The sequence below is a fragment of the Paenibacillus sp. FSL H8-0259 genome (assembly GCF_037963255.1).
Taxonomy (GTDB): Bacteria; Bacillota; Bacilli; order Paenibacillales; family Paenibacillaceae; genus Paenibacillus_AQ; species Paenibacillus_AQ phytohabitans.
Genome location: NZ_CP150147.1, coordinates 3,690,237 through 3,747,907, shown reverse-complemented (window position 1 = coordinate 3,747,907; position 57,671 = coordinate 3,690,237). Strand labels below are relative to the sequence as shown.

The following is a 57,671-nucleotide window of genomic DNA, read 5'->3' as shown; positions in this document are numbered from 1 at the left end:
ATTTCTTTCAGGTAGATCTTGTGGTCCTGGGCTACCAAATCCCGTCCTTCTACCAGGTGGATCCCCATTTGCTGAGCGAGAAAAGCATGCTCGTAATACGCGGAGTTATACTCGCCAGGGGTCAGCAAAGCGATCACCGGATCTTTGGTGCGCGAAGGGGAAAGGCTGCGAAGTACCGACAGGAACCGGTTCAGGCTGTGATCCACATCGCGGATAGAGCTGGCGAACGATAATTCGGGAAAGAGCTGGTTCATAAGGGATCTGCCTTTGAATAAATAGGAGAATCCGGAAGGCGTACGCAAGTTATCTTCAAGCACATAATACTCACCGTCATGATGGCGGATCAGGTCGATCCCCGAGGTAGTAACGTACGCACCGCCAGGGACCCGAAGTCCAGTCATTTCCGGCCGGAAATAGCAGTTGGATATAATCATCCGCCGGGGTACAATCCCGTCCTTCACGATATATTGCTCATGGTAAATATCATGAATGAACAGGTTAAGTGCTGTAATCCGCTGCACAATGCCAGCTTCAAGCCGCTCCCATTCTGCCTTAGGAATGATCCGTGGAATCATGTCGAAGGGAATTGTCCGCTCCATCGGTTGATCCTGTGCCGGGTTGTAGAGTGTAAAAGTAATGCCTTCTTCCATCATCCGACGCTGCATCAGCTTCTGCTTGCCTTGCAGCTCTTCGGGGCTCATCCCGGAAAACATGCGGTTCACATGCTTGTAATGAGGCCGGATACTCCGTTCATCGGCATACATTTCGTCGTAAAAATGCTGCAATGGATACGGAGCTACACCGGGCAAAGGATCTAGTTTGGACATGAGCCCGACTCCTCTCGGATCAGTGTGGTGTGTAAAGTTTGTTGACAAATTAGCTTAATTTTTAGGATTTTTTCATGAAAATATTAAATACTAACTTCATAATACGTAAATGATAATGTTCATGTCAATATATATAACAGCAAAATGGAGTTTATGAACCATCCCGCATGAATGGAATCGCTTCCTTTCTCTTAAAGATGCTTTGGAGGCGTGCTAATGGGAATCATACATCAAATTGTATGCAGGAGCGCTGACAAGCAGTACTATTATGAAATTTTCATATGATGTTATTTTATAGTGTTTTTGGTAAAACAACAGCCGTTCCTTCTATTTAAATGTGGGCGGGCTGCTTCATGCCTTAAAAAAGTGGGTTCGATCGCTTCATGCCTTAAAGAAATGAGTGGGGCTGCTTCATGCCCATCACCTATGATGCGGACTGAAATTCAGCTATTCTTGCAAATTCCGGCGATTTGCGGAGCATTCGGACTGAGAATCCCTTATATGACTTCTGACGCCTCATTGTCAGCTCAAATGAACAGGATAACGGAATCTCAGTCCGCTTCACTATCAAAAAGCGGTTGTTTCAGGAAATAAGCTCCTCTCAGGCCGCTCCCCTTACTGGCTGCAGCTTCCTCTTGCTTTCCCACACAAAAAAGCCCCCAGGGCATTTTCGCTCCCTGGAGGCCTTATAGATTACGTTCATACTGGTGCAGCAGGAGTTGAGACCCGGATATTACGCTTGTCCTTCGGTCTCTTCCTCTTCGGAGATCATGCCTGCGAACAGGGCATGCACGAACTGGTCGGAATCAAACGGCTGGAGGTCTTCCATCTTCTCGCCCAGACCCACGAGCTTCACCGGGAGATTCATCTCCTGGCGGATAGCAACTACAATCCCGCCCTTCGCGGTGCCGTCCAGCTTGGTCAGCACCAGCCCGGTCACGCCGCTCTTCTCTCCGAACAGCTTGGCCTGACTCAGTGCATTCTGGCCGGTCGTTGCATCCAGCACCATTAGTACCTCATGCGGGGCACTCGGTATTTCGCGCTGAATGACCCGGAAGATTTTGTTCAGCTCTTCCATCAGATTGCTCTTGTTCTGCAGTCTGCCTGCGGTATCACAGATCAGTACGTCTACGTTACGCTGCTTGGCAGCCTGTACCGCATCGAACATAACAGCTGCCGGGTCAGAACCTGCCTGCTGCTTGATCACATCCACGCCGGCACGCTGGCCCCAGACCTCAAGCTGTTCAATTGCTCCCGCACGGAAAGTATCGCCTGCCGCCAGCAGCACCTTCTTGCCTTCCTGCTTATAACGGTGCGCCAGCTTGCCGATCGTTGTAGTCTTACCGACCCCGTTCACGCCTACGAACAGAATGACTGTAATGCCATCCGGGTTCTCGTTCAGACTGTTATCGTCATCGCCGCGCAGCAGCTCCATCAGCTTGCGGGAGAGAATCGGCTGCAGCTCTGCAGCATCCTCGATCCGCTTCTGCTTCACTTCGATGCGCAGCTCTTCCACCAGATTCATTACTGTATTAACGCCGACATCGGCACCGATCAGAATCTCTTCCAGCTCTTCATAGAATTCTTCATCTATCTTTTTGCGGCGGATGATCAGATCAGAGACCTTCTCAACGAAGCCCTTGCGGGTCTTCTCCAGGCCGTCGCGGAATTGTTTCGTTACGCTTTCCGTTTTGCCGGAGATGCTTTCTTTCAGTTTCTTAAAAAAGCTCATAGTGTTCCTCCTAGATTTTTGTAAGGATCAACTCCATAGATTTCGCTTCGTACAAAAATAACTTCGTAAGCCTAAGCTTAAGTTTTATGAAGCGATACTGTTTAGAATTACTCCGCAATAAAACCCGCTTCGTAAGCATCTGCCTATCAGGCAATTTCCGCCTCTTCATCCTCCAGCCGCACCGATACGAGCTTGGATACGCCGCCTTCTTCCATGGTCACGCCATAGAGAACATCGGCTTCCTCCATCGTTCCTTTGCGGTGGGTGACTACGATAAACTGTGTCTGCTCCGAGAACTCGCGCAGATATTGGGCGAAGCGCACGACATTGGCTTCATCCAGCGCCGCTTCCACTTCATCCAGTACGCAGAAGGGCACCGGCTTAACCTGAAGGATCGCGAACAGCAGCGCCATAGCGGTCAATGCGCGTTCCCCGCCGGACAGAAGCTGCAGGTTCTGCAGTTTTTTGCCCGGAGGCTGAGCAACAATATCAATCCCTGTATCCAGCATATGCTCCGGATCAAGCAGCATCAGGTCTGCCCGTCCACCCCCGAACAGCTTTGAGAATACCGTGCCGAATTCACGGCGGATAGCATCAAAGGTCTGCTTGAAGCGTTTGGACATTTCCTCTTCCATCTCATGAATGACATGATACAGCGTAGTTTTGGCTTCGACCAGATCATCTTTCTGTCCGCTGAGGAAGGTATAGCGTTCATGCACCCGCTGATACTCTTCAATGGCGCCCAGGTTCACCTCACCCAGTCCGGAGATGCTGCGCTTCAGACGCTGTACTTCCATCTGCGCTGCAGGCACATCCTCGGGAACCGGATAACGCTGCTTAGCCAGCTCATAGCTTAGTTCATAATCATCGCTCAGCTTGCGCAGTATATTATCCAGCTCCACATCCAGCCGCCCGACGGCAACCTCCGTTGAACGGAGCTTGTCTTCAACCCCTTTAAGCGCCTGCCGCTGGTCTTTGGTCTCTCCTTCGGCCAGCTCCAGCTTGCGTGAGATCGCGGTGCGGTCGGCACGGGCCAGGTCGAGCTTCGCTGAGGTATCTTCCTTCTTGAGCCGTAAGCTGTTCACATCTTCCTTCTGCTTCACAGCTTCGCGTGTATTCTCTTCGAGATCCTGCTCGATGGTCATCAGCAGGCTGCGGCTCTGCCGCAGCTCTTTCTCCTGCGAGCCGGCATCCTGTCGCATACGCCGCAGCTGTTCCTCCAGGGAGAAAATCTCCTGGTCCAGCTTCCCTTCCGTAACCTTCATGCCTGTCAGCTTACCCTGCAGCTCTTCCTTGGCGGTTTCATTTGCCTTACGGTCAGATTCGGCATTCCGGATAGCCTCGTGGGCTTCCTTCTCTTCCTTCTCCAGCCGGGCAAGCTCCGCCTCCGCCTGCTTGCGGGTCTCTTCGAAGCCGCGGACCTCATTCTCGAATCCGCTCCGCTCTGCGCCAGCACCCTCTACCTGCTCCTTGACGTGGCGAAGCTCCTGCTCCAGCTGCTTCAGATCACCGGATACCCGCTGCTCTTCCAGACGTTTCTCGTCACCGTCATGCCGCAGCTCTTCCAGCTTCTGCGCCGCTTTATCCTGCTCGGCGCGCAGACGGAGGATTCCCTGCTTCAGCTTGGCGATCTGCTGCTCGCTCTCTTCAATCTCGCCGAACAATTGGTCCAGCTGCCGTTTGCGGCTGAGCAGACTGTTGTTCTTCTTATGCTGGCTGCCCCCGGTCATCGAACCGCCGGCATTGACAACATCTCCTTCAAGCGTTACGACTCTGTACCGGTATTGACATTTGGCCGCAATGCGGTTCGCCTGCTCCAGGCTCTCAGCGATAACCACATTTCCCAGTAAACTCCCTACAATGCTAGAATACTTCTCTTCGAAACCAACCAGCTCAGAACCGATCCCGACAAACCCCCCGGCACCTTCCACCATACTGCGGTCACTGCCGGTAATCTGCCGGGGCCGGATTACATCCAGCGGCAGAAAGGTCGCCCGTCCAAGCTGGCGCTGCTTCAGGAAAGCAATCGCTTGCCGGGACACGGCTTCGTTCTCCATAACAACATGCTGCAGTGAAGCGCCCATGGCCGTCTCGATAGCCATTTCGAGCTTCTCCGGAACGGAGATTAGTTCAGCAACCGCGCCGTGTACACCGGTTAACTGTCCTTTGCGTGCACCTTTCAGCACTTCCTTAACCCCAAGCATGAATCCGTCAAAATCATCCTGCATTTCCTTCATCGTCTCATGCCGGGAGACCTGGGCTTCGCGTTTCTGCTCCCATTTGCGCAGGCCGCTTTGCGTTTCCTCCAGCAGCTTCTGCCGCTTACCGGTCTGCTCGCTCTCCGTAATGTACGCGCCGCGCAAAAGGCCGATTTCCTTGCCGAGTCCGGCAATCTTGTCCTTAAGCCCGCTCTGGGCAGAGGTCAGCTCCTCCAGCCGGGCTGTCCATTTGCCGCTCTCTTCCTGGCTGCGGCTCATCCGCTTCTCCAGGCTCTCCTTCTGCTGATCCGCATAGCGGATTTCATTGCGCGCCTGAGCCATCAGGTTCATCAGCTCGAGCAGCGCGCTCTTCAGCTTCTCTTCCTTGCTCTGGCTGATGCCCCCGGCAACACCCTGCAGCCGGGATTCTTCATCAGCCAGCTGCAGACGCAGTTCCTCCAGCGCCTGCCGGGACTGCTTCAGCTTATGCTCAAGCTCCGCCAGCTCACGCTGCCGTTCCTCCGAACGCCCCCCTACAGAACCCAGGGTCTGCATCAGCTGTTCGCGGTTGTTCTCCAGGTTGCGGCGGCGTTCCTTGAGGAGCTCTCCGTAGCCTTCGCTCTTCTCGTTCGCTTCGCTGTAGTGCAGCAGCTGCTCCTGCAGCTTCTCCACTTCCTGCTCCAGGCTCCGCAGCTCGGCACGGCCGCTCTCCAGCTTCGCATCATGGGCGGAGACTACCGTGGACAGCTCAAGTTGTTCATTCTTCAGCAGCTCAAGCCGTGTATTGCCTTCCTGCCAGGCCGTATGTATGCCTTCAATCTGATGCACATACACCGAGATCTCGAGATGCTTCAGCTGCTCACGCAGTTCCTTGTAACGGATAGCCTTCTCAGACTGATCCTTCAGCGGCCCCACCTGATCCTCAAGCTCACTGATCAGGTCATGAATCCGCAGCAAATTCTGCTCGGTCTCGTCCAATTTGCGCCCGGCGTCTTTTTTGCGTGATTTATATTTAACAATCCCCGAAGCTTCTTCAAATATCCCCCTCCGGTCTTCAGAACGGGTACTGAGTATCTCTTCAATCCGGCCTTGTCCAATAATCGAATAAGCCTCGCGGCCGATCCCGGTATCCATAAACAGCTCTGTGATATCCTTCAGCCGGCAGGCTTGCTTATTGATTAAATATTCACTTTCTCCGCTGCGGTGCACACGGCGGGTAACCGTAACCTCGCTGAAATCCAGCGGCAGTACATGATCCTCATTATCCAGCGTAAGGGAGACCTCGCCGTAATTGACCGCTTTGCGGGCGTCACTTCCGGCAAAGATAATATCCTCCATTTTACCGCCGCGCAGTGATTTGGCACTCTGCTCGCCAAGCACCCAGCGTATGCCGTCGGAAATATTACTTTTGCCGCTTCCGTTCGGGCCGACTACGGCCGTAATTCCGCGCACAAATTCCATTTCCGTTTTGTCGGCAAATGATTTGAAGCCCGCTAATTCAATCCGTTTCAGAAACATAACTCGCCTATCACCTCTAACCCATTATACCATAGCGTTTCCTTGCCTAGAATCGTCAAACTCCAATCCGGGCACCCTGTTACATCCTTCATTTCGAAAAAGAGCAGCAAAAGTCTGACTTCCGCCTAAACGCCGGCATTCAGACCATTGCTGCTCTACTCCGCTTGCTCAGCTTTGCTGTTCAAGTCTACCTCAGGCACCGTCTTCCTTCAGACGCAATAACGCCGCTGCCGCTGCCTGCTGTTCCGCTTCCTTCTTGGAACGGCCGCTGCCGCTGCCCAGCGATCGGCTGGCCATGAACACTTCAGATACGAATTCGCGCTCGTGCGCCGGTCCGCGTTCTTCAATAATCCGATATTCCAGCGTACCCATGCCATGATGCTGTATCAGTTCCTGAAGCTCTGTTTTGAAATCGCTCATCTGCATTTGCAGCTTACCATCGGTTTCGACCAGCGGGAAAACGTGATTATCCAGAAACTTCCGGGCCGTTTCCAGTCCCTGATCGAGATAAAGCGCTCCCACGAAGGCTTCAAACACATCGGCCAGCAGAGCCGGGCGGGTACGCCCGCCCGTAAGTTCTTCCCCTTTACCCAGCAGCACAAACCGTCCGAAACCGAGCGTCTCGGCAAACCGGACCAGCGACGGCTCGCATACAATAGCGGCACGCAGCTTGGTCAGTTCCCCTTCAGGCCTGTCCGGGAGCAGATTGTACAAGTATTCGGACACCGTAAGCTCCAGCACAGCGTCACCCAGAAATTCCAGGCGCTCGTTGTCCTGATGCTGATTGAAACGGTGTTCGTTCACATAAGATGCATGGGTAAAAGCCTGCTTCAGAAGTACAGGATCGTGAAATTGGATTTGAAGTTGGCTTTGTAACTGCTTCAGGTCTCCTTTCACTGCACTGTCCCCCTACTTATTATATTTTTTGAGTATAACAGTCGCGTTATGGCCTCCGAATCCGAATGAATTCGACATCGCGATATTTAGATCCGCCTTGCGGGGCACATTCGGAACATAATCCAGATCACAATCCGGATCAGGGTTGTCCAAATTAATCGTAGGAGCAATTATGCCCTTCTGCAGCGAAAGACCGCAGATAATCGCTTCCACACCGCCGGCAGCGCCAAGCAAGTGGCCTGTCATTGATTTGGTGGAACTGATTGCTACCTTGTACGCGTGCTCACCCAGAGCTTTCTTGACAGCCGCGGTTTCCGACTTGTCGCCTACCGGTGTAGAGGTACCATGCGCATTGATGTAATCGATATCCTCCGGATTAATTCCGGCATCGCGGATCGCCATCTTCATGCAGCGTGCTGCACCGTCAGGATCAGGCTCCGTCATATGATGGGCATCGGCACTCAGGCCATAACCAATCACTTCGGCGTAAATCTTGGCTCCGCGTTTCTCTGCATGTTCCAGAGATTCGAGAATCAGGATTCCTGCACCTTCACCCATAACAAAACCGTCACGGTCAACATCGAACGGGCGGCTTGCCTTCTGCGGCTCTTCATTGCGGGTGGACATGGCTCTCATCGCACAAAAGCCTGCCATACCTGTAGGACGGATGGTTGCTTCTGCACCGCCGCAGATCATCGCATCCGCATCACCGCGCTGGATCAGCCGGAAGGATTCGCCAATGGAATGGCTGCCTGTCGCACAAGCGGTTACCGTCGTTGTATTCGGACCTTTGGCACCGAGATTGATCGACAGCTGGCCGGAGCCCATGTTGGCAATCATCATTGGAATGAAGAACGGGCTGACCCGTTTCGGGCCTTTTTCCAGCAGCAGATTGTGATTGTCTTCCCAAGTACCCAGACCGCCGATACCGGAGCCGACAGAAACGCCGATACGCTCAGCATCGATATCTTCACCAATCTTCAGTCCGCTGTCCTTCAGGGCTTCTTCGCCGGCAGCAACCGCAAATTGCACGAAACGGTCCATCTTGCGGGCTTCCTTACGGCCGAAACGTTCCTCAGCATTGAAATCCTTGACCGAAGCTGCGATTCGCGTAGTATATTCACTGACATCAAAAGCCTCAACAAGAGATACTCCGGATGTACCGCTCATCAGACTGTCCCAGAACGTTTCCAGATCCTTGCCCAGCGATGTCATCACTCCCATACCTGTAACAACCACTCTTTGACTCAAACGCGTTCACCCCATCTGTAGGCTGTATATACTTCTACAACATGTAAATGTATTCCGGCCAGAAGTCTATATAAACTGCAGTCGCCGCAAAATTAACCAATCTGCGGTTCTGTTATTTTCCCCATAAAGATGCTCATGCACCCTTTGCTGCTGCCCTTAAATTACCTTAAAATGAGGAGAAGTCCCGCCCTGGCAGGAACGGGACCCTCAATCATATGACTCTAGGTATGAGATTGTATGTACTTCACAACTTCACCCACGGTCGTAATACTCTCTGCATCTTCATCAGAGATTTCCATATCGAATTCATCTTCCAATTCCATAACCAATTCTACTACATCAAGAGAATCAGCACCTAAATCATCTTTGAAAGACGCTTCTAATGTTACCTCAGCTTCATCGGCACCTAAGCGGTCGATGACAATGCGTTTTACACGCTCCAATACATCGGACATCCGGTTCACCTCCTCTTTTGGTATTATACGAGATATGAAGTCAAAATACCATAGAGCACAAAAAACGCTTTCTGGCCGCCTCTGCTCTCTTCCCCCGTAATGATCTAACGCTGGCGTTACCTTACATGTACATTCCGCCATCCACATGAAGTGTCTGGCCTGTCATGTAGGCTGCCCCTTCCGAGGCCAGGAATACCGCCGTATTAGCAATGTCCTCCGCCCGCCCAAGCTTAGCAAGGGGAATCCCCTTAACCAGCTCACTGCGGACTTCATCGGACAGCTCACGGGTCATATCGGTATCGATGAACCCCGGCGCAATGCAGTTCACGGTAATTCCCCGTGAAGCCAGCTCGCGTGCCGCGGATTTCGTCATCCCGATAACCCCAGCTTTGGCAGCCGTATAGTTCACCTGACCGGGATTACCCGTCACACCCACGACAGAGGAAATATTGATGATCCGGCCGTAACGCTGTTTCATCATCGGACGTGTCGCTGCCTTCAGGCAATTGAACACACCCTTCAGGTTCGTCTCGATGACCTGGTCGAATTCTTCCTCTTTCATGCGCATAATCAGATTATCCCGGGTAATGCCGGCATTATTCACAAGAATATCAATTTTTCCCCAAGTGTTAATAACCTCTTTCACGAGGTTCTCAGCCTGTTCGCTATTACCGACATTCCCTTGCAGAGCAATTCCTTCCGAGCCCAGCTCCTGTATCCGGGCTACAGTTTCCTCTGCCGCCTGAAGGCTGCCCGAGTAGTTCACGGCAACCTTCACGCCCTGCTCCGCCAGTGCCAGTGCAATTGCGCGGCCAATCCCCCGGGAACCGCCGGTAACAAGGGCGGTCTGACCTTTGAGTGCTGCAAACATTTCCAGTTGTCCCCCTTCAATAATCATGCCGCTATTCTCATGCCAAGCGGATTACCAGCCAGTCTGAGCGCTCTCGAGACTGTTGATATTCACGAGCTTAACATTCTTGTCAATTTTGCGGATCAGGCCTGCCAGCACGCTGCCGGAGCCGATCTCTACAAAAGTGTCCACGCCGTCTGCAATGAGCCATTCCACGCTGTCCTGCCAGAGTACAGGAGAGAATACCTGCGCTACCAGCAGATTACGAATCTCTTCCGGATCCGTAACCGGGGCAGCTGTGACATTGACGATTACCGGCATAAGAGGAGCATTAAAGGTTACTTTCTGCAGCTCTGCAGCCAGCTGTTCAGCGGCTTCCTTCATTAATGAAGAGTGGAACGGGCCGCTGACCTCCAGCGGAATTGCCCGTTTGCCGCCTGCTTCCTTAACACGCTGCACCACTTCATTCACGCCAGCCACGGTGCCGGAAACCACGATCTGTCCCGGGCAGTTGACGTTAGCCAGCTCAACGGAATTGCCAGCCTCTGAAATACTGCGGCAAAGTTCCGAGAGGGCCGCACGGTCTGCGCCAAGTGTAGCAGCCATAGCCCCTTGTCCTCCTGGTACAGCTTCTTCCATGAATTGTCCGCGCAGACGTACCAGCCGCACTGCATCCTCATAAGAGAGGACCCCGGCGGCTACAAGAGCGCTGTATTCACCCAGACTGTGACCTGCTACATAATCAGGCGTTACCCCTAAATCCCGCAGTGCTTCCAGATAAGCCACACTGGCTGTAACCAATGCCGGCTGTGTATTGACAGTCTGTTTAAGCTCGCTCTCAGGTCCTTCAAATATAAGCTTGCTTAGCGGAAATCCAAGTACTTCGTCACCCTTTTCAAATACTGCACGGCTCTGCGGCAGGGCTTCATATACATCCTTACCCATACCAACTGCCTGTGCACCCTGACCGGGAAAGACAAATGCGATTTTACCCATGGTGCTAAAAGCTCCCTTCCCGTTAACAGCGGCTCCTCCCGCCTTACGCCAGGATAGAACCGCTTCGTTCTGTTAGTAATGCCCTGTTCTTTACCAGATCAGCACGGAAGCTCCCCAGGTGAGTCCGCCGCCGAAGCCGACCATAAGCACAGTGTCGCCTTCCTTCATCCGGCCTTCCTCTGCTGCTTCCACAAGTGCCAGCGGAATGGATGCCGCTGAAGTATTCGCATATTTATCAACGTTGATGACACATTTCTCAGGCGGCAGATCCAGACGCTGCATCGCCGATTGAATAATCCGGATGTTGGCCTGGTGAGGCACGAACAAGTCGATATTCTCCTTGGTCAATCCCGCTTTGGTAAGCACACGTTCCGTAGCCGTGCCCATCACGCGCACTGCGAACTTAAATACTTCACGGCCGTTCATATAGATGAAATGCTTCTTGTCTTCTACCGTCTGCTGGGAAGCCGGCAGACGTGAACCGCCTGCTTCCATCTTGAGCAGGCTGCCGCCGGAACCTTCAGCGCCAAGATCGAAGGACTGGAAGCCGCGGCCTTCCGGAACTTCACCTACGATAACTGCGCCGGCACCATCACCGAACAGTACACAGGTGTTGCGGTCTGTATAATCCGTGATGCGCGACAATGTGTCCGCACCGATAACAAGCGCATTGTTATACATGCCGTTCTGGATAAAGCCGGTTGCCGTAGCCAGACTGTAGACAAACCCGGAGCAGGCTGCCGACAGGTCAAAGGCCGCAGCCCCCTTAGCACCCAGCTTGTCCTGAAGAATACAGGCTGTGGATGGGAAAGTGCTGTCCGGTGTAACTGTGGCCACAATAATAAGATCAAGCTCTTCCGCCTTCATGCCGGCGGATTCCAGTGCCTTCAGCGCTGCTTCATAAGCAAGATCGGAGGTGGCTTGTTCCGGAGCGGCAATATGCCGTTCCCGGATTCCTGTACGGCTGACAATCCATTCATCGTTTGTGTCGACGATCTTCTCCAGATCGCTGTTGGTCAATATTCTTTCGGGTACATATTTACCTGTACCAATGATTCCTACCGGACGTAATTGTTTCATATCGTCACTCACTTCCCGCTAATTTCTCTGGATATACTGGCTACCAGATCCGCCTGCAGCGCAATCCGGGCCTGCCTTACCGCATTCTTCACCGCGTTGCCATCGGAGGAACCATGCCCCTTCACTACTAGACCGCTAAGGCCGAGCAGCGGCGCTCCGCCGTGCTCCTTATAATCCATTTTGCCCTTAAGACTTCTAAGCTCCGGCATCAGTATGGCTGCGCCCAGCTTAGTCTTAAGCGACTTGCTGAATTGCTCTTTGAGCAGAGCGAACATGGCCCCTGCCGTTCCTTCCAGCGTCTTCAGAAGGATATTGCCGGCAAACCCGTCACAGACCAGCACATCGCAGGCTCCGGTGAGCACATCCCGCGCCTCCACATTGCCGACAAAATGAATTCCTGTCAAAGCTTCAAGCAGCGGATAAGCTTCTTTGGTCAGCTCATTCCCCTTGCCCGGCTCAGTCCCTACGTTCAGCAGGCCTACCCGGGGCTTCGCAATGCCATGGACCTTATTGCGGTATATGCTGCCCATCAGGGCATATTGGGCCAGATGCTGCGGCTTGGCATCCATATTGGCACCCAGGTCCAGGGCTAATACGCCGACATCATCCAGCGTCGGTATCATCGCCACCAGGGCAGGACGTTCTATACCCTGCATTCTTCCCACAACCAGCAGCCCCGTAGTCATAAGTGCTCCGGTATTGCCTGACGAGATCATGGCATCGGCTTCACCTTCGCGCACCATCCGTCCGGCGACTACCATGGACGAATCCTTTTTACGGCGGACCGCCTTCACCGGCTCCTCATCGGAACCGATCACATCCCCCGCATGACGCACCGTCACATTGGACGGCTTGTTCTTCAGCAGCGGCGCAAGTCTGGCTTCATCACCGACCAGCACGATCTGCGTATCACTCCACTCCGCAGCTGCAGCCAGGGCCCCTTCTACATTACACTCAGGAGCATTATCCCCGCCCATGGCATCAATGGCGATCAGCACTCCGGTTTCCCCCTTCGCTGTACTCTTCAATTGCAGAACGGTACACTACAAAATGGCCTTGAAATACCAGTTCTTCTCCAACATATGTAAACACGTCCACCTCAGCTTTGCCGTTCCGGCCCGCAAGCGAGCGTACCTGCGCTTTGGCGATACATTTCTCACCCAGCCGGACCATGCGCACGAACCGGATATCGGCTGAAGCGGTCAGGGCAATTTCATCATTGATAACAGCAACTGCCAGCGAATTCGCCTGGCCGAAGACATAGTGGCCGCGGGCAATCCCGTTTCTGGAGAAGACATGCTCTTCACGGATCTCAAAAATAGAAATCCCGCTCCGGTCCAGCTGCAAATCGACTATATCACCAACCACTTCGTCGACAGGCAGCGAGCGGACCTGATCATAGGAGTGCTCTGCCATTTGCTTCATCCGTTCACGCAGCTCGGGAATCCCCAGCTCCATCCGGTCCAGCCGGATCGTCTGAATGCTCACCTTCAGCTGGCGGGTCAATTCCCGGTCCGTTACAAAAGGATTACCTTCAATGATTGAGAGCAGCTGCTGCTGCCGTTCTTTCTTGGACAACCGTTCGATGGCGACTCACCTCCTGGCACATGCCTCTAATGAAAAGCATCCGGCCGCAAGAGTGGCCGCTTGTAGTTATAACTCTCTGTTCTTAATTAACAATTAGAACCAGGTACTAATATGTAGTATAAAGCATGACGCCGCAAAAATAAAGCTTTGACTTGAAAACCCGCGCAAACCCGCGGCGGGCTTGGGGAAACGGTGCAAGAATCTGAAGGAAACTATCATGTAAAGCATATAAATTCATATATCCCCAAAAAAATAGCACTTCACCGGCAGATGAAGTGCTACTCTTATATGCAAATTTGCAAACTATTGTTTGATGATCTCTCTTGCTTTGTAGGTTCCGCAAACTTTGCATACGTGGTGAGCCAGTTTCAGCTCTCCGCATTGTTCACATTTCACCATACCTGGAACTACCAGTTTAAAGTGAGTACGACGCTTGTCACGGCGTGTCTTGGACGTTCTGCGTTGTGGTACTGCCATGTTAATCAACCTCCTGATTTTGGTTTTGACCCGTTATAACCCGGGATTTGTTCTTAGTTATCTTGCTTGGTAAAGAATCCTTTCAACCCAGCGAGTCTTGGATCGATCACTGTGTTGTCGCAACTGCAGGTGCCTTCGTTCAAGTTCTGTCCGCATTTCTGACAAAGACCAAGACAGTCTGCCTTGCACAATACCGAATCCGGTAAGTGCAGTACGAAATTTTCTTCCACATAGGGGATAAGATCCACAATCTCATCCTTGATGTAAATGAGTTCCTCACCTTCATCTTCCGGAAGAATTGGCTGTTTAAGCCACTTGAAAGTCTCAGCGAAAGGAATGTTCAGCTTACTGTTAACCTCCGTGAGACAACGTGAACATAACATGTCCACTTCTCCACTCAGTGTTCCCACCACGTTCACACTATCGGTTCCCGCGGGCAGCGCTTTAAGGTCTACTGAGAGTGGTGCAACAGCAAGAATATCCTTGCGCCCTTTGACAACCTCACTGACATCCACAACATCGTGGAGGACCAGGGGCTCGTCGGCATTCGCTAATTTGCGAAAGTGAATGTTCATAGTTATCACTCCAAACAAACAAAATTTATTATACCTATTATTACCGGACTTTGTCAACCATTTTTCCTTTATATTGTTTCAGGGACAGAGACAATTTATGATATACATAAGTTAAATACAAGAAATCTGCAAAAAACGGGAAGGAATGAACCTGATTTCGGAACCCGAATCGTCAGATATCCCAGAATAGGGCGTGAAGCAAACGTGACAACTGTAGGCATTATAGCCGAATATAACCCTTTACATAACGGGCATGTCCATCATTTCAGCGAGGCCAAAAGAATCTCCGGAGCCGAAAGCTCCATCGTCATCATGAGCGGCCCGTTCACCCAGCGCGGCGAGCCGGCGGCGGTCAGCAAGCGCGCCCGCACCGAGATGGCGCTGCATATGGGCGCCGACCTCGTGATTGAGCTGCCGGTGGCGTATGCCGTCCAGCCGGCGGAATGGTTCGCCTTCGGAGCGGTATTCCTGCTGGAGGCGACCGGCGTCGTGGACAGCCTGTGCTTCGGCTCCGAAGCCGGCACTTTGGGCGCGCTGCTCCCCCTGGCGGGATTCCTGGCCGAGGAGAGCAGCGCGCTTAAGGACGAGATCCGCGCGCGCATGGCGCAGGGCGCGGGATTCCCCGCCGCATACAGCGCAGCTGCGGCGGCGGCCTGGAAGGCCTCTTTCATGGGAGAGGAGAAACCGGCAGATGCCGAAATTCTATTGCGGCAGCCCAACAACAGCCTCGGCCTGCACTACCTGATCGCGCTGCAGCGGCTCGGCAGCGCGATCAGGCCCTTCACCGTGCCGCGGACCGGCGCGGGCTTCCATGACCCGCTGCAGGGCGGGTCGTCCATTGCCAGTGCGACAGCAATCCGCAGGCTGCTGCAGGAAGGCGGCTCTCCGGCGGCATACATGCCGGAGTATAGCGTGTCCATCCTGGAGAGAGAGCATGCAGCGGGCCGGGGGCCGGTTATACTCGAGGACTTCCGGGCTCCGCTGCGCCACGTGCTCTCCACACACTCAGCAGCCGAGCTGCGGACGGTGCAGGATATGAATGAAGGGCTGGAGAACCGGATACTCCGCATCCTTCCCCAGCTCGGCAGGTTCACGGTCGCCGGTCTTCTGCAGGAGCTGAAGAGCAGACGCTACACCCATACACGGCTGCAGCGTCTTCTGCTTCATACTTTGCTGAATCACAGCAAAGAAGAAATGACCCCGGCCGCACTGGCCCAGGGTCCGGGTTATATCCGGGTTCTCGGCTTCCGGGAGAGCGGCCGCAGGCTGCTGAAGCAAATGAAGCAGCGCGCGGCACTTCCGGTAGTGACAAGCCCTGCGCGCTTCTCCCATCCCATGCTGGAGCGGGATCTGCAGGCGGCAGCTGTGTTCGCTGCTGCCTATGCCGATCCTGTACGAAATGATCTATACAGCGATTACCTGGAGCCGCCGGTCAGGATTTGATGACCGGCTGTTCTTCCATATATTTCAGCGCGTCTGACAGTGTCGATACCGGAATCAGCTTCATGTCGGTGCCGATCTGGTCAGCTTTCGCCTTGGCTTCTTCATAGTTTTTGACCGGAACAAAGAAGAATTCGGCACCTTTGCGGTCAGCAGCCACAATCTTATGCTTCACTCCGCCGATTGCCCCCACATTTCCCTCAGCATCTATTGTACCCGTACCTGCTACCCGGTGGCCCTTGGTCAAATCCCCCGGAGTGAGCCGGTTATAGATTTCCATGGTGAACATCAGTCCTGCGGAAGGTCCTCCTACATTCGTATCCACAAAACTGACGCCTTTCCCCTCTTCCTTAGGCTGGACCTTCTGAACGGCTCCGATAACAACCCCGAAGCCCGGCCGTCCGGCCGAGGTTTCTTTATCCTTAACCTCCACCAGCTTCACCTGCTCGGAAATTTCCTTGCCTCCACGCTGCAGGACTACCTCAACGGTATCGCCGATTTTGTATGCGGACAGCAAGGCGGACAGAGCCGCCGGATCGGCTGCGTGCTGTCCTTTTACACTGATAATCTTGTCGCCCGGCTTGAACTGGCCCTGATTGGTTGCATCCGGCACCGAGAACACGTACAAATAATCCACAATATCCTCATAGGGCACTTTGGCAGCATGATAAGCGGCCTGTACAGCATACGACTGTGAACTGTTCATATAAAAGACCTGCTCAGCCGCGTATTCCTGCTCCGTCTTATCCTGCAGGCGGGTCTCTTTCAGGACAACCTCTGCATTCGAGTTAAATACGGAGGCGACCAGAAGAGCCACATTGGCATAACTGGCGGATACGGTAGTCATCATGAACGTGCCCTGCTCCTCGGGATCAGCATTCTCCACCTTGATCATCGGGGCTACCTCGGAGGCGCTTCCCGGCTGATACACAATATACGGAGTATTCATAAAGACAGCAACATAGAGAATGACCACAAATGTAAATAAGTAGGCTGTGGCGCGGATACCCACACGGCGTTTCTGTTGCCTCAAGTCTCTTCCCCTTCTTTCCCGCGGCATGCAGCCCCGGCATTGGAATGTGCTGCCAGGAGCCGGGAGCTTCTCTCCGGCTGTGGCATGATGGTTGTCTCCCCTGCATAAATTGATAACAAGCTCTGCCCATGTCCTAAGCTATGAAGAGGTGATGCTACTAATGATTAACTTTACAATACGGCGGTTCTTCCGGGGTTCAGCTCCATTCCTATCAGGGGCGGCTGCGATCCTGCTCGCTATAGCGATCGTCCTGGCACCGGAATCGTCATTCAAGGCTTCCCTTGCGGGACTGAAGCTCTGGTGGACCCTTGTCTTCCCGGCACTGCTGCCATTCCTGATCCTGTCAGAGATGCTGACCGCTTCAGGGTTCGTGCATGGCATCGGCGTCCTGCTGGAGCCGCTGATGAAACGCCTGTTCCGGCTTCCCGGAGCAGGCGGCTGGACGCTTGTGCTCGGAATCACCGCCGGCTTCCCGGCCGGAGCCGGAGCGGTAATGCAGCTGCATAAGCAGGGGGACATCACGGACAAGGATGCCGGACGTCTGGCCTCCATGGTCCATTATGCCAGCCCGGTTACACTGCTTATTGTCGTCGGCACCGCTTTTCTCCACAGTCCGGCAGCCGGATATGCCCTGCTTGCCATTCACTGGCTGTCAGGCCTTGCCGCCGGATGGCTATCCGCTCTCTTCAGCGGAACGCGGAAGAATAGCGGGGCCGCCGCCACTGTCAGCAGACTGCCCGGCAGAGGCCCGCACGCCAAAAAAGCATCCTTGCCCGGGCGAATCCATCAGGCGGCACTGGATGCCCGTGCCAGAGACGGACGGGGCTTCGGCAAGGTGCTCGGCGAATCTGTATCCGCCGCCGTCCAGAATCTGATGATCGTAGGCGGCTATATGATCATGTTCGCTGTAGTTATTAACATCATCACCAGGCTCCTGCCGCAGCTCCCGTCCCCGCTGGCTTCCGGAGTGTTTGAGATTCACCTCGGCGCCCATGCGTTAACCTCGGATTCTGCCAGCCCTGGAGGGTTCTTGTCCGGCAGTCTTCTCGGTCCCGCTTTGCTGTCAGCTCTGCTTGCCTGGAGCGGAATCTGCGCACAGCTTCAGGCGCTGACGGTGCTTAAACCGGCTAATATCCGCTTTCTCCCGTTTGCTGCAGTCCGGTTATTGCATGGACTAACCGCCTTTGCACTAACCTTCCTGCTATGGAAGCCGCTCGTAAGTATCCGCGCCGCTGTACTTCCGGTCTTCACCGGTACCGGTTCAGGCAGTCCGGAACCCGGCTTGGGCACTGCAACCAGAATATGGAGCTTGTTCCCTCAGATCCTTAGTCTGCAGGGACTAATACTCCTGCTCCTGTTAAGCTTATCAGTGGCTCTAAAGCTTTTTACTTGGCGCCGCCATCCATCCGCTTGAACTTAAGCTTCATAGCCTGTTCCACTTCAGGCGTTACAAAATCCGAGACATTCCCGCCAAAGTGGGCAATTTCCTTAACCACACTTGAGCTAAGATAGGAATATCTCGGATTGGTCATCATAAATATCGTTTCCGCTTCGGGATCCAGATTATGATTAATGGATGCATTCTGCAGCTCATACTCAAAGTCCGTGACCGTACGGATTCCCCGGACAATCACCTGTGCATCCTTTTGCCGGACATAATTAACGAGCAGATCACGGAAGCTGTCGACCTCTACATTCGGGATGTCCGCTGTAGCCTGGCGCAGAAGCTCTGTGCGCTCCTCGACTGAAAATAACGGATTCTTGCTTAAATTGTTCAGCACCGCCACAATCAGCCTGTCGAACTGTTTCGCTGCACGATGAATAATATCCATATGCCCCAGGGTTACCGGATCAAAGGTTCCGGGATAGATTGCCACACGCTCTTTTCTAATTTGCAGACTCATCATTAACCTCCTCGCCACTGACGGCAACTTCCTGCAGAGCAGCTTCATACTGATAGATTGAGATCGTAGTCTCCCCATATACGGATTGCCGTGTCCTGCTGAATCCCGGTATATTCTCCGGATATTCATAACCCGATTCATGCTCAAGCACAATTACGGCATCAGGCTTCAGCAGATTCTTGGCTGCCATCGTCATCATAAGCTCATCCCCGTGCTTCAGACGATACGGAGGGTCCAGAAATACAAGGTCAAACGCTCTCCCCCGCTTCTCCAGCGCAGCCAGTGCTCTTCCGGCATCATTGCGGTAGACTTCGGCCTGCGCCTCCACCTTGGCTGCCTTGAGATTCGCCCGCACAGTGTCGAGCGCCTTCTGCTCCATATCCACAAATACGGCTGCTTCCATCCCTCTGCTCAAGGCCTCAATCCCAAGTCCCCCGGTACCGGCATACAGATCCAACGCCGTTCCGCCTTCAAAATAAGGACCGATCATACTGAATAAGGCTTCCTTCACTTTATCGGTTGTAGGCCGGGTGCCCTTGCCTGGAACACTCTTAAGCGGCCTGCCCTTTGCAGTGCCCGATATTACTCTCAACGATCATCCACCTGCTTTTATGTCTCTATTTATTATGCCGTTTCAGGGCATAAGTCCAAGCCTATAGTACCACAATTATTCCGTGAAATAAAAAGATTGTCCGACTTTGTCACAATGCGCTGTTCAGAAGTTTTGGAGAACGGATGTATAAAAGTCCGGCAACCGGGCCATCCTGTAACTATCGACATCGCAAAATGTCGTAGACAACCGCGGAGCAGGCTTACGTTTCCCCATAAGCTCTTCGTCCGGTTTCTCCTCTCCCATGAAAGAGGCTCCCGAAAGGGAGCCTCGATTTTTTGTGTGATGGGAAACCTATACAAAAAGAAAAGCCCGGCACCATGCAGTGCCGGACTAAGAAAATTTATTTAATTCTTTTAATGAGCGCCTCTTGCTCAATCGAGCGTGCCGAGAGGAGTTCGATAATCCGATGCTGATTCTCCAGAATGGACTCCATCCGGATTACCCGTTCATTGGTATCCAATACCGCACGTTTAATCAATTCCTGATCCTGCTTCACTATTTGCACTTCTTGCTTCAAGCCGGTCTGTTCAGTCTCAATCCGTTCCAAGCGCTCATTCACAGGCTCTAATTCTTCACGAATGACGGATCTTAACAACTTTGCCAGATCATTATCCATGCGCCCGCTCCTTAAAACTTAATAAATAGATTGTACCAGAACCAAGCTTCTTATTCTACCTGCTCTGCTTCAAAATCCACTGCCCCATATCTTTAATCACCTGCTCATCGACCATACCCGGGACATTATATTCATCCGGTGTTCCTGCCCCCGCTCCTTCATAACCTACGAAGAAATGATTCAGGCCCGGATACAGCTTGAACTCTGCCAAGCTATTATTCTTCAGAACATCCTTCCAGAGCGGATAATCCACGTCCGCATAGACCTGGAAATCATCGCTTCCCTGCATAACAAGCACAGGTTTGGTCAGTTTCCGGCCCAGCTCGGCGGTACTGTGCTGATCCATTTCCTTAAAGTAATAGGCAGCTGCACCAAACACAGCCGGAGCTGCTTTGGCCTGCTCGTCTGTCAGTGCCGGCAGCGCCTTGGCTTTGGCCAGCTCCGCATTCACGCTGGAAGCGGCCTCTGCCTTAGCCGGGATAGCATCATCCAGCCTGGAGATCACTCTCATATTCTGGTCGTAGATAATCTCCCACAAGCTTCGCGGTGAGCCAGCAAGCAGGATTAACCCGGCGAAGTTACCGCCATCCGCATCGATTCTCGGGCCCAGCATCCCGCCCAGGCTGTGCCCGGCAAGATATACCTGCGCAGCATCCAGACGCTTGTCCTTCTTAAGCAGAGCTGCCGCTGCAATGGCATCTTCAACCGTTTCTTCCTTAACGGTAACCGATGCGGCAGCACTACCCATGAATTCCTGCGGATAGCTGTAGCCCCGCTTGTCATAACGCAGAACTGCAATTCCCTGCTCTGCAAGGCCATATGCGATGTCACGGAAGGGCTTGTACGCATATGCCGCTTCATTAAGATCAGAGATACCCGATCCGTGCACCAGTACTATAGAAGGCAAAGGCTTGCCGGTAGCTTTGGGGAGTGTCAGAATGCCCTTAAGCGGATGTGAGGTGCCTGCTCCTACTGTAACCGCTTCTTCGGTAACACCTGCCGGCAGAGCCAGCTCCGGCGCTGCTTGCGGATCTTCGTACGGAGCAAACCATAGTCCCTGAATCTGGCCACTGCTGTTAACTGTAAGCGTCACCGTGAGCTTTCCATGTGCAAATACAGCGGTACCGGACAGAGAATACCGCCCATTGTCACGGCTGCTTTTCAGTGAACCGACCTTACCATACTCTCCATAAGCAGCAGTAAAGCCCTCCCAGACCTGCTGAAGTTTGAGACTCGACAAGTTATTCCGCACCTCTGTACTGAAGAACCGGTCTGATAATGCTTCATACTGGCCGGAGGCAAGCAGCTTCATTACTGACTCGGTATAATTCTGCGGTGTGCTTACTTCTGCCTGGGCGGAGCCCGGACCGGGCTTGGTGATATAGCCGATCTCATCCAGCAGCGGCAACGGCACATAGATACGATTGTTCTTCAGAACAGCTGCACCTTCAATGGTAAGTGTATCCTTTCCATTTAGGATAAACTGACCGCCTCCCAGCTTCATCAAGAGCTCTATACCGCTGAGCTTGATTTGCAGACTGGAGCTCTCTTTTATGTAAGCCGTCTGAAACCCCAAAGCTTCCCCCGCCTTACGGACAGGCACCATGATCATTGTACCCTCCAGATATGGCGCCTCGGCTGCAGGGAACTTCAATACTTCACCGTTCACACTCAGAGTTACTTTGTTATCCGCTGCCTGCGCTACCCGCGGTGTGACAAAGCCCGCAGATAACAGCAGAGAGCAGGCCAGCATGGACAACAAGAATCGTCTTGGTCTTCTCATTGATTACAACTCCCTTCAATAATCACATCCTTTTGTTTATACGGGGCGTTTGGCAGATAGTTACATAATTCACAAACTTATTTTCCGCCATTCAAGTCCTGTGATAAGCGCACCATATCCCTGCAATGTATGCCATTTTCATATATGATCTCCGCGTAGTGTCTGGTGAAAAAATCAAAATCTATGCCAACGATCCGAAAGCCGCATTTTTGATATAACGCCAGCTGCCCCACACTTGAATTCCCCGTCCCCAGTTCAATAGTTGTATAGCCCGTTTGCTTCGCCGTCTCAATAGCCTGCTGCACCAGCATCTTGCCGATCCCTTTGCCCTGATGCTCTTCAGCAACCGCCACATTCACCAGCTCGGCTGTATCCGGCCGGGTAGGCAGCAGCACATACACACCCAATACCTCCTCATCCTGGACAGCAATATAGCAGTCTCCACTAGTGAGGTAGTTCTTCACCAATGATACGGACGGATCGGCGGACAGCAGCAAATCCATCGGCGGCAATTCGCCGGGCAGCAATTTCCTGATATCCATACATGCCTCCTTGTTCTGAAACATCAAATCCTGTATCTCAACCAGCGTAAATTCAAATTCTGCCCGATTCTTTCAATAAAATAAAATCATGGCCGCGCCGGGTCATCTTCATTCCGGCAGTCCGGACGGTTACAGTGCCATTGCCAGCTCTCAGGAAGCTCACATTCTCCACCATCCGGCTGTCCACAAGCTCCTCCATAATATCGGCATACGCCCCGGCCTCCAGCCCCATTTCATCCTGACCGACCGGCTTGTCCAGTTCAATCCGCTTAAGTATGGCATAGACCAATTCCTTCTCTTCCATGAAGCACCTCTTTCATAACTGCACTGATTGCCATGAAGACAATGACTACTATTATCGCATATTTCTGCCAGACATAGCTAATCAGAAAAAAAGCGCAGTCCCAAGGCCTTAGCCCCGGACTGCGCTGCCTTACGTTAAGTTCTAGTAGAAGCAGGCACTCAGAATAATGACCAGCAGGATATAAAGTACCAGAATCGCACCGGTTGAAGTCCAAGGACTTACCGGAACCACATTAACGCCGCCTACATTACCACCGTATCCGCAATCTGCACCCATGAGATTACCTCCTTCAAAATGATGACTACAGAACAGAATATGAGCAGAATGCCTTAACAGATTGGGCGAAACGGTCAAAATTTGGGGGTATGTACAAGGGCATCCTGCCCGCCCGGTCAACCGAACCGGACAGGATGCATGAATCTGCAGATTAATCGGAAACCAGAATTCCGTCAAAGCTCTCAGGACCTACACGGACCGTACCGAGAAGGTTAGAGGTGATGAATGCAGTATAAGTCAGTTGCGGAGTAATCGGCGGAATGAAGTCATCCGCAGAGAACGTAATAACCTGTGGAGCCAACACACTAAGGCTGAAAGTTGAGGTGGCAGAATACACAAGCGGATCCGTGGGCAAAGTTCCTCTTACAATACTAATAGTGACACCAACCAGTGCAAGCGGAAGCGACACAGATACCGTACCTTTAAGAATTACACGCGGATTCGTCGTTACACCTTGAGTGATAAGACCAATCTGCCCAAATAGCTGGGGAGCATTGATAACCAGAATCGGTATTGCAATAGAGTTGGCAGTACTGGCATTCTGCGAAGTTCTTCCATCAACATAAGTTCCCATATCAAGCACCTCCTTTCTTCATATACAGTGTATTAACAAGTCCCCGGGAATGCTTGGATATATCGCCAATGCACATCTCCCCATATCAAGAGCAGCCTGCTTAGTCTTCCTTGGTAGTCCCACCACGCTTGTTAAACGCCAGTTCAAACAATCCTGTCGCCGACAATCCCGCAAGCCCGCCTGCCCATAAACGCAGAATAAGGTTCATGTCTGTAAAAGGATAGGCTACAGCTCCGACCAGCAGACCAATACCCAGTCCCACTGCGGGAACAACGTTGCGCGGAAGATTCACACTGTTCTTCACCAGTTGAACCAGTGCCATCACAAAGACGGCCAACAGCGAAGCAAACGCCAGCACATTGTTAAGCGCATCGTTGTACATAAGTTCTACACCTCCTTCCTGGTAACCAGCAGTCCGGCCCTGTTCAGCACCGTCAATATCCGGTAGAAATCATAGCTTCCTCCCGTAGGGGTATCGAGTAATCCCGCTGCCACCGCTGCCTGAACCGCCGGCTCTGCCCAGGCAGGTATACTGACTGCAGCACGGCCTTCTATTGCGGTAACCCTTTCTGCTACTCCTTTAATTGCCTGTCCCTGTTCCAGAACACCTGTTTTGAGTGTATCCCGGCTCACTGTAAGTCCTGCCAGCAATACCCGCATCTCCTGAAGTTCCGTTTCCAGAGTCGCAAGCCTTTGTTTATCTTCAGCCGACATCTCCTCATCCTCCTTCAGCTCATCGTATTGATACAAGTTATAAGCATCCATAATCTGAATCAGCTTTGACGCGTAGTTCGGATCGGTCGCATACCCTGCAGCGGCAATCTCCCTGGCAGCCGTTCTGCCGTCCGCTCCAATCACCTTGCTGTATAAGTCCCGGTTCCAGGATACGCCCTGGGCAATCAGCGCAGAATGGTCGGCCACAGACTCACCCCAGTTATTGTAGGCTCTGAAAAGCGCAGATACCTGCACAGCTTGGCCGTTCCTATATTCCGTAGTCCGGATTGATAAGCTTCCGGCGGGTCCGCTGCCTTTGATGCCAAACAGATTATTAGCCTTCACGGTCAGGCTGCTGTTCCCCCAGCCGGATTCCAGCGCGGCCTGGGCAATTGTCAGGGAAGCCGCAATATGACTGCGCTGCATATCAGCCAAGGCAAAGGAGACCATTCGGGAGATAAACTCAGAATCCGTCATTTCATCACATCCCTTCCTACTATATTAAATGCTCGTTCAGTTAAGCTGCCTGTGCTTATCCCTGTTACTCCAGGGTCATTTATGCAAAAAGCGCCGGAGCTCCCGCTCCGGCGCTTCTTTAAGTTATTCGTCCGGTTAGCTTCAGCTAAAATACGCTGAGGATAATAACCAGCAAGATAAACAGTACCAAAATGGTAGCAGCAGACGTTCCAATACAGCCATAGCCGTAACCAGCCACATTCTCTCCCATTACAATTCCTCCCTCAGCCTGTGCCGTCATTATGTCTTTCCTTAGCATCATATGCCTGAGGTCCTGAAAAAACTGGGCTGATGCACAATATGGTAATTATAAGCAAAAAAAGTATTGTGAAATCTTCCATCGTAGCGTAAACTAGTAATAATTAACTATATCGGAGGGACTAATTTACTATGCCTTCATATTATTTTAAGGAATTCTGGACACCGCTGAGTTGGGTAGGTATTAAGTTTTTCCGGGATGACGAAGGATTTCTATGGGTTAAATGGTGGTCTAAGCCACGCAAGAGATTACGCTGACTTCGTTAGATACATATCTGCATATAGTTCTCTATAACCAGAATGCCAAATAACCTCTCTCTGTCATTTGACGGAGAAAGGTTATTTGCTGTGATGAATATGCGTTGGAGAACTTAAGAAGCCGCCTCAAAAGTAATCCGGTTCTTTCCGCTCCGCTTGGAAATGTATAATGCTTCATCCGCCAGCCGCAGGGTTTCAACAGTGTCGCTGCCCCCGTCCGGTGTCCATACTGCCGCGCCTACACTACAGCCGACATGCAGATTCTCGCCTCTGATCACAATGGGCAGATTGATTTTACTGATAATCCGTGAAGCCACAATTTCTGCCTCCTTCATAGGTTTGCCGGCAGAAGTATTAAGAATAATAACGAACTCATCCCCGCCCAGCCGGGCTACGATTTCATTATCACGTGTACAGTCCATCAGTCTGAAGGCTACCTCCTGCAGCAAGGCGTCGCCGATTGCATGGCCGAAGGTATCATTTACTTTTTTGAAGCCGTCCAGATCAAGGTATAAGAAACTAAGCGTTGTGCGGTTCTGCTTGGCTTTGCTGACCGCATGGGCCAGAAATTCATCCAGCGCTGCCCGGTTGGGCAAGCCCGTAAGCTTGTCATGCAGCGCCATGTCCGACATGTAGCTCAGCTTGTTCTCTGTCTTGGTCAGATTATTCACCAGGTTGCGCAGTGACGCAGACAGAATCGCCACATCTTTGAACCGGGTCGAGGATGGAATCTCCACATCAGCGCCGGAGCTGAGCAGATCGGCTGTGCGGGTAATGTTCCTCAGCGGACGGCTGATCCATCCGGCCAGCAGCCAGCCGATAACCGCGAAGACAGCTGCGGTGATCAGTCCGCTGATCAGAATAAAGCGCTCAAGCTGATGCACCGAGGCAAATGCAATATCCGCTGGCTGGCGGATAATGACCGACCAGCCCAGCCCGGGATAATTCAGATAGCCGTCCCCGTAGGCATAACCGGTCAGATAGGAGTCCTGATTCCGCTCCTGTTCAATAATCCATGAACTATTACCGCTGCGGGCTTTCTGCAGCACTTCATTCGGCATTCTTTTGCCGACGAGTGCCTCGGGACCCAGAAGGATCGTGTCATCTTTCCTGCTGACTACAAACACTTCCACACCCTTCAGGCGCTCCTTGAGCGGGGTCACAATGGAAGCCTCGACCTCACGCGACCACTCCCAGCTGAGGTGCGCAGCCAGTACACCGCTTGTCCGGCCTTGCTTGTCAGTAACCGGCACGCTCACATCCACAAACTGTAAGGCTTCGCCGGTAGGATTCGGAAGCAGCTTGGAGAGCAGCACCGCATCATGGACATCACCGGTGAAGGTCCCCTTCAGGCCTTCCTGAAACACCGGCCTCTGGCTAATATTCGTACCCTGGAGTATATGATCTGTGGAAGAAAGGACATTCCCTTTATTATCGAGGAAACCCACCCAGGTGAACACCGGCAGACTCTTCTTCAGCTGATCGAGCAATCCGCTGACCTCTGAGGAGTCAACCGGCTCCTGAAATGCATTAAGCTTGCTTAATACCTCCACTTCTCCGGAACGCGACCACATGAAATGATCAAGCTTCTCAGACATTTGGTAGGCTTCTTCCGCCAGAGAGCTGCCAATGCTGACCTCTACGGACTGTGTAGACCGGTTGCCGATAACATAGCTGAGCAATGCCGTTAACAGGATGATAATGACCGCAAAAGCCGTTGAAAATAACGTACGCAAATTTAAAGACATTCACATTCTCCTCTTCGGAAGACCTTTTCATAGCACCGACCGCCGAGGTTGCCTGGTAGCTCACTCTATGTCGAAAAGGGTCGATAATTATTTATCGGAAGGAATAAGCGGAAATATAATACAGCTTCCGGCAGACTTGCGGATTTCCTTAATTTAGCTCATAGGTTGTATCAATATTGTGCTGAGTTTCGCGGATGATAGTGTTTACATTTTGGCATTATAGTATAATCTGCCCTGTAGCACATGCCACCTTAAGGAGTGATTGATGATGACAGAACAATTTGAGATGTATGATGATCCGTTCAAGATGCTTATTCTGCTGGCAACGCTTATATCGGAGAAACAGGGGACCGAACTGAAATTTGAGCATGTTCCTTCTTATGAGAATGAGGTTTTTGCCATTGAACACCAGAGATTCCTCTACAAAAAAGACGGCACGGAAATTACCTGGTTTGAGTTCCTGGGCAGAGATATCGCCTCTTCCAGCGATCTGACCCGTTCCCAGTACAACAAAATGTTCGTAGACTGCATGGCTTCACTCTATAGCCTCTAATTCTTCTCTAAGTTACATAAAGGCAGCTCCAACAAACACTGCAGCCCTGCCGTCCCGTTCCGGGGCGGCAGTTCCTTTATCGCTCACTTAACCAGGTATATAGCAACCATTCGTCCAGACCCTCCGCTTATCCCACCTTGGCTCCCATCGAGCGGGCCAGCAGCACAGCCTGCTCCACATCCAGCCGTACCCCTTTAAGATCAAGACTCTTCAGGTCAATCCCCTCCAGCTTGGCACCCTGCAGATCCGCTCCTGCAAGCTGGCACTGCGCAAGCTGTACACGGCTTAAGTCGGCACCGCGCAGATCCGCTTTTTGCAAATTGCAGCCCTGCATATCCGCTTCAGCGAACCGGATGCCCCGCAGATCCTGCCTGCTGAGATTCAGGTGGCGCAGATTCGTATAAGCCCAGTCCCCTCCGGTGAGAGTAATCCCATCCATATAAGCATTCGCGAAATCGGAACCAATCATCTTACAATTCTCGAACTTCGACACAAACAGATTCGCCCCGGTAAACTTGCAATTGGTAAAAGCCCCGTCTCTATGCAGTGAAGCATTCAGCAGCGCACCGGTAAAATCACAATTCACAAAACGGCAGCCGCTGGAGGTCATTTCTTCCATGGAAGCCCCTCTGAACGAGCAGTGTTCAAAGGTGCAACCGTTCATCTCTCCATCCTGCATATTGGCATACTCAAAATTATGATTCTGAAAAGTTTCATTGTGGTATTGATACATAATGTTTTGACCCCTCTTCTTATGGGTATTGAATCTAAAGTTCTGAATACCGGATTATAAATTATTTTAAAATATACTACTTTAGGAGATTGTCCAAGTGTAGCCGTTTCGATATAATAGCAAATAAACTCGCGGAGGTAAATGATGGATGACTCCAGCAGAAAAGAACCGTTCCGTTATGTTATGAACCAGCCCATCGATTGCTGGCTTGAAATCCCGGCCAGTAATAACGGGCCCGGAGCCGGAAAATTGACGGAAGGCATCCTGCTAGACCTTAGCCGCTCCGGCTGTAAGGTACGTACTTCTCTGAACCTCCGTTTCACTGCAGGCGATACGAAGCTGATTATACATTTCCAGCTGGCGGAAGAGAAGCTTCAGTATGAAGGAAGTGTCCGCTGGGGCTGGATGTTCGGCCTTGGACAGTTCCAGTACGGGGTAAGACTTGATCTGCAGGAAGCCGAGGAAGAACAGCTGCTGCGGGAACTGGAGATCTGGACCCACAGCAGAAGGGCTCAGGGATTGTAACTGTAATTTGCACAAAAATGAAAGCAAGGCTGACATCGTCAGCCTTGCTTTCTCGTTGAATGGACATATGCACAGGGCAGCTCCCTACGCGATCAAACTTCAATTCTTTTTTTCACCATTACAACCATTGAATAGATCAGTATTATGGCAACTACAAATTCGAACAGAAGCGGCCATTGATTCGTAGAGAGATATCTGATCGTTACTCCGCTGTCTGGCCGCAGATTATTCTCGTAAATCTCAAAATTAAAGGTATTGTCCAGACCAATGAAATAGCTGTTAAACATAAACTTTTCAAGATAGGCTATACCATTCTGCAGAAGTGTGAGGATCACAATCCCTATCCATACTCTCCCCTTGAAGCGAAAGCTTAATGCTACAGTAATAGAGAACATAACCATAATCATCATGAAACCAACTGACCACATAAACTGCAATAAACATCTTAAGCCAACTGACACTATATTGTCCGGCAGGAAGTCCAGCGGGTAGATCAGCTGGTAAATGCCAAAATGCACCAGACCGAGAGCAATCACCGTCAAGATTAGCAGTAGCGCAAACAGCAACGGTGACATGACCGTCTGCAGGGCAGTAACCGGGATAAGCCGCCGCTGGTAAGACTTCAGATTCCGGAAATAACTGAATACAGCTATAAATACAAGCGCCAATGCAAGTATAAAGTAGATAACCAGATTCAGCGAAATTAGTTGTTCATTGACCTTAGTGCTGGATATCCAAATCGCAGGCTGAACCAGCAGAGCAATAACAATAAAGACGAGGATCCGTTCCCTTCTGCGTCTCAGGTCATATTTTAACAGCTTCAGCATTCGGCAAACACCTCTCTGAACAGCTCATCTATACTTTTTCCGCGCTCGAGTCTGAGCTCTTCCACTTCGCGCTGGAGAACGATCTCCCCGTTTTTCAAGAAAATAACCTCGTCAAAAATCCGTTCGATATCGTTCACCAGGTGTGTAGAGATCAGAATACTGCTGTCTTCCTCATAGAACTCCATCAGCGCATTGAGAATTTTGGTCCGTGCTACAGGGTCGACACCCCCGATTGGCTCATCCAGCATGTAGAGTCTGGCCCGGCGCGACAGCGCAAGGGTGAGCTGGAGACGTTCGTTCATCCCTTTGGATAACGTCCGGACCTTATCCTGTACTCTGAGATTCATGAAATCGAGCATCCGCTGGGCTTTGGCCTGATCGAAGTCCGGGTAGAAATCCCGCTGGAACTTCAACGCATCCCCCACATTCATCCAAGACTCCGTAACGGGAACATCAGGCATGAAGGATACAAGCTTCCGGCTCTCCACCCCAATGGGAACACCGAGGACTGAAATCCGGCCTGAGCCCGGCTGTGCCAATCCTGCGATCAGCTTCATGAGGGTGCTTTTGCCGCTGCCGTTGCTGCCGAGCAGTCCGGTAATTCTGCCTGCGCCCAGTGTAAAGGAGACATTGCCCAGCGCTTGTTTGGAGCCGAACTTCTTGGTCACGCCCTGTACTTCAAGTAACTCATCCACTCTTGGTAATCCCCCTATTCTTGGCCACGCTGATGTATATTCTCCGCTACGGCCGCCAGAATATCTTCACCCTGGAAGCCGAGCTCCTGCATGCCGCGGATAAAACGGTCCAGCACATCCTGTGCCATTTCCTTCTTGATGGTCAGAATCGTCTCTTCTCTTCCGGTAACATATCTGCCCATGCCGCGGCGGGTCTCCACGATTGTCTCACGCTCCAGTTCCTGAAAGGTTCTTTGTACCGTATTCGGGTTAATCTGCAGTTCTGCGGCCAATTCACGTACTGAGGGGATTTTGTCACCGGGCTTCAGCTTGCCTGTAATGATCTCCCCTTTGATGTAATTCATGATCTGAAGATAAATCGGCTGGTTGTTATCAAATTCGATAACCATCAAGCAACATCCCTGCGTCTGAAGACCGCAAATCCCGCGAGCAGGAACAACGCCATATATATGCACAGCAGCACAATGGAGAAGTTCAACGTCATTCCCGGCATCGGCGCACCGCCATCTTTATAAGCTGCGAGATTGAGGTTCGGGAACAGGAAGTATTTATAAAAATCACGGTAAATGATGATTTTATCTATGGTAGTGGCAAAGATAGTCGCACCGATCGTTACTCCTGTTGATCGGGTCAGTATTCCAAGCATAAATCCGATCGTGGCATACACGATGCAGTATACGGATGAGTACAACAGTGAGGTAAGTATATCGCTCAGTCCTGAATCCCCTCCGCTGAGTCCAAAGAAGATCATTCCTGAGACAAACAGCGCGATTGTCGCAATCAGCAGCATACTCAATGAATAGAGCAGTACGGTTACATATTTAGAGGCCAGTATCGCAGTCCGGCTGCGGGCCCGGATCAGCAGAAACTTGATGGTCCCCTGGCTGTATTCTTTGGACACTATCCCCGCTATCCCTACAATGACGAGGATCACCAGCACCTGGCCGATTCCTGTAGGCAGCAGTGAGTCTGCTGTGAATTCCGCCGCGGAGGCATACGTATCCGCCCCTGCCACCGTGTGCACAATATAACCTATTACAAATACCATCAGCACCAGAAGGGCATATGGAACAGTAAAGCTGCGTTTCTTCGATATTTTGAGCCATTCATTCAGTACGAGCTGATTAAATTTACGCAATGCGGTTACCCCCTGTCCATTTCAGGAAATCATCTTCCAGACTCTGTTTATTCTCGGTAATCCGGTATACCCCAACCTTGGCTTCACTGAGAGCAGCCACAAGCTCCGGAACGTTCCCGTCGGGCAGGCTTACATGCAGCTCGGAATGAGCTTCATCTGTCCCGGTCACCTCCACACCTTGCAGTGCTTCGGCAACAGTACGCGCGTTCCCGGCATTATCCACCCGGATGGTGAGGGCTACTTCACTGCGCGCTTCCGGCGCCTCAGCAAGCTGCGTAACCGTTACAAGCTTCCCGTTCTGAATTACAACCGCGCGGTGGCAGATCTGTTCAATCTCGGCCAGCATATGGCTGGAGATCAGAATTGCAATGCCTTCCACCTCGGCAATCGTGCGCATATAATCGCGCATTTCCCGGATTCCGGCGGGGTCCAGCCCGTTGGTCGGTTCATCCAGAATGAGCAGTTTCGGCGAATGCAGCAAGGCCTGGGCGATGCCCAGACGCTGGCGCATACCCAGCGAATACGCTTTTACCTTCTTATCCATCGCTTCCTGCAGTCCAACCAGCGCCACAACTTCATCAATCCGCGATTCTCCGGCCCCGTCACTCATCCGCAGATACTGCTTCAGATTGTCATAACCGGTCATATGGGGATAAAACTCCGGGTTCTCGATGATCGCTCCGATCTGCGAGATGGCCCGCTTGAAATCCTTTTGTATGCTGTGCCCATGAATAAGGACATCTCCTCCGCTCATTCGGATGAGTCCGGTCATCATGCGGATGGTGGTCGTTTTACCCGCCCCGTTCGGACCCAGCAGTCCGATAATCTCCCCTCTGCGGATGTCGAAGCTAAGGTTATTTACTATTGCCTTCCCTTTTATCACCTTGCTGACGCCTTGCATTTCCAATACGGTTTCTTCCTTCATGGGGCCTGACAGCCCTTGATTACGAGTGGACGAATTCATGACAGCCTCCTTGTGTAGTACGGGATTGTTATTGTTTCCAACTGCGCATTTAAATTATTGTGTCGGTGTGTTAGTTAAATAGTACACTAGACATTTCAATCTGTAAAGCCCGTTTGTGAATTTTTTCCTTATCCTCTCCGGAAACAGGCTATTCACGCGGGGGGTTTAACCATACCAGTCTTCCAAAGCAATCATAGAATAGTATTGCAACTGACAGTATCGCACTGCATTTGCCATTCCAGCTTCGAGGAGGAGTTCGCATGGACAAAGAGGTTCATATCTCACAGACTTATCCACGGCTGACGGTGTACAGCGAAGAAAATTACCGGGGAAGAAGCAGAATTTACAGGGGCAATCTGGGTATCCGTAATACAGACAATATTCTGGACGGAATCGAAAGTCTCCGTTTCTTCTCCACCAGCAGCAATGCTACGCTCGTCCTGTTCAGCAGAACCCGGTTCAGAGGCAGCTTCCGTGTGCTTCGCGGGAACCACAGCATCCGTGATCTGGATGACTTTATCTCCGGCAACGATGTAGAGTCGATTATCTCAACTAACCAAAGGCTGACCCTGGCACAAATCCGCAGCATCCGCAGCAGCGGAAATCTGCCTTCGGGTTACCGGCTGATCTAGTAGCATCCGCAAGACAAATAGGGCACACTCCGGTATCACCCAGCCGGAGTGTGCCCTATTTGGTTGTTCAAGGCTGTTAGCCGGACTGTTATTAACATTCAAACTGTACGGCATCACTATTAGGTAAGAGACAAATTCAAGGGCGGCAGGCAGTAAACAAAAATATCCGCGGACTGAACAATATGATATGTTAGAAATGTCAATAGTATCCGGCAACGCTTGAGGAGGATTAGGATAAGCATGCTCAATCTAGAAATATATCCACCTGAATTAAACGGATTGGTTCTATCCGCCATTGGCCCCTTTCAAGTCATAGCTAATTTAAGATTAAATAGCGTAAGGACAGGAGTCTGGAAGCTTAGTTCAGACACCGGCAACAAATGTTATTACTTAAAAACCTATACCAGAAAACAAAGATGGCATCCGGAAGTTTTTGCTTATACTCATTGGACAGGTTACTTGAAGCCGTATGTACCAGAGCTGATCAGTTCCTTTGAGGGCGATGAATGGCAAGCGATATTGATAACTTCGATTAATGGGACAATCCTGAGAGAGGCGGAACTAAGTTCCGCAGCTAATGAAGCTGCTTACCTTAAGGCTGGTGAACTTACAAGAGTCTTACATCATTCAGAGAATGGCCGTTGGTTTGGCCGCCCCGATAAGAATGGAAATCCAATTGAGTTATACCATAATGCAGACCCGGTTCAATATGTATCCAATTCAATTATTGATATTTGTAAGCGCTGTACTCAGGAAGGGTTGTTGCAATCTTCAGAGATCGAGTTAACCCATTGGGCTCTTCAGAACACTCAAATTTTTGAGCCTGCTAAACCAGTCCCCATAAGCTGGGATTCTACACCAGGGAATTGGCTGGTTGATAACAACGGTATTTTCACCGGAATGATTGATTTTGAAAATATGTTATGGGGTATTGATGTGGATAACTTCTCCATTCTATTCGGGCGGTATTTCAAAGATAATAAACGTGCTATGAAAGCATATTTTGAAGGCTATGGAGCCGAGATACTTAAGGAGAGGAATATAGAAGTGCAAATCTGCTGCATTAAGATGGCAATTGGCGATATATATTGGGGCACCCTCAACAAACAGCCGAACGTCATCCATTATGGCAGGGAGCTTTTACATAGAATTTATGATAATAATTTATTATAAGATTGAATACGGCCAAAAGACCCGTAAGCAGCTCTCTTTCAGCTAAGCTTCTACTTACAGGTCTTATTGTTATGCGCTCGCTTTTAAGAAAATAAAATTCCAGTTACACCTTCCCGCCCGACATCTGTATCACCTCTGCAGCGAGCACTGCGATCTGCTCCTGCAGCACATTCACTTCATCAATGCCTTTCCAGTAACGGGTGACAAAATGAAGAAAGACGTCGACCTTACGCAGCAGGATCAGCGTCGGAATCGCTGTGAATTCTTCTGCAGTAAGCATGATCTTGCGGCTGAAGCCCCGCCAGAAATCACGGATAATCCGCTCTTCCTCTTCATGGCACAGCATTCCGGACAAGATGACCGCAGCCTCCATGGCCCGTACATCCCAGGTACAGAACTCAAAATCAAGCAGCGCCGTCACCTGCGCAGCATCCTCCGTATCCACCAGCAGGTTAGAGGCATTAAGATCGCCATGCACCAGCTGGTGGGGTAACTCCTCCAGTTGCTCCAGTGAGTCTGCCACACCTTCATAAGCCTCAACCAGCACTTTCAGTTCGGGCAGCAAACCCTGGAGAGGTTCAGGCGGATTCAACAACAGGTCGCGGAGCGCTTCCCGGGTGCACAGCGGGTACGAACGCCCCAGCTCATAGTAGGGCCTGTATACAGGAGGGGTCTCCGGCTTCACATCAGCGAGCACAGCAGATAATGTCCCGGCAGCCTCACCGAACGACTCATAGAAGCCGGAATCCTGTTCAGCGGGAGATTCACCATCAATATAGCCGAACAGGCAAGCGAACTTTCCTTCCCCCTCTTCAAGCTGGACCATCGTTTCCCCTGTGGAGGTAAGAATGGGAACGGGGGTTTTAAACGGCAAATCCAGTATAGCCAGCTTCTGCAGCACGGCATGCTCGAACTCTATTTTATTCCGGTCCCTATGTGTATCATAGATTCTTAGTACAGCGCGGCGGGCGTCCTTGTCCACGAAGTAGGTGGTGTTATTCCAGCCTCCGCTCCGCTTCCTTAACGTTCCATTCCACTCCGGCCAGGCCTGGCTTACAATGTTATTCATAGGCTTGTGCCCCTTTCTCTTTTTTTGTGCTGATATGTAACGAATCTTCCGCAGCCGGGTCTTATCTATGTAAGGTGGTGAACCGAGGAAATTACGCAAGAAACGTTTGTCAAAGCAGTGAAAAATATTAACCAGTTCAAAGGCAATTGTAAAATCAGTGTCTGGCTCTGTCAAATCGCTAAAAATACCTACTTCACTTATATGGAGAAGCAAAAACGCCGGGATCCCGCTGAGCCACAGGAAAAGCTGCAGGTAATTAAATCGCGAAAATTCGCAGAGCTCGGGCTTGGCAACAGATATGACACCATAGATCTCGAATTATTAAACGCTAACGGGACCAACCCCTCCACTCAAATCAAAGCCATCTATTATGGCCCCAAGGATAATAATCCGATCCTGATCTGGAAGCAGGGCATGGATCTGCCTCCCGCAACTGCAGCCGTTGAAGCCCAATTCGCAGAACAGAATTAACTGTTAGTGAGCATATTCTGCCAAGCTGTGGTTTTTCCGCTATAATGAAATTCATATTGAAATATGCAAAGGATGGGATACTTATGGACGCAACTGTTACCAAACGCTGGCTGCTGGCAAGGCTCTATGAGCCGGAGCAGACCATCATCGACTGCCGCTTCACCCTGGGCAAACCCGAAGCAGGCCGGGAGAGCTACGAACAAGAGCATATTCCAGGCGCGGTCTATCTCGATCTGAAGCTGGATCTGTCCAGTCCGGTTACCGAACACGGCGGACGCCACCCGCTTCCCGATCCGGAGGTGCTGGCGGCACGGCTCGCGAAGCTCGGAATCGGGAACGATTCCCGTATCGTTGCCTATGACGATGAGAGCGGCATGAACGCTGCCCGGCTGTGGTGGCTGCTGCGCTACCTCGGGCATGAACAGGTTTTCATTCTGGAAGGCGGCTTCAGTGCCTGGAAGGCTGAGAAATATCCGGTGACGGATCATCAGCCGGTGCGGGTGCCGAGTACTTTTACGGCAAATCTGCAGCCTCATATGCTGGTGGATGTTGAAGAGGTTCGCCGCGTGTCGGTGAAGACGGCTGGTTTCGGGACTCAAGATGGGGCCGATACCGGGAATACTGCTGGCGTTGCCGCTTCGCTCTCGGCTCTCCCTATCCTGATTGATTCCCGGGCCAATGACCGCTATCACGGCCTGAATGAAACCCTGGACCCGGTCGGGGGGCATATCCCCGGTGCGGTCAACTACTTCTGGAAAGAAACGCAAAACGCGGGCGGCAGCTTCAAGAGCGCCGATGAGCTTGCGGAGCATTTTGCCGGAATGGACAAGAACGCGGAGATTATCGTCTACTGCGGGTCCGGCGTAACCGCCTGCCCGAATGTGCTCGCGCTGGAGAAGGCTGGATTCAAGAAGGTGCGGCTGTATGCGGGAAGCTGGAGCGACTGGATTAGTTATGAGGAGAATCCGGTGGCTACTGGGGAATAATAAATACGACGAGCCCGCGCTAAGCGCGGGCTCTTTGTGCTAGAGTTATGGCGATGCAGGGTTCGTACAAAGTACTAGGAGGTATCTCAAGTCAACAAGGAGTCAACCACAAGCTGGAGAAAGCATTTACAGCGTGGTAACGGCGATACTCCGCCGGACTTTACATCGTGGAGGCATTACGGCTGCCAACTATCAGATGTAAGAACGCAATTTTCGCTTTGGCGATTCCTGAGACGGAGGAGCGGAAGAGAACCAAACATACCGCCTGTCCAATGGCTATTGCTAACTCTTGGACCCATTATACTCAACGGCGTAAGTGCAAGAAACGTGCTAGTATGTTTATGCCCCTAATAAACTTCCAATAAACAATTCGATAAATTTAACTTAACTCATGAAGCAACATAACTTTCTTCTTTTTCAATAATAAACGACTTCCTGGCTAGTAACCACTCTCTGAGAGGACTTGTATATATTCAATCCATGCCTCAGCTTTAGATGCTAAGTCTACAATCATATGAAGACCAATTGTTGTATCTTCATCTCCAATTCTAGCAATGATATCGTCAACATACTTATGTGCATTATCAACATTTTGGATCTCGTAAGCAGCTCTTTTAATCTCATTGTCAAGCGAGGCAATATCTTCAGGTAATGTAATAATCAAATGATAGCTTATCGGTAGCGTCAAGAAGTTTGTCTCCATTTTGAATAATAGTCTGTCTCCCTCTGACCTTCTCATGTTTGCCGCGTCCCTCCTATGGAAATAATCATACTGATGAGATGTGAATCAGATGAGATGGAGCGGATACTTTGAATAAAATTACTAGCTATCAATTATTCACAATCACTTTTATTTTCCAGCTCGGAACGACCATTATCTTTGGCTTTGGAGGTACGGCTGGCCGGGATGCATGGATTGGTGAACTGATTTCCAGTGCTCTGGGAGTAGTTATTATTCTCGTCTACACCACCTTAATGGGGATGAACCCGGGGCTCTCTCTAGTCCAGTGGTTTCCCGCACAATTTGGACGCTGGATCGGGACACCTATAGCATTTGTATACCCTCTTGTGTTTCTGTATTTTGTGGGACGTATTATTGCGGATATTAGGGATATGGTTTCAACAACCCTCTTAAATAATACACCGCTTATACTGATTACAGGGTTATTTGCCCTCATCATCGCCTTTTGCTTATATGGTGGCGCTCAGATCATTGCACGACTGGGAGAATTATTCCTTCCCATTGTTATCATCATTTTCAGTATTGAGATTATCCTTCTATTTGGCTCCGGTGTCATGCATATCAAGAATATACAACCTGTTTTGGAAAACGGGTGGGGACCCATCTGGAACGTTGTTTACCCAGGCGGTGTCACTCAATCCTTTGGGGAAGCCATTGTTCTTGCCATGTTCTGGCCTGAAGTCAAAACCCCTTCAAAAGTAATGAAGATTACAGTTATTTCCACAGTACTGTCAGGAATCATGATTGCCTGTTTGGACTTGTTTGCGATTTCCGTTTTTGGGGGAGTGTTTTCGCGGTTTCTATATCCCCTCTACACCTTATTGAGTTTAATCAGTATCGGAAAATTCATTGAAAACCTGCAGATGTTTGGTGTTCTGTATTTTTTAATGACAGCATTATTAAAAAGTGTCATATATATGTTCGGTGCGCTAAAAGGGATTCAGCAATTGACCAAGATGAAGAGTTATCGTTCACTGATCATTCCGTCATGCCTCCTCTCATTAATTCTGGGAATGACCATGTCCAAGAACATCACTGAGCATATTTATTATCATCATTTTAAAATATTGCTTCCTTATGTGTCGGTACCCTTGCATTTAGTCTTGCCAGCGATCCTGCTCACCGTTACTTGGTTTCGGCAATTCAAGAAATGACAAACTTCATCGTTTTATTTCGTCATCCATCAAATGTACCGATGGTCCTGTTACACCTATCCGCCGAACCGTCAAATTTGCTTTTACTGATACCTCCGCCTTTGAAAACTCCATATCCCAGTTATTTTTCAAGGATTTCCATAATGATGAATTTTCATTGTGAATGGAATCCCCGAATCCAAAGATATCAGTTCCATACTTTTTTTGCACTTTGGTAATGGTCCGCAGCACCGATTCTTCAACATGCTTGTTAAATGTGTCTTGCATAAGATTTATATTGTCCATTTTTGTCAGATCCAGTCTCGTGTTGTTTTCCCGTATGGCTCCTTGCCCTGTTAACGTAACAAGGAATTTGATATGATCACCTTGGATAACAGGCTGAATCTTGCTCCCTAACTTATTTACCTCCAGACTAGCGTTTCCGTTTTCTTCGGGTATTTGGGCCGAAATAGTAAGCTTCTGTAAATTCCCGGTTACCCATCGCATAATTCGTCCTTCTGTGATATCCAAGAATCCTACCAATTTCAGCTCTTGACTAAAAATTGCGGTTCCTGCCAGGTGAAACCCCTCCACATCATTCCTGCTGGATTGATCCTGATGCTCGCCTTCTTCTTGCGCGCCATTGTTCAAGCCCGCTTTAATTAATGGAACAGTCGGACTGGTTCCTTTGCTGCTTGCGGATATTAAAAAATGTAAAAACCCCATTTCCATAAGCGTACCCATCTGGTCAAATTCTCCTAAGGCTCCGAGACCGGGTATTGTTTCTAGCGGATATGATATGTTTAAAAAATCCCGTGCAGTGCCTCCCTTGACCACAAACAGATCGGTCCGCAGCTTGAGGTTCGGATCCCGGGTATACGTATCCAGTACATCCTTAATCCCGTGTCTGGCCATTGACTCTCCAATCACAATGACCCGCCGGTGACCGCGGAATACCTGCCGGGACAGCTTGGTCTGCATCTGCTGCACGGCATCAAGCGTGTTCATGCCAGAGCTGGTTACGACAAAAAAGGGATTATTCTGACTTCCTCCATCTTTACCTCCACTTTGTCCACTGCTAATTTTCGACGGAACGATGGCCTGAGCACTGATCACTACGTCATTATTTTGCCCTTTATCAATCCCCCAGGCGAGTTCTATCGCAAGATCGTTTACCTCTGTACTGTCCCAACAACCTGAAGTAAATAGAAGAGAGATGAGCAGACAGGAAGAAACTATCCGTTTTCTATTCATTTGTCTCCCCTCTTTCGTTTTGGATGGGGTTGCTGGCCTTCGGGAATGCGGGTTCTATTAGGCCCGGAGAGATATGCCGGACGCCGGTTCATACTCCATCTGGGTGCGCGGATGATTACATCCTTCAAGCTCCGGAGAGTTTGTGGAGCGACCGGACTCATATACGGAATACCAAATGAACGCAGACTTAGTAGATGGATGATCAAAATAAATAATCCGCTGATTATCCCGTATAAACCCAGCAATCCCGCAAAAATCAACATAGGAAACCGAAGCATCCGGTATGCAGTTCCAAAATTGTACCGGGGAATGGCAAACGAGGCAATTCCTGTCGTAGCTACCACAATCACAACAGGGGCTGATACAATGCCTGCTTGTACAGCAGCTTGTCCAATGACAAGTGCCCCCACAATGCTTACCGCCGAACCAACGGCCTTTGGCATACGAATGCCCGCTTCACGAAGTCCCTCAAACATAAATTCCATCAATAATGTTTCAACAAAGGTTGGAAAAGGGACGCCTTCTCTGGAATTGGCAATACTAATGAGCAGGTTGGTTGGAATAAGCTGCTGATGAAACGTTGTAAGTGCAACATATAAGGACGGAAGCAATAGTGACATATTTACCAGCGAATAGCGGATGAACCGAATGAAGGTCGTATAAATAGAACGTTCGTAATAGTCTTCGACCGCCTGTAATCCTGTCCAAAAATTCATCGGAACGATCAGCACGAATGGAGTATTATCAACGATAATGGCAACTTTGCCCTCTAACAGACTTGCGCTAACAACGTCAGGACGTTCGGTATTTTGAATTTGCGGAAATGGAGACCAAGGGACATCTTCGATAAACTCTTCAATGAAACCCGATTCCATGACCCCGTCAATCTGGATTTGCTTGATTCGGTTACGGACTTCCTCAAGGACAGTATTCGAGACAACGCCATGAATATATGCAATGACGATATCCGTCTGAGAATATTGCCCCACTGTAATGGATTCCATTTTGAGCTCTGCACTGCGGATGCGTCTGCGGATCAGACTTGTGTTAATTCGTAATGTTTCTGTGAAGCCATCTCTGGGTCCACGCACAGAGACTTCAGCTGCTGGTTCTTCAATCCCCCGTTTCTCAAATCCTTTCAGATCTGCAACTAAGGCTTTGTCCTCTCCCTCAACCAGTATGGTGATATTCGCCTTTAATACGCCATCAGCCACATCTTTTACTGTAGAAACCGTCTGGACCTGTGAGATGGCTACAAGCTGCTGTTGGATGATTCCCCGTAGCTTGGTAACGCTATTCAACCCGTCCGGATTTTCATCATAAATGATTGGTTGTAGCACAACTTGATCCAGGATTTTGGTATCGGTTAATCCATCTAAATAAATAAGCAGTATTTTGGGGCTGATGCTGATGGTCCGAAATACGATATCAGAGCAGTCCTGGAAAATTTCTCTCAGCATCTTCTCGTTAATCGCGAGTTCAGTGCTTAATTCTGTATACCGCATAGTTCCCCTCCATCCTTTCAAGAAATTCCTAGTTTAAATTTCCAATGTTTATCGCAGAGAACTGCTTCAAAATATGGATCGCCTTAATTGACTCTGCTTCTTCGCAATGAATAATCAACATGACTAATGCATTTGTACCCGGCGGCTTATTCTTCACTCTATTTCCGGCTATAAGGAAGAGGATCCAACCGGTGAACACTCCTGCCGCTAGTCCGATAAGCCCCCAAAGAACTGGACCCCACCTTAATTCAAATCCGAAAGAGGCGCCCAGGACCGCAAAGATGGTGCCTAGGATTGCTGCCGGATCAATTGCGGCAATTCCCTCGGCCCGATGAATGGAATCGGACAGCTTCGTTCTTTGGGTTGTTGGTTCCATTGGAACAGCAGCAATGCTTTCTTTACCGAAACCGTTTTGCTCTAAAGCCAGAATTACCAATTCCAGATACACAGAAGACTCAAAACAAGAGAGCACATGCAATTAAGTTTCCTCATTTCCTTTCGAGCCAAGCAGCTCAAAGCTCCGTGGCTGTACATTTTCCCGGAGAAATTGAAACTGCTCTAGCTCGAATAATTTATTTTGCTCAACCGCTATTATGTACGCTTCATAAGCTGCAAAACAAAACATCGACGGATAGTAACAGAACCATTCCGGATCTAGTACAGCCCTTGCTAATTCAAAGGAACCGTTAATCGTATAGATACAGGCTTCAACGAGATGTGAATAATAAGCAATAACAATACAACTCACGAAGAGAAATGAACCGCTCATCAATTTATGTAAATAGAGATGACCCAATCCCGGAAATAATAAGGACCATACCAGAGCATACTGTGGCTGCCGTTTATCCAGCATATTCAGGCTCAAACCCTTCATATTGAAAACTGTGACGGGTGAATTCTCATTTTGGGCCAACAGGAAATGCTTGTTCAGATCGATTGTTTTGTGATAACTGTCCCATATGCAATAGATATAGACTGGAATATATAGTAGCACCCACCTCGGGTTCAGTATGTCTTTGGCGACATCAAACCTTCCGTTAAAGGAATACACCATCGCTTTATTGATCCCGGCACCGTTATTTATGACGATTTCCCAAATAATCAGCATAAACCCCTTCAAATATAGCCCGAGGTTCAGATGACCAAAACCTGGAAAAGCCGCTGACCACCATGCGATGACCCAAGGGTTCCTTAAATAAATTTGGTTAGTATTGAATACCGCCATATAGCTGTTATATCTGCGGATGCGCTTTGCTTCCTTCTTCTGCTCCATCTGGATAGCCCCCGAGTATAATCTTCTTATACTTCTTTACTACGCTTACTCTGCCAACGAACCCGTGAGAATGCCCTCCGGTACAAGCTTAGATGAACACTCATCAGGAATAAGTAAATGGGGAACGAGTAACTTATGTGGTAGCCATGCTTGTAATGGAACACGCCAGCTTTTACAGCCAGCCATTCAAACCCGATAGACACTAGTGCCCAAAAGAGAATATACACAACCGTCATGATTTCGGACATCCGCAGCCGCTCATACCCATAAATGAACAAGTATCCAAACGGCGCATACATGAAATAAGAGAATAAGTCAATCCACTCGTATGTTGAGTTGTCCCCCGCATCATATAGATCAAACGGCGGGATCGCGATCGCATGGTCAAACATAAGTCCAAAAGTGACGCCAATAAGCAGATTAAAGGTTGCTTGGGCAGGTGAAAAGCGCCGGGGAAGCAACCAGACTGCCGTCAAACCAATGACAGCCATCCCAATGACAAACCACTCATTCCCGTTAAATTGATTGTCATAAACGATTTTTTCCATCACCGAATCCATCCTTCCTTAGTCATCATTCGTTGAAAGAAGCGCCCCGTGAGCAAAGTACAGCTCATTAAAGCTATGATCATCACCGCCTCCATTAAGAAATTCCATCCGGTATAAGTAAGTATGGAGTACCAGCGAAGCATTGCTCCAATGAACATTTGGAACAGAAACCCATAGGCAGATATTCCCCAGCGCGTGCTGGCTTTGGAGGCAGTTAGAAACACATTCACATAGGTCAGGAGAATGAAAGTGACAGTGATATCATTTTGCAGAATCATGGATAGAAAGTGGGGGATACTGCTTGTATTTATTTCGAACAGCTTAAAATTGAAAGATAAGAGGGTCAATTTATTAGTAAGTAAAATTTCAATGACCATAACCAAAAGGAAGTTGGCTGCCAGCGGCAGTTTATTGGGCAGACTGGCCATGACCCCAATAGAGAACCATGCGAGTATGAGGAATATGACAATTACCACTACAAAATGCCTCCGCTTCACTGTTAAGATTTGATTTCTAATTTCCCCTTTATTTTGGTGGCTTATGCATGCTGAGCGTTCAATCCTGCTCCGCTATCGACACTGGCGAATAGTTACCATGAAGAGCCCGTGCCTGGCACGGGCTTTGTTACTTTCTAGCCAATTAGAGGAGAAATCCATCTTCGTAGCCGCACTTTGTATTCGGTTATTCGCATCCTCCCTGCAATCTTCCGTATTCAGTCAAAGGTTATAGTAATTAATTGATTGTCTAATGACATAATCTATGGTATCAATTGTAAGACGAAGAACAAAATGCAAAAGGAAAGAGGTTTTTTGATGTGGGATCGTAAAGAAATTAAGGGAAGGGCTAAGAATGTCCTCCGCACCTCGTATTGGAAGGCTTTTGTAGTAAGTTTACTGCTGGTTTTGCTCGGAGAAGGCTCAGGTATTCCAAGCTTTGATCGAAACTGGGGGTCGTCGGCACGTTCTAAAATTACCAGCTCCGGTGTGGAATTAGATTGGAGCGTGTTAGGATCTTTTCTCGCAATCGCATTATTCATAATTGGCATCTTCGCAGTAATTGGAATAGCGTTTTATATTCTGATCGCCTCCCCCCTTACTGTAGGTTCACTGCGTTACTTCAAACGATCTGCCGAGGGAGAAGTCCGGATGGGCAATGTCGGCTATGCGTTTAACAGGGACCGGTATTGGGCTATTGTTCTAACTATGCTCTGGAGAGGATTTTTGAATTTCTTATGGTTCCTGCTGCTGATCATTCCCGGCATTGTAAAATCCTATGCGTATAGCCAGGTGCCTTACATCCTTGCGGACAATCCGCACATCGGATATAACCGCGCAGTAGAATTAAGCAAGCAAATGACACGCGGGCATAAATTCAGCATGTTTGTGCTTGATTTGAGCTTCATTGGCTGGATTCTGCTGGGCCTGCTGGCACTCGGTATCGGTGTCTTATTTGTCCAGCCCTATATCAACGCCACGAAGGCCGAGCTGTACCTGGAGTTGCGCCATAATGCACTTTCGTATAATTTGACAACAGCCCATGAACTCCGGTTAGCACAGACCCCCTTTTACTAGAAACCTATCTGTTATCTGCATACCCCTATTTAGGACAGATTGCACCTTATGAAAAGCAGCAGCAGCCCCGTAGACCGGAGATTGCTGCTGCTTTTGTATGTAAGACCGCGTCGTTCGGTCAATTTTGCCCGGGAGGAAATAAATAGAAACTTTAGATAGGCTTTTACGTAGTAATACGAAGTTTATGAGCTTGAAGCCAGGCAAAGCATTCCATGTTGTGGAGCGATTGGACTTCATTCTACTACCGAGGGGAGATCATATTCCTATGAATATAGCCGTCAAGCTGATGCATCGATTCAAAGACTACGATAACCGGAGTAAGCTGAAGGTCTATCAGGACCAAACGGAGCTCATCAGGAGCCGGAATCTGCAAGCATGGGAGGATGGCCAGCTTCAAGCGGAATCCCTCCGGCTGCAAAAAGAAGCACGGTCAGGTACGCCATTGGACGAGCTGCTTGTTGATGCTTATGCCCTTGTCTGTGAGGCAGCAAGAAGAACGCTCGGACTACAGCCCTACGATGTCCAGATCATGGCTGCGATCGCACTGCATGAGAGATTCTTAATCGAGCAGCATACCGGTGAAGGAAAAACACTATCTGCGGTTATGCCTGCATATCTAAATGCACTGACCGGCGAAGGGGTTCATGTGCTGACCTTTAACGATTATTTGGCCAAACGCGATGCCGGGTGGATGGGTCCGGTGTATCGTTTCCTCGGATTAACGGTTCAGCCGGTGCAGGCTGGCATGAGCCTGTCCCGGAAACGGGAAGCATACGCCGCCGATATAACCTACGTTACGGCCAAAGAGGCTGGCTTCGATTACTTGCGCGACACGATCGCACTAAGCGAAGCCGATACCGTACATCGTCCGTTCCACTATGTCATCGTCGATGAAGCAGATTCGCTGCTTCTTGACGAAGCGCGGGTGCCGCTGGTCATCAGCGGGGAGTCGGACTCTTCCATCAGTGACGGCTTTCTGTTCGCAGAAGTGGCCCGGCAGCTACAGCCTGCGGAGCATTACAACTTCGATGAGTTCCAGCGGAATGTTTACTTGAATGAAGCCGGCGCCGCGAAAGCGGAATCCCTGCTGGGATGCGGTAATTTGTACGATAGCCATAATTCTCACTTGTTAACCTCATTAAATTGCGCGCTGCATGTGGAATCGTTATTAAACAAAGACATTGATTATATCGTCCGGGACGGTAAAATCGAGCAGATCGAGGAATATACCGGCCGCGTGGCCGAGAACAGGTATTTACCGGACGGGCTGCAAGCCGCGCTTGCGGTCAAAGAAGGGCTGCAGTGGAGCGTTGGAGGGAGAATTCTCGGCACAATTACCCTCCAGCATTTCATTAGCCTGTATCCGGGAATTTGCGGAATGACGGCGACCGCGCACGCTTCCGCAATGGAATTCAAAGCGGTTTATATGCTGCAGGTCGTGCAAATTCCTCCGAACCGGACAAACATACGGATCGACCATCCGCACATGATTTTTACCCATAAAGAAGCCAAATTTAAAGCGCTTGTACAAGAAATTTCGTCCGTTCATAAGGCGGGACGTCCTATTCTCATTGGAACGTCCAGTGTCCAGGAGTCTGATATGCTGGCGGAGGCATTAGCGGCTGCGGGTGTACCCTGTCAGGTTCTGAATGCAAAAAACGATGCAGAAGAAGCCGGGATCATCGCCAAAGCCGGAGCATTCGGCGCCGTCACGGTGTCTACGAATATGGCGGGACGGGGTGTGGACATCCGGCTCGGTGGAGGTGACCCCGCGCAGACAGAGGTAGTAACCAAGCTGGGCGGGTTGTACGTGATTGGCACTCATGTGAATGAAAGCGTACGGATCGACGACCAGCTGCGCGGGCGTTCCGGCCGCCAAGGCGACCCGGGAGCTTCCGTATTCTACGTAAGCTTAGAGGACGAGCTGATGCTGCGGTTCGGATTCGATAAAGCGGTTCGCGTTCCCCGGCAGGATGAGGCTCTTGATGATCCGTTGCTCCGCAGCAAAATCGCGCATACCCAGCGCGTTATTATGAGCCAAAACTTCGATATCCACCAGGAACTGAACGGTTATTCGGATATGGTGGAGGATCAGAGGCGGATTCTATACGCGGAGCGGCTCGGAATTCTGCATGGCACGAAACCGATGAGCCCTGCGGTGCAGCGGGTACGGCTTTTTTATATCGACGCGTTCTGGGCGGATCATCTGGCATACGTCTCTTACCTTCGTGAAAGCATCCACCTGGAGAGCCTGGCCAGCCGCAGTCCGATCGATGAATTTCATGCGCAGATTACCCTGGCCTACGATCAGATCCCCGCTAAAATAGACCGTGAAACAGCAAATATGCTTAAAAGACTCAATGGCTCGAATGATCCGGCAAAATGGGATGAGTTCGGTCTCAAGAGTCCCCCTTCCACCCGGACTTATATTATCAACGATCAATACCTGCAGAATAAGCGCAGCTCATGGACCGGAACGACTGTATTGGCTTATTGGCTTCGTCCGGTATTGAGGAAGCTATTATGGCCGGTACTCAAGCTGCCTAAATATTAATTATTGCAGCGCAGCTGATTAATCAGGAACACACAAAAATACATCGCCGGTGCGTATACTGCACTTGGCGATGTATTCAGTAATGACGAACAATTGGAAATCAGCTTAGGAAAATTCAATTCGGTCAGGCGTAATTTACAGTGTAATCCCCCTGCTTAACTGTAGAACTTCCAGAATACAAGCAACCCCACCAGAACAGCCATCATGACTATAGGAAGAATAGCAGACCACTTGCCACGGGCAGTTGAAGCAGAGCGGTTCTTCCTCCAGGATAGCAGCAGCGCGGCCAAGAACAACACCGCCAGTCCAGTCAGACCATAGTTAACCAAAATCTGCGGATACACTTCTGCATAAGCTCGTTCATTGTTGCTTAGCATCCTCAAGGCCAGAATCAGGTTGTTCACCACAATGCCGGTACCTGTCAAGGTGAGGCCAGCTGCCAGCATACGGCTGACGGCACGAGGTGCAGGGCGTGTTCCGGCTCTTCGCTTGTTCAATATTGCCTGTATCAGCAATACAAACGGGGCGATAACGAAATAGAGGATGGCCAGTGCCGCAAGCACGGCATTCATGAGCAGCACCGGCATTGACTTACCAGCAGGCAGCGGCAAATAATCTGTCGTATATACCGAGATGGCCTTCACCTTACCCTCACTGACTGTGGCATGCAGCATTGGCCAGGCATCCAGCGCCGAGTCTCCGCTTACTTTCTCATAGAGATAGGGCTGAACCTGTTTATAGCTTCCGGTCATCCCGGCAAGTGATACCCCGAGTTGATCTTCCCCCTGCGGCTCAAGCTTCATCAGCGTAAGATAGGGGAATAGATTCATGAAGCCGTGTCCGGGGCGCCGCGCAGCCATGAACTCGCCTTGAATCTCTGACGAATCCGGCAGATCAACGGCATCTGCCTGCTCACGCATGCCCAGTATTGCTTTGGTCAGACCATGTACAATATTGGATTCGCTGGCCTGATTGGTCATAATTATAATCGCGAACCGGTCTTCAGGCACAATCTGCAGATTGGTGGCAAATGCAATCGTATTTCCGCCATGTCCAAGCGTACGCTTCATTCCGGGATATTCCCAGAACCCATGGGCAATACCCGGCATTCCTTCAGCTGATGTATAACTCTGAGTCAGCATCGTGCCCAGTGTCTCCGGCTTCTCAAACAGAGGGGAGGCTTCTCCGGCTGCAGGCATGAACGCCACCGCAAACTTAGCCAGGTCCTCTGCAGTGCCGTTATTGCCTCCGTTAGGGTACATGGACATATAATTCCATGATCCTTGCGTAAAGGTCCCTTCTCCCTCGAAGAAATAACCTTTAGCTTTATGCTTCAGCAGCTCCGGACGGTCCTCTACAACAGAATAGGCAATTGAATCCTTCATCCCGAGGGGATCAAAAATATGCTGCTGAACGTATTCATGATAAGGCTGGCCGCTGATTCTCTCTACAATGAAGGCAGCCAGTGAGTTGCCGTAGTTAGAGTAGGCTACAACCTCACCCGGTCTGTAAATCTGTGCCGGCTGGGCCAGCAGCAGCCCCTCTTCCAAAGAACGTACTTCCTCAGGGGACTGATAAGCCATGTCGAACATATACTCCTCGAATCCGGCATTGTGGTTCATCAGATGAAGCATCGTTATGGGATCATCATATTTCAGTCTGGTCAGGAAATTGTCCGGCAAAAGCTTGCGGATATCTTCATTCAGATCGAGCTTTCCTTGCTCAACCAGCTGCATTACGGAAGTCCATACGGTAAGCTTGCTGATTGAGCCCCATTCCATTACCGTATCCTTTGAAACAGGGATCTGCTGCTCCAAGTCAGCGTATCCGTAACCCTTGGACAGTACCACCCGGCCATCCTTTACCATAACAACAGACGCACCTACGGATTGTTGTCCTATGTACTCTTTTACATAATCGTCGACAAAAGCTTCCAAACCGGTCAGCGGAATGCCTGATGGGGTTACTCCCTCTGCTCCCCCGCTGCCTTTCCCGGCAGCAAATGCCGTGATACTGCCGGATAATAGCAATAGTATTGAGAACATAACGGTAAATCCTTTTCTTAACAATTAAACCTCTCCTTTAGTCGAGTAAATTCCTGCAGTTCCCCCATTCTAACAAATATCATCCTGCATAACATTACAAACAGCTTACATTTATGCGGGATGGACTGGTATTATCTTAATTTGGAGACAGCATGATAAGCACTCAGGAAGAAGGCATCTCATGAATAACTTTTATAATACGTTAGCTTATATAACTGATACATTTTATGCACCGGCCCGCTTCACTGTTGATTCAGTGCGGGAAGAACCGCAGAATGCCGAATACGGCGCAGGGCGGTTCCAGCTGAATACCCGGTCCGTTCGGTTTCGTGTTGCAAAAATCACCCCAACGAAGACAGGGCAGTTTGTCGTCTTCTGGGAAAAGGATGCGGAGCGCAAAAACCGGGCATTTGCCTATACGGACGCTCCCGATATATTGGTAATCCATACCTTCCATCCCTTCAGCGGGGAGTGTGGACAGTTCGTCTTTCCCAAAGACGTGCTGAGAATGCACGGGGTGCTGGCGGACAAGGACACACCAGGAAAAATGGCAATGCGAGTGTATCCGGACTGGGATACCTGGACTAATAAGCAGGCTTCTGCTGCGCAGAAATGGCAGCTGCCTTATTTTTCGAGAGTAGCTCCCATGAACGATCAGCATATGCAGGCCTTAACCCGGTTGTATGAACCAAAGGAATTACAGCTATGATTCTGTTCATTATTCTGGAGCCTTTTTTGTTACGGAATGAACGTTATCTTGAGCATAGCGGACTGAAATTCCTCCGGTAAGTATCCATCAGATTGGCTTATAACAAGAAGGGTCCATCCGAATATCCGGATGGACCCTTCTTGCACTATCGCTCTGAATGATTAAAATTCACATGAATGGACACTACCTCCGACCGCGATCCGATACGGATCGGCGGACCCCAGAATCCATATCCGGAAGATACTATGGAATGGAGCTGCCCTTTCTGCAGATATCCCCAGTCATTCTCAAACAATCTGTCAGTCAATATATTGGCAGGCGCAATCTGCCCGCGGTGGGTATGACCGGATACCATCAGATCAATTCCCTGCTCCTCTGCTGTGTCGAAGCCGACCGGTTGATGCTCCAGCATAACTACCGGCTTCGAGCCATCTATATTCTCCATCAGAACAGACAGCTCCGCTCTATCCTTATCACTATAATCCTTCCGCCCGATCAGCGTCAGCCAGTCTCCCACCTCAATGGCTTCATCATAGAGGACCTGAATCCCGCTCTCCTCCAGAAGACTGATGATCTCCTCCGTCCCGCCTTTGAAGCGGTCATGATTGCCCAGAGAAGCATACACGCCGAGCGGCGCTTCAATCTCCGCTAAAATCGCACCGATGCCCTTGTCCTTATACGGCACAATATCATCATCTACAATATCACCGGGGAATAAGACAATATCCGGCTTCAGCGCATTGATCTCCTTTACCATCCGCAGCGCATGGCTTTTACCCGACAAATAGCCAAAATGCATATCAGAGGCCATCACAATATGAAGTTCACCTCGCGCCGGACCTGCCTTGTCGATCTGTATGTCATACGAACGGACAACCGGACTGTAAGCGTTGAAGCTCCCGAATCCAAGCAGACCGGCCAGCAGCAGCATAGTAAGAATCCCCGACCACTTCTGAACGGCATGACGCGGCAGCCTGCTCAGCTTCGTTAACCAGACCGATAGATGAACAAGCGGCAGCAGCATAATCAATAAGCTGAACAATGCCAGCCAGTAGCTGCCGATAACACTTAAAATGGCCGATCCTGCGACCACTCTGGACAGGATCAGCGAGCTGGCCAGAAAAACAAGCGCAAGGATATAGAATAGCCGGAACCTGCCAGACACTACCGGCTTGATCCAGCCCCAGCCGCTCCAGCCGATGTAGAATACAATTAAGGCATATACAATGATAAATACGATTCCGATAAGGATATACATGTTAACCACCTTATGTAAATTTCATCCCGAGCACAAAATCTTTTCTAACCAGTCTACAGTAACTTCAGGCACTACTGCAACTAAGCTGTGTTTTGTTGTTGACATTGTCCTGTAATTATCATTTAATGGTTTGGACCTTTCCTTACTTTACAGACAACCCTGGAGGATTTAATCATGGCCAAACCTTTATTTCCGCGGCTGCAGGGAAACAGCCGGGGCTGCTTAACCTTTGAACCTTTTTTCCTGATTCCCTACAGCATGTTCTCCACCTATGCTACGCTTTATATGTACGAGCTGGGACTGTCGGAGCTGAACATCGGCTGGATTACCACGATCGGACTGATCGTACAGGTATTCTCTTCATTAATCAGCGGATATTTGACGGACCGTCTGGGACGCAAGCGGGCTATTTTATACTTTGACCTGCTTAGCTGGAGCCTGGCCACCCTGTTATGGGCCGCATCACAGAATCTGTGGTTTTTTGCGGCAGCTGCGGTCATTAACGGCTTCCAGCGTGTCCCGCATATTGCTTTTTATTGCCTGATTGTCGAAGACACCCGGCCCTCTGACCGGACGTATGTCTTCACCCTGCTGCAGATTATCGGTGTCATCGGAGGGCTGTTTGCACCGCTGGGCGGTCTGCTTGTACACCAGTACGGCATGATTCAGGGGATGCGGATGATGTATGTGCTCGCATTTCTGTTCATGACCTTCCAGTTCATCGGCCGCCAGCTGACGACGCGCGAAACCGAAGCCGGAATAAGGAAACGTCAGGAAACACGTGAACTTGGACTGCGGGAAATTATGGTCGAATATGGCGGCGCATTCCGTGAGCTGTGGGTGGAACGCAATCTGCTGCTGATCTTCGGCGTATACATCCTGTTCAATTTCCAGGCCACGCTGAAAAGCACCTATCTGTCACTGTACCTGGCTGATTATCTGCATATGGATAGCGGTATCCTCTCCCTGTTTCCCGCAGTCTCCTCTATAATCATGCTGCTGACCTTATGGCTTCTTATGCCCAAAATCCCGGACCAGAGCGCCAACCGCTCCATGATGGCCGGCTTCGGACTATCTGCGCTGCCCAATGCTATGCTGGTGTTATATCCTTCGTCCAGCCTCTTGTGGATCGGACTCAGCACCATACTGGCAGCCGTGGGACTGATGATCAGCTCCCCTTATCTGGAGGCTGCCGTACAGAACGCCATCGATGATGATAAACGGGCCAAAGTCTTTTCCACACTGTCCGTGCTGATCCTGCTGTTCACTGCACCTGCGGGCATCATCGGCGGCTGGGCGTACAAGCTCGATCCGCGAATCCCTCTATGGCTGGTTACAGCTGCGTTCGTCCTCTCATACGCACTGCTGCATCTGTACCGCAGACGGACTGCACAGAATCACAATTCTCCGCAGCAGCTTTCACAATAAACCAGGGCAGGGATGTCCCTCAGACCATTTATGGCCTGGAGGACATCCCTGTTTACACCTTACGGCTATGACGTTGAAGAATCCGACTTGATCCGTTCCTTCTCCAGCACCTCTTTGAGGTCATCCTGGATACGGCGGTTCCACAGCGGAACACCGGAGCGGTAGGCCGCCCGGCCGGTCAGGTGGGCTGACAACGGTGAAGTCATAAATACGAAGACAATCCCCAGCAGCAGCTTTGCACTGACGTAATCGAGAAAAAAAGCAAAGTAGAGAAACGCCCCGCTGAGCACACACAATACACCAAGCGTAGCGCTTTTGGCAGCAGCATGTGATCTTAAGTAGACGTCCGGTAGACGGATCAGCCCCACAGAGCTGACAGCACTGAGGAGTGCACCTGTCAGGATAAGCAATACGAACAGCAATTCAACGGCCGTCTTGATCATTTCCATATTCAAACACCACTCCCCTTTCGATATATCTGGCCAGCGCCATAGTTCCGATGAAAGAGAGAATGCCGATCAGCAGAATGTATTCAATGAAGGCCTCAGTCTTGAACAGGATCGAGAGAACCGCCACCATCGCCAGCAGGTTGATTCCGATTGTATCGAGTGCTGCGACCCGGTCAGGCAGCGAGGGTCCTTTGACCAGCCTCCAGGCGCAAATTGCAATCGAAATGACCATGATCGAAAGCGACAGCATGAGTATAAAATGAATCATGAACGGGTCACCTCCAGAATCGCTCGTTCGAACGTATTGCGGATATTCGCGCCGAACTGTTCCACATCCTGTATATCCATCGCATGAATGTATAACGTCCGGTTATCTTTGGATACTTCCAGCACCACGGACCCCGGAGTCAAGCAGAGCAGTGTAATCAGCACGGCAACCTCCCAGTCCGACTCCAGCTCCGTGTGGTACATTAGGATGGCCGGGCGGATGTTGAGGTTCGGCCGAAGCACCGCCTTGACCACGATATAGCTGGATACAACCAGTTCCCGCAGCAGCAGGCCAGCCAGCTTCACAATAGCCCATACCTTGCCAAGATACAGCCGCCCGTCGAAGAAACGCCGCATAGCCATAAGAACGGCAATACCCAGCACATACCCGACAATGAAGCCGGAGGCCGTCCAGTCATTATTCAGGAACATCCACAAGAACGCTATCATGAGATTTAATAATATTTGAAAGGCCATCTTCATCTACTCCTTCATGACAGCGTTAATGTACACAGCGTTAATGTACTCTGCCGGATCAGCCAGCACGGCCCCGGCTTGGGCCACAAGCCCGTTCACCGTTTCGGCGCCGACCCCCATCAGGATGATGAGGACAAACAGCATGGCAGCCGGTGCCATCATTGCTTTGTAGCGCAGCGGGTGGACTTCTTCCTCGCTTCGTTCACCACCCCAGAACACTTCCTGGAACACTTTGATCAGCGAATAGAGCACAACGAAACTTGACGCCAGTGCAATAAGTGCAAGAGCGACGTGCTGCTCCCCGAAGCCGCTGCGGACCATCATCACTTTCCCCGCGAAACCGCTAAGCGGCGGAACGCCCACCAGCGCCAGAGTCAGGATGAAAAACATCCAGCCCGTCCATGGATACCGGCGGATCAGGCCGCCCATTTGCCGTAGCTGCTCCGTTCCTGACGCTGCAATAATCATACCGCCCAGGAAAAACAGCAGCGCCTTGGCAATCATGTCGTGCATCAGATAGAACACTACCCCGTTTAATGAATCCTGGGTTGCCACCGATATGCCAAAGGCAATAAAGCCTACGCTAATCACAATATTGTAATTAAAAATCCGGCTCAGATCATTGTAAGCCAGCGCGCCGACAGCTCCAAGAATCATTGTTGCTCCGGCCATCCAGCCGATCAGCGTATGTGTCAGCCCCGGATCATGAACAAAAATCAGGGAGAATGTACGTGTGATGGCATACAGCCCAACTTTGGTCAGCAAGGCTCCGAACAGCGCCCTTACAGCCAGGGGAGGAGCACTGTATGAATCCGGCAGCCAGAAGAACAGCAGCAGACCGGCTTTGAGCGAGAAGACCAGCAGCAGCAGTACAGCAATTACATTCATGACACCGCCCTGCCCCGCCTCCGCTACACGGACCGCCAGATGCGCCATGTTAAGCGTACCTGTCGCAGCGTACAGATAAGCAATTGCCGCTACGAACAAGCTGGAGGAGATCACATTGACAAGAATATATTTCAGTGTCTCCCGCAGCTGAACCCGGGTTCCGCCCAGTACAATCATCGCATAGGAGGCAACCAGCAATACCTCGAAGCATACGAACAGATTAAACAGGTCTCCCGTAAGGAAGGAGCCGAACACACCGGTCAGCAGGAAGTGGAAGAAGGTATAGTAGTAGAACCGCTCCCGCTGTTCCCCAATGCTTGCGAAGGAAAAGAACAGGCAGGCCGCGCCTACAACCGCCGTGGTTAATACCAGCAATGCCGCAAACATATCAGCAACAAAGACGATGCCGTAGGGCGGCAGCCACCCTCCCATGTACAGCGTTTGAATCCCGTTTGTATTCACCTGATACACAATAATTATCGCAACAGCAATATTGACAAATACACTGATTGCACTGATTATACGCTGCAGGTTAATTCTTTCCTTCAGAAAAATCAGGATGACCGCCGTAAAGGCCGGAATCAGCAAAGGCAGTACCAGCAGATTGTTCATGGTCTCTCCCCCTTGCTTCCTTCCACATCATCCATGCCTGCCGAGCGGTATGCCCGGTAAGCCAGCACGATGAAGAACGCGGATACCCCAAAGCTGATTACAATCGAAGTAAGGATAAGCGCCTGCGGCAGCGGATCGACATAACTCTCCGCTTTCTCGCCAAGCAGCGGTGAAGCGCCAGTCTTAAGTCCCGCCATGGTCAGCAGCAGCAGATGAACACCGTGAGTCAGCAGTGTTGTCCCCAGAAGGATGCGGAGCAGGCTTTTGGATAAGACCAGATATACACCTACGGTAAACAAGACGCCGATCGCCAGGGCAATAAGGATCTCCATCAGTTATCCCTCCCGATCGTAAAGATGATATTCATGGTAACACCGATCACTGACAGGTATACGCCCAGATCGAACAGTGTTGCTGTAGTAAGTTCAGTCTTGCCCATCACCGGCAGCTCGAAATAGCCGAAGGTCTGGGTCAGGAACGGAACATCGAATACAAAGGAACCTATCCCTGTGAGAAAAGCTATAGAAATTCCGGCCGCAATTAACTTACGGTAATCGACAGGCAGCACCTTCTCTACAAACTCTGTACCGAACGCAATCGAGAGCAGCACGAGCCCGGCTGCAGCCATCAATGCGCCGATAAATCCGCCGCCCGGATGGTTATGACCGGCAAAGAACAAATACAGCGAGAAGGTAATAATAATCACGAAGGCCACTTTGGCCACAGACTGCAGCAGCACATCGTTACTGCGCGCATAACGCGGCTTGTTATCGTCCGGCACATCTCTGACCAGATCAGGCTTACTACCCGGTTCAAGCTGCAGCTTAATCATTGAATAGATAGCCAGCGAGGCCAGACCAAGCACCGTAATCTCAAACATGGTATCAAAGCCGCGGAAATCCACCAGCAGCACGTTGACTATATTTTTGCCGCCGCCGAGGGTATAGCTGTTCTCCACGTAGTAGCTTGAGATGGACTCGAACGGACTGCTCCCAAGCGCCGCCAGTGCGACAAGTGTCATCGTTGTCCCGAACCCTACGGCGATGATCAGCTTCGGGATTTTCACCCGGAATTTGACCTTCTCCCGCTTCAGTCTGGGCATATGCCGGAAGCAGAGCAGGAACAGCGTCACCGACACGACTTCGACGATCATCTGCGTAAGTGCCAGATCAGGTGCACGGAACAGGATGAAGAGCAATGTCACCATATACCCTACCATTCCCGTTAACAGAATTGCCGCAATCCTGGACCTGGCGAATGGAATCGCGAGCGCACCTGTCAGCAGGACCAGCACTGCCACGACTTCAAAGAAGGTGACCGGAGCATACTGCCCTTGGCCAAACGTTATTCCGTCTACGTACAGCAATGAACCGCCAACTATAACAATAATCAAGGTGAAAATATACATTAGATAATGGCGCATGGAGCCCGTCATATATAGCCCTGTTACCGAACGGGATATCTGCTCCACCAGCCGGATACTGCCGTCGTAGACCTGATTCAGCGTATACCCGCTGCGCCATTCCTTATCAACCAGACTTAACCGGCCATACACACGGTATACGACAATTCCCAGCAGGATCACACCCAGAGTCATCCACACTTCAGCTGTGAAGCCATGCCAGAAATAGATGTTCACATAAAAAGGCGAGCTTGCCGCCAGCTGCGGATGAATAGCATTCATTCCCGGTACAATCAGTGTCTTGGACAGGATGTTCGGAAACAGTCCGGTGATAACGGCCAGCAGCGCCAGGAGAACAGGAGGAAGCAGCAGCCCAAACGGCGCTTCATGCGGCTTCTTATCCAGCTTCTCAGGCTGGTATTTGCCGAAAAAGGTATGGAAAACCATAATCATGCTGTATGCAAAGGTAAATATGCTTGCAATCCAGGCCAGCACCGGAAAGATCGTGAAGAAGGATTGCGGGCTGAGGATATCCAGCTGTCTGATATTCAGTACAGCCGTGAAGAACATTTCCTTACTCAGGAATCCCGCAAACGGCGGGAGCCCTGCCATGGAGAAGCTGCCGATCAGTGCTACCGTGAAGGTCACCGGCATCAGCGACACCAATCCCCCCAGCTTGCGCAGATCACGGGTGTTCGTCTCATGGTCGACAATCCCGACCACCATGAACAGCGAACCCTTGAATATGGCATGATTAATCAAATGAAA

Annotated in this window: 61 protein-coding genes (2 of these 61 cut by a window edge); 13 read left to right on the top strand and 48 right to left on the bottom strand. The window is 50.5% G+C overall.

The window, feature by feature from the left end; translation table 11 throughout:
- From NSU01_RS15890 to NSU01_RS15830, 13 genes are all read right to left on the bottom strand, one after another.
- Positions 1-827, bottom strand: partial view of a circularly permuted type 2 ATP-grasp protein gene (locus NSU01_RS15890; RefSeq protein WP_042136925.1) — the 5' portion only. The gene continues 637 nt to the left of window position 1, outside the view; only the first 827 of its 1,464 coding nucleotides appear in the window; it begins with the start codon at positions 825-827; the stop codon falls past the left edge of the window.
- A 733-nt stretch (positions 828-1,560) separates the two neighbouring features.
- Entirely contained in the window at positions 1,561-2,559 is a 999-nt protein-coding gene (gene ftsY / locus NSU01_RS15885) for a signal recognition particle-docking protein FtsY (RefSeq protein WP_042136924.1), read from the bottom strand.
- 146 nt (positions 2,560-2,705) lie between these two features.
- Positions 2,706-6,275: a chromosome segregation protein SMC gene (smc, locus tag NSU01_RS15880; RefSeq protein ID WP_076244889.1), complete on the bottom strand. Its 3,570-nt coding sequence runs from the start codon at positions 6,273-6,275 to the stop codon at positions 2,706-2,708.
- A gap of 192 nt (positions 6,276-6,467) precedes the next feature.
- Positions 6,468-7,172: a ribonuclease III gene (rnc, locus tag NSU01_RS15875; protein WP_039307426.1), complete on the bottom strand. Its 705-nt coding sequence runs from the start codon at positions 7,170-7,172 to the stop codon at positions 6,468-6,470.
- A 12-nt stretch (positions 7,173-7,184) separates the two neighbouring features.
- Positions 7,185-8,423, bottom strand: coding sequence for a beta-ketoacyl-ACP synthase II (fabF, locus tag NSU01_RS15870; RefSeq protein ID WP_076244886.1), 1,239 nt, complete (start codon positions 8,421-8,423; stop codon positions 7,185-7,187).
- Positions 8,424-8,644: 221 nt separating this feature from the next.
- A complete protein-coding gene (locus tag NSU01_RS15865; protein WP_039307421.1) occupies positions 8,645-8,878 on the bottom strand; it encodes an acyl carrier protein in 234 nt (77 codons plus the stop codon).
- Between the two features lie 121 nt (positions 8,879-8,999).
- Positions 9,000-9,749 (bottom strand): 3-oxoacyl-[acyl-carrier-protein] reductase, encoded by a 750-nt coding sequence (gene fabG, locus NSU01_RS15860; protein ID WP_039307455.1) that lies wholly within the window; start codon positions 9,747-9,749, stop codon positions 9,000-9,002.
- A 51-nt stretch (positions 9,750-9,800) separates the two neighbouring features.
- Complete coding sequence (fabD, locus tag NSU01_RS15855) at positions 9,801-10,724, bottom strand: ACP S-malonyltransferase (RefSeq protein WP_042136919.1); 924 nt, start codon at positions 10,722-10,724, stop codon at positions 9,801-9,803.
- Positions 10,725-10,814: 90 nt separating this feature from the next.
- The gene (locus NSU01_RS15850) at positions 10,815-11,804 is read right to left on the bottom strand and encodes a beta-ketoacyl-ACP synthase III (protein ID WP_144026103.1); all 990 of its coding nucleotides are present in this window, start codon (positions 11,802-11,804) and stop codon (positions 10,815-10,817) included.
- An 8-nt stretch (positions 11,805-11,812) separates the two neighbouring features.
- Positions 11,813-12,802 carry a phosphate acyltransferase PlsX gene (gene plsX, locus NSU01_RS15845; protein ID WP_042136916.1) on the bottom strand — a complete coding sequence of 330 codons (990 nt, stop codon included), beginning with the start codon at positions 12,800-12,802 and terminating at the stop codon, positions 11,813-11,815.
- Positions 12,786-13,382, bottom strand: a complete 597-nt coding sequence (gene fapR, locus NSU01_RS15840) for a transcription factor FapR (protein ID WP_039307413.1) — start codon at positions 13,380-13,382, stop codon at positions 12,786-12,788. Before fapR ends, plsX begins: the two co-directional genes overlap by 17 nt.
- 312 nt (positions 13,383-13,694) lie before the next feature.
- Complete coding sequence (rpmF, locus tag NSU01_RS15835) at positions 13,695-13,868, bottom strand: 50S ribosomal protein L32 (RefSeq protein WP_019911234.1); 174 nt, start codon at positions 13,866-13,868, stop codon at positions 13,695-13,697.
- 53 nt (positions 13,869-13,921) lie between these two features.
- Entirely contained in the window at positions 13,922-14,443 is a 522-nt protein-coding gene (locus NSU01_RS15830) for a DUF177 domain-containing protein (RefSeq protein WP_039307410.1), read from the bottom strand.
- A 204-nt stretch (positions 14,444-14,647) separates the two neighbouring features.
- Here NSU01_RS15830 and NSU01_RS15825 point away from each other — a divergent pair, with 204 nt between their 5' ends.
- Complete coding sequence (locus NSU01_RS15825) at positions 14,648-15,886, top strand: nucleotidyltransferase (protein WP_076244884.1); 1,239 nt, start codon at positions 14,648-14,650, stop codon at positions 15,884-15,886.
- Here the strand turns inward: NSU01_RS15825 and NSU01_RS15820 are convergent.
- On the bottom strand, positions 15,876-16,916 hold the full coding sequence (locus tag NSU01_RS15820; RefSeq protein ID WP_052421855.1) for a SepM family pheromone-processing serine protease: 1,041 nt from the start codon (positions 16,914-16,916) through the stop codon (positions 15,876-15,878). The two genes, NSU01_RS15825 and NSU01_RS15820, sit on opposite strands and share 11 nt — an antisense overlap.
- 160 nt (positions 16,917-17,076) lie before the next feature.
- On the opposite strand from NSU01_RS15820, the gene NSU01_RS15815 reads away from it, so the two are divergent.
- Positions 17,077-18,330, top strand: a complete 1,254-nt coding sequence (locus tag NSU01_RS15815) for a nucleoside recognition domain-containing protein (RefSeq protein ID WP_076244882.1) — start codon at positions 17,077-17,079, stop codon at positions 18,328-18,330.
- On the opposite strand, the gene coaD is transcribed toward NSU01_RS15815, so the two are convergent.
- From coaD to NSU01_RS15755, 12 genes are all read right to left on the bottom strand, one after another.
- Positions 18,302-18,820, bottom strand: coding sequence for a pantetheine-phosphate adenylyltransferase (gene coaD / locus NSU01_RS15810; RefSeq protein ID WP_144026102.1), 519 nt, complete (start codon positions 18,818-18,820; stop codon positions 18,302-18,304). The genes NSU01_RS15815 and coaD overlap by 29 nt on opposite strands.
- Positions 18,804-19,412 (bottom strand): 16S rRNA (guanine(966)-N(2))-methyltransferase RsmD, encoded by a 609-nt coding sequence (gene rsmD / locus NSU01_RS15805; RefSeq protein WP_042136912.1) that lies wholly within the window; start codon positions 19,410-19,412, stop codon positions 18,804-18,806. The genes coaD and rsmD overlap by 17 nt, the downstream gene beginning before the upstream one ends.
- 361 nt (positions 19,413-19,773) lie before the next feature.
- Entirely contained in the window at positions 19,774-20,049 is a 276-nt protein-coding gene (locus NSU01_RS15800) for a hypothetical protein (protein ID WP_076244880.1), read from the bottom strand.
- A gap of 55 nt (positions 20,050-20,104) precedes the next feature.
- Positions 20,105-21,832 (bottom strand): alpha/beta fold hydrolase, encoded by a 1,728-nt coding sequence (locus tag NSU01_RS15795; protein WP_083705575.1) that lies wholly within the window; start codon positions 21,830-21,832, stop codon positions 20,105-20,107.
- Between the two features lie 77 nt (positions 21,833-21,909).
- Complete coding sequence (locus tag NSU01_RS15790; protein ID WP_042136910.1) at positions 21,910-22,374, bottom strand: GNAT family N-acetyltransferase; 465 nt, start codon at positions 22,372-22,374, stop codon at positions 21,910-21,912.
- Between the two features lie 52 nt (positions 22,375-22,426).
- Positions 22,427-22,678: a hypothetical protein gene (locus NSU01_RS15785; RefSeq protein WP_042136908.1), complete on the bottom strand. Its 252-nt coding sequence runs from the start codon at positions 22,676-22,678 to the stop codon at positions 22,427-22,429.
- Positions 22,679-22,819: 141 nt separating this feature from the next.
- Complete coding sequence (locus NSU01_RS15780) at positions 22,820-22,954, bottom strand: sporulation protein YjcZ (protein ID WP_099052468.1); 135 nt, start codon at positions 22,952-22,954, stop codon at positions 22,820-22,822.
- A 151-nt stretch (positions 22,955-23,105) separates the two neighbouring features.
- The gene (locus NSU01_RS15775; RefSeq protein WP_042136906.1) at positions 23,106-23,528 is read right to left on the bottom strand and encodes a hypothetical protein; all 423 of its coding nucleotides are present in this window, start codon (positions 23,526-23,528) and stop codon (positions 23,106-23,108) included.
- Between the two features lie 100 nt (positions 23,529-23,628).
- Positions 23,629-23,910, bottom strand: a complete 282-nt coding sequence (locus NSU01_RS15770; RefSeq protein WP_039305999.1) for a holin — start codon at positions 23,908-23,910, stop codon at positions 23,629-23,631.
- A 5-nt stretch (positions 23,911-23,915) separates the two neighbouring features.
- Positions 23,916-24,719, bottom strand: a complete 804-nt coding sequence (locus tag NSU01_RS15765; RefSeq protein WP_076244876.1) for a glucosaminidase domain-containing protein — start codon at positions 24,717-24,719, stop codon at positions 23,916-23,918.
- Positions 24,720-24,864: 145 nt separating this feature from the next.
- On the bottom strand, positions 24,865-24,969 hold the full coding sequence (locus tag NSU01_RS15760; protein WP_197073088.1) for a sporulation protein YjcZ: 105 nt from the start codon (positions 24,967-24,969) through the stop codon (positions 24,865-24,867).
- A gap of 418 nt (positions 24,970-25,387) precedes the next feature.
- Positions 25,388-27,022: a sensor domain-containing diguanylate cyclase gene (locus tag NSU01_RS15755; protein ID WP_076244874.1), complete on the bottom strand. Its 1,635-nt coding sequence runs from the start codon at positions 27,020-27,022 to the stop codon at positions 25,388-25,390.
- A gap of 265 nt (positions 27,023-27,287) precedes the next feature.
- Between NSU01_RS15755 and NSU01_RS15750 the strand changes: the two genes are divergently transcribed.
- Positions 27,288-27,575 (top strand): hypothetical protein, encoded by a 288-nt coding sequence (locus tag NSU01_RS15750; RefSeq protein ID WP_231637862.1) that lies wholly within the window; start codon positions 27,288-27,290, stop codon positions 27,573-27,575.
- Between the two features lie 127 nt (positions 27,576-27,702).
- Here the strand turns inward: NSU01_RS15750 and NSU01_RS15745 are convergent, their stop codons facing one another.
- On the bottom strand, positions 27,703-28,308 hold the full coding sequence (locus NSU01_RS15745; RefSeq protein WP_076244871.1) for a pentapeptide repeat-containing protein: 606 nt from the start codon (positions 28,306-28,308) through the stop codon (positions 27,703-27,705).
- Between the two features lie 141 nt (positions 28,309-28,449).
- On the opposite strand from NSU01_RS15745, the gene NSU01_RS15740 reads away from it, so the two are divergent.
- Positions 28,450-28,833 (top strand): PilZ domain-containing protein, encoded by a 384-nt coding sequence (locus tag NSU01_RS15740; protein ID WP_339303354.1) that lies wholly within the window; start codon positions 28,450-28,452, stop codon positions 28,831-28,833.
- A 92-nt stretch (positions 28,834-28,925) separates the two neighbouring features.
- On the opposite strand, the gene NSU01_RS15735 is transcribed toward NSU01_RS15740, so the two are convergent.
- The 5 genes from NSU01_RS15735 to NSU01_RS15715 are packed head-to-tail and all read right to left on the bottom strand — an operon-like array spanning position 28,926 to position 32,457.
- Positions 28,926-29,660, bottom strand: coding sequence for a hypothetical protein (locus tag NSU01_RS15735; protein ID WP_076244867.1), 735 nt, complete (start codon positions 29,658-29,660; stop codon positions 28,926-28,928).
- Positions 29,654-30,355, bottom strand: a complete 702-nt coding sequence (locus NSU01_RS15730; RefSeq protein WP_042136895.1) for an ABC transporter ATP-binding protein — start codon at positions 30,353-30,355, stop codon at positions 29,654-29,656. The genes NSU01_RS15735 and NSU01_RS15730 overlap by 7 nt, the downstream gene beginning before the upstream one ends.
- A gap of 14 nt (positions 30,356-30,369) precedes the next feature.
- Positions 30,370-30,744, bottom strand: a complete 375-nt coding sequence (locus NSU01_RS15725; RefSeq protein WP_039306026.1) for a GntR family transcriptional regulator — start codon at positions 30,742-30,744, stop codon at positions 30,370-30,372.
- Positions 30,744-31,493, bottom strand: coding sequence for an ABC transporter permease (locus NSU01_RS15720; protein WP_042136893.1), 750 nt, complete (start codon positions 31,491-31,493; stop codon positions 30,744-30,746). Before NSU01_RS15720 ends, NSU01_RS15725 begins: the two co-directional genes overlap by 1 nt.
- Positions 31,486-32,457 carry an ABC transporter ATP-binding protein gene (locus tag NSU01_RS15715; protein WP_076244865.1) on the bottom strand — a complete coding sequence of 324 codons (972 nt, stop codon included), beginning with the start codon at positions 32,455-32,457 and terminating at the stop codon, positions 31,486-31,488. Before NSU01_RS15715 ends, NSU01_RS15720 begins: the two co-directional genes overlap by 8 nt.
- Positions 32,458-32,717: 260 nt before the next feature.
- Here NSU01_RS15715 and NSU01_RS15710 point away from each other — a divergent pair, with 260 nt between their 5' ends.
- A complete protein-coding gene (locus NSU01_RS15710; protein WP_042136889.1) occupies positions 32,718-33,089 on the top strand; it encodes a hypothetical protein in 372 nt (123 codons plus the stop codon).
- 240 nt (positions 33,090-33,329) lie between these two features.
- Entirely contained in the window at positions 33,330-34,262 is a 933-nt protein-coding gene (locus NSU01_RS15705) for an aminoglycoside phosphotransferase family protein (RefSeq protein ID WP_076244863.1), read from the top strand.
- Positions 34,263-34,365: 103 nt separating this feature from the next.
- Here the strand turns inward: NSU01_RS15705 and NSU01_RS15700 are convergent, their stop codons facing one another.
- Positions 34,366-35,331 carry a phosphotransferase gene (locus NSU01_RS15700; RefSeq protein WP_076244861.1) on the bottom strand — a complete coding sequence of 322 codons (966 nt, stop codon included), beginning with the start codon at positions 35,329-35,331 and terminating at the stop codon, positions 34,366-34,368.
- A gap of 90 nt (positions 35,332-35,421) precedes the next feature.
- On the opposite strand from NSU01_RS15700, the gene NSU01_RS15695 reads away from it, so the two are divergent.
- Together NSU01_RS15695 and NSU01_RS15690 are read left to right on the top strand one after the other, a co-directional pair.
- Complete coding sequence (locus NSU01_RS15695; protein WP_083705574.1) at positions 35,422-35,802, top strand: sigma factor; 381 nt, start codon at positions 35,422-35,424, stop codon at positions 35,800-35,802.
- Between the two features lie 83 nt (positions 35,803-35,885).
- On the top strand, positions 35,886-36,788 hold the full coding sequence (locus tag NSU01_RS15690; RefSeq protein ID WP_076244859.1) for a sulfurtransferase: 903 nt from the start codon (positions 35,886-35,888) through the stop codon (positions 36,786-36,788).
- Between the two features lie 439 nt (positions 36,789-37,227).
- On the opposite strand, the gene NSU01_RS15685 is transcribed toward NSU01_RS15690, so the two are convergent.
- Positions 37,228-37,527 (bottom strand): hypothetical protein, encoded by a 300-nt coding sequence (locus NSU01_RS15685; RefSeq protein WP_076244857.1) that lies wholly within the window; start codon positions 37,525-37,527, stop codon positions 37,228-37,230.
- A gap of 71 nt (positions 37,528-37,598) precedes the next feature.
- Here NSU01_RS15685 and NSU01_RS15680 point away from each other — a divergent pair, with 71 nt between their 5' ends.
- Positions 37,599-38,684, top strand: coding sequence for an endospore germination permease (locus NSU01_RS15680; protein ID WP_076244855.1), 1,086 nt, complete (start codon positions 37,599-37,601; stop codon positions 38,682-38,684).
- Positions 38,685-38,690: 6 nt separating this feature from the next.
- Here NSU01_RS15680 and NSU01_RS15675 read toward each other — a convergent pair whose 3' ends face one another.
- Genes NSU01_RS15675 through NSU01_RS15650 form a run of 6 tightly spaced genes read right to left on the bottom strand, consistent with a single transcriptional unit; the run spans position 38,691 to position 43,719 of the window.
- Positions 38,691-39,917 (bottom strand): Ger(x)C family spore germination protein, encoded by a 1,227-nt coding sequence (locus NSU01_RS15675; RefSeq protein ID WP_076244853.1) that lies wholly within the window; start codon positions 39,915-39,917, stop codon positions 38,691-38,693.
- A complete protein-coding gene (locus tag NSU01_RS15670; protein WP_083705573.1) occupies positions 39,914-41,422 on the bottom strand; it encodes a spore germination protein in 1,509 nt (502 codons plus the stop codon). Before NSU01_RS15670 ends, NSU01_RS15675 begins: the two co-directional genes overlap by 4 nt.
- A gap of 28 nt (positions 41,423-41,450) precedes the next feature.
- The gene (locus tag NSU01_RS15665; RefSeq protein WP_076244849.1) at positions 41,451-41,900 is read right to left on the bottom strand and encodes a hypothetical protein; all 450 of its coding nucleotides are present in this window, start codon (positions 41,898-41,900) and stop codon (positions 41,451-41,453) included.
- Entirely contained in the window at positions 41,901-42,695 is a 795-nt protein-coding gene (locus NSU01_RS15660; protein ID WP_039306058.1) for a hypothetical protein, read from the bottom strand.
- A 26-nt stretch (positions 42,696-42,721) separates the two neighbouring features.
- Positions 42,722-43,243 carry a hypothetical protein gene (locus NSU01_RS15655; protein WP_076244846.1) on the bottom strand — a complete coding sequence of 174 codons (522 nt, stop codon included), beginning with the start codon at positions 43,241-43,243 and terminating at the stop codon, positions 42,722-42,724.
- Entirely contained in the window at positions 43,243-43,719 is a 477-nt protein-coding gene (locus tag NSU01_RS15650) for a hypothetical protein (protein WP_256703910.1), read from the bottom strand. The genes NSU01_RS15655 and NSU01_RS15650 overlap by 1 nt, the downstream gene beginning before the upstream one ends.
- Positions 43,720-44,055: 336 nt before the next feature.
- Here NSU01_RS15650 and NSU01_RS15645 point away from each other — a divergent pair, with 336 nt between their 5' ends.
- Complete coding sequence (locus NSU01_RS15645) at positions 44,056-44,814, top strand: DUF975 family protein (protein ID WP_076244844.1); 759 nt, start codon at positions 44,056-44,058, stop codon at positions 44,812-44,814.
- Between the two features lie 265 nt (positions 44,815-45,079).
- Positions 45,080-47,368, top strand: coding sequence for an accessory Sec system translocase SecA2 (locus NSU01_RS15640; protein WP_076244841.1), 2,289 nt, complete (start codon positions 45,080-45,082; stop codon positions 47,366-47,368).
- A gap of 155 nt (positions 47,369-47,523) precedes the next feature.
- Here the strand turns inward: NSU01_RS15640 and NSU01_RS15635 are convergent, their stop codons facing one another.
- Positions 47,524-49,437, bottom strand: coding sequence for a serine hydrolase domain-containing protein (locus tag NSU01_RS15635; protein WP_144026101.1), 1,914 nt, complete (start codon positions 49,435-49,437; stop codon positions 47,524-47,526).
- A 157-nt stretch (positions 49,438-49,594) separates the two neighbouring features.
- On the opposite strand from NSU01_RS15635, the gene NSU01_RS15630 reads away from it, so the two are divergent.
- Positions 49,595-50,122, top strand: coding sequence for a MepB family protein (locus NSU01_RS15630; protein WP_076244837.1), 528 nt, complete (start codon positions 49,595-49,597; stop codon positions 50,120-50,122).
- 145 nt (positions 50,123-50,267) lie between these two features.
- Here NSU01_RS15630 and NSU01_RS15625 read toward each other — a convergent pair whose 3' ends face one another.
- Positions 50,268-51,380 (bottom strand): metallophosphoesterase, encoded by a 1,113-nt coding sequence (locus tag NSU01_RS15625; RefSeq protein ID WP_076244834.1) that lies wholly within the window; start codon positions 51,378-51,380, stop codon positions 50,268-50,270.
- A gap of 174 nt (positions 51,381-51,554) precedes the next feature.
- On the opposite strand from NSU01_RS15625, the gene NSU01_RS15620 reads away from it, so the two are divergent.
- On the top strand, positions 51,555-52,808 hold the full coding sequence (locus NSU01_RS15620; protein WP_076244831.1) for an MFS transporter: 1,254 nt from the start codon (positions 51,555-51,557) through the stop codon (positions 52,806-52,808).
- A gap of 65 nt (positions 52,809-52,873) precedes the next feature.
- On the opposite strand, the gene mnhG is transcribed toward NSU01_RS15620, so the two are convergent.
- The 6 genes in view from mnhG to NSU01_RS15590 are tightly spaced (at most 6 nt apart) and all read right to left on the bottom strand, a layout consistent with a single transcriptional unit that may run on beyond the window.
- Entirely contained in the window at positions 52,874-53,257 is a 384-nt protein-coding gene (mnhG, locus tag NSU01_RS15615) for a monovalent cation/H(+) antiporter subunit G (protein WP_039306101.1), read from the bottom strand.
- The gene (locus NSU01_RS15610; protein ID WP_039306104.1) at positions 53,232-53,525 is read right to left on the bottom strand and encodes a Na(+)/H(+) antiporter subunit F1; all 294 of its coding nucleotides are present in this window, start codon (positions 53,523-53,525) and stop codon (positions 53,232-53,234) included. Before NSU01_RS15610 ends, mnhG begins: the two co-directional genes overlap by 26 nt.
- Entirely contained in the window at positions 53,522-54,001 is a 480-nt protein-coding gene (locus NSU01_RS15605; RefSeq protein ID WP_042136855.1) for a Na+/H+ antiporter subunit E, read from the bottom strand. The genes NSU01_RS15610 and NSU01_RS15605 overlap by 4 nt, the downstream gene beginning before the upstream one ends.
- 6 nt (positions 54,002-54,007) lie before the next feature.
- Positions 54,008-55,501, bottom strand: a complete 1,494-nt coding sequence (locus tag NSU01_RS15600) for a Na+/H+ antiporter subunit D (protein ID WP_076244828.1) — start codon at positions 55,499-55,501, stop codon at positions 54,008-54,010.
- Entirely contained in the window at positions 55,498-55,833 is a 336-nt protein-coding gene (locus NSU01_RS15595; protein WP_042136851.1) for a Na(+)/H(+) antiporter subunit C, read from the bottom strand. Before NSU01_RS15595 ends, NSU01_RS15600 begins: the two co-directional genes overlap by 4 nt.
- Positions 55,833-57,671 carry the 3' portion of a Na+/H+ antiporter subunit A gene (locus NSU01_RS15590; RefSeq protein WP_076244826.1) on the bottom strand. 1,026 nt of this gene lie beyond the right edge of the window, so only the last 1,839 of its 2,865 coding nucleotides appear in the window; its start codon lies off the right edge, out of view — the gene reads right to left on this strand; the stop codon is at positions 55,833-55,835. Before NSU01_RS15590 ends, NSU01_RS15595 begins: the two co-directional genes overlap by 1 nt.

Coding starts and splice junctions, on each gene's coding strand:
- ftsY (WP_042136924.1), bottom strand. CDS start 2,559: ATGAGCTTTTTTAAGAAACTGAAAGAAAGCATCTCCGGCAAAACGGAA.
- smc (WP_076244889.1), bottom strand. CDS start 6,275: ATGTTTCTGAAACGGATTGAATTAGCGGGCTTCAAATCATTTGCCGAC.
- NSU01_RS15865 (WP_039307421.1), bottom strand. CDS start 8,878: ATGTCCGATGTATTGGAGCGTGTAAAACGCATTGTCATCGACCGCTTA.
- fabG (WP_039307455.1), bottom strand. CDS start 9,749: ATGTTTGCAGCACTCAAAGGTCAGACCGCCCTTGTTACCGGCGGTTCC.
- fabD (WP_042136919.1), bottom strand. CDS start 10,724: ATGGGTAAAATCGCATTTGTCTTTCCCGGTCAGGGTGCACAGGCAGTT.
- NSU01_RS15850 (WP_144026103.1), bottom strand. CDS start 11,804: ATGAAACAATTACGTCCGGTAGGAATCATTGGTACAGGTAAATATGTA.
- rpmF (WP_019911234.1), bottom strand. CDS start 13,868: ATGGCAGTACCACAACGCAGAACGTCCAAGACACGCCGTGACAAGCGT.
- NSU01_RS15830 (WP_039307410.1), bottom strand. CDS start 14,443: ATGAACATTCACTTTCGCAAATTAGCGAATGCCGACGAGCCCCTGGTC.
- NSU01_RS15815 (WP_076244882.1), top strand. CDS start 17,077: ATGATTAACTTTACAATACGGCGGTTCTTCCGGGGTTCAGCTCCATTC.
- coaD (WP_144026102.1), bottom strand. CDS start 18,820: ATGAGTCTGCAAATTAGAAAAGAGCGTGTGGCAATCTATCCCGGAACC.
- NSU01_RS15800 (WP_076244880.1), bottom strand. CDS start 20,049: ATGGATAATGATCTGGCAAAGTTGTTAAGATCCGTCATTCGTGAAGAA.
- NSU01_RS15795 (WP_083705575.1), bottom strand. CDS start 21,832: ATGAGAAGACCAAGACGATTCTTGTTGTCCATGCTGGCCTGCTCTCTG.
- NSU01_RS15790 (WP_042136910.1), bottom strand. CDS start 22,374: ATGGATATCAGGAAATTGCTGCCCGGCGAATTGCCGCCGATGGATTTG.
- NSU01_RS15785 (WP_042136908.1), bottom strand. CDS start 22,678: ATGGAAGAGAAGGAATTGGTCTATGCCATACTTAAGCGGATTGAACTG.
- NSU01_RS15780 (WP_099052468.1), bottom strand. CDS start 22,954: ATGGGTGCAGATTGCGGATACGGTGGTAATGTAGGCGGCGTTAATGTG.
- NSU01_RS15775 (WP_042136906.1), bottom strand. CDS start 23,528: ATGGGAACTTATGTTGATGGAAGAACTTCGCAGAATGCCAGTACTGCC.
- NSU01_RS15770 (WP_039305999.1), bottom strand. CDS start 23,910: ATGTACAACGATGCGCTTAACAATGTGCTGGCGTTTGCTTCGCTGTTG.
- NSU01_RS15765 (WP_076244876.1), bottom strand. CDS start 24,719: ATGACGGATTCTGAGTTTATCTCCCGAATGGTCTCCTTTGCCTTGGCT.
- NSU01_RS15760 (WP_197073088.1), bottom strand. CDS start 24,969: ATGGGAGAGAATGTGGCTGGTTACGGCTATGGCTGTATTGGAACGTCT.
- NSU01_RS15755 (WP_076244874.1), bottom strand. CDS start 27,022: ATGTCTTTAAATTTGCGTACGTTATTTTCAACGGCTTTTGCGGTCATT.
- NSU01_RS15750 (WP_231637862.1), top strand. CDS start 27,288: ATGATGACAGAACAATTTGAGATGTATGATGATCCGTTCAAGATGCTT.
- NSU01_RS15745 (WP_076244871.1), bottom strand. CDS start 28,308: ATGTATCAATACCACAATGAAACTTTTCAGAATCATAATTTTGAGTAT.
- NSU01_RS15740 (WP_339303354.1), top strand. CDS start 28,450: ATGATGGATGACTCCAGCAGAAAAGAACCGTTCCGTTATGTTATGAAC.
- NSU01_RS15735 (WP_076244867.1), bottom strand. CDS start 29,660: ATGCTGAAGCTGTTAAAATATGACCTGAGACGCAGAAGGGAACGGATC.
- NSU01_RS15725 (WP_039306026.1), bottom strand. CDS start 30,744: ATGGTTATCGAATTTGATAACAACCAGCCGATTTATCTTCAGATCATG.
- NSU01_RS15715 (WP_076244865.1), bottom strand. CDS start 32,457: ATGAATTCGTCCACTCGTAATCAAGGGCTGTCAGGCCCCATGAAGGAA.
- NSU01_RS15710 (WP_042136889.1), top strand. CDS start 32,718: ATGGACAAAGAGGTTCATATCTCACAGACTTATCCACGGCTGACGGTG.
- NSU01_RS15705 (WP_076244863.1), top strand. CDS start 33,330: ATGCTCAATCTAGAAATATATCCACCTGAATTAAACGGATTGGTTCTA.
- NSU01_RS15700 (WP_076244861.1), bottom strand. CDS start 35,331: ATGAATAACATTGTAAGCCAGGCCTGGCCGGAGTGGAATGGAACGTTA.
- NSU01_RS15690 (WP_076244859.1), top strand. CDS start 35,886: ATGGACGCAACTGTTACCAAACGCTGGCTGCTGGCAAGGCTCTATGAG.
- NSU01_RS15685 (WP_076244857.1), bottom strand. CDS start 37,527: ATGAGAAGGTCAGAGGGAGACAGACTATTATTCAAAATGGAGACAAAC.
- NSU01_RS15675 (WP_076244853.1), bottom strand. CDS start 39,917: ATGAATAGAAAACGGATAGTTTCTTCCTGTCTGCTCATCTCTCTTCTA.
- NSU01_RS15670 (WP_083705573.1), bottom strand. CDS start 41,422: ATGCGGTATACAGAATTAAGCACTGAACTCGCGATTAACGAGAAGATG.
- NSU01_RS15660 (WP_039306058.1), bottom strand. CDS start 42,695: ATGGAGCAGAAGAAGGAAGCAAAGCGCATCCGCAGATATAACAGCTAT.
- NSU01_RS15655 (WP_076244846.1), bottom strand. CDS start 43,243: ATGGAAAAAATCGTTTATGACAATCAATTTAACGGGAATGAGTGGTTT.
- NSU01_RS15645 (WP_076244844.1), top strand. CDS start 44,056: ATGTGGGATCGTAAAGAAATTAAGGGAAGGGCTAAGAATGTCCTCCGC.
- NSU01_RS15640 (WP_076244841.1), top strand. CDS start 45,080: ATGAATATAGCCGTCAAGCTGATGCATCGATTCAAAGACTACGATAAC.
- NSU01_RS15630 (WP_076244837.1), top strand. CDS start 49,595: ATGAATAACTTTTATAATACGTTAGCTTATATAACTGATACATTTTAT.
- NSU01_RS15625 (WP_076244834.1), bottom strand. CDS start 51,380: ATGTATATCCTTATCGGAATCGTATTTATCATTGTATATGCCTTAATT.
- NSU01_RS15620 (WP_076244831.1), top strand. CDS start 51,555: ATGGCCAAACCTTTATTTCCGCGGCTGCAGGGAAACAGCCGGGGCTGC.
- mnhG (WP_039306101.1), bottom strand. CDS start 53,257: ATGGAAATGATCAAGACGGCCGTTGAATTGCTGTTCGTATTGCTTATC.
- NSU01_RS15610 (WP_039306104.1), bottom strand. CDS start 53,525: ATGATTCATTTTATACTCATGCTGTCGCTTTCGATCATGGTCATTTCG.
- NSU01_RS15605 (WP_042136855.1), bottom strand. CDS start 54,001: ATGGCCTTTCAAATATTATTAAATCTCATGATAGCGTTCTTGTGGATG.
- NSU01_RS15600 (WP_076244828.1), bottom strand. CDS start 55,501: ATGAACAATCTGCTGGTACTGCCTTTGCTGATTCCGGCCTTTACGGCG.
- NSU01_RS15595 (WP_042136851.1), bottom strand. CDS start 55,833: ATGGAGATCCTTATTGCCCTGGCGATCGGCGTCTTGTTTACCGTAGGT.